Source organism: Terribacillus jepli (genome assembly GCF_047228925.1).
Lineage (GTDB): Bacteria > Bacillota > Bacilli > Bacillales > Amphibacillaceae > Terribacillus.
This window is the reverse complement of sequence record NZ_JBFEGH010000015.1, coordinates 1-57,671: the sequence shown is the minus strand read 5'-3', so window position 1 is coordinate 57,671 and position 57,671 is coordinate 1. Positions and strand designations below refer to the sequence as shown.

The following is a 57,671-nucleotide window of genomic DNA, read 5'->3' as shown; positions in this document are numbered from 1 at the left end:
TGCTGAAATTTTTCAGCACTTCTATCCGACAACTCCGATCTTTGGTTTTGATATTTGCTTTGATCCTGACAAATTTGCTTATATGCCTGGTATCTCGTCAGAAAAACCAATCATTGCTTGGGTGGGCAGATTGGAGGACAATAAAAACTGGCGTGAATTCCTTCAGATAGCTCACAAACTCATTTCAGAATATCGGACGGATTTACAATTTTATATGTTTCATGACCCATCTCTGGCTGCACCAAGTGAACTTATCGCATTTGAACAGATGTTGGACAGCCTGCAGCTGAGAGAGCATGTGTCCATATTCCCGGATGTTCCCCACACGGATATGCCTTATTACTTCTCCATGATCGGTGATTCTGGAGGATTTTTATTGGCAACATCCAAAGTTGAAAGTGCAGGGTATGCAGTAATTGAAGCTATAAGCTGCGGCTGCCCCGTGCTGACGACAGACTCAGATGGTGTACGCCGGGCTATCATTCATAATCAGACCGGTAAATATTATGAGTTAGGCAATCTGGATTCGGCACTGGTAGAGGTGAAGGAATTGATGGCAAATACAGATCAGCGAACCTATATCCGCGAGAATGCACTCCGGCATGTAAAGGAAAGGTTCAGTTATGAAAGATATGCAGTATCTTTTAAACAAATGCTGTTAAACTTAGGTGTTCAGGATAGTAATAAAGGATAAATTTGCTTCTGTTCCTCCAGCATTTCTCGAAAGTTCGGTACGGTATAAGCGGGTGACTGTCTTGTGTTCACAATCGACCGATCCAGCACTAGCGCGGCATCTGGATTAATCTGGATGTCGTCTTTTTGGTAAATCTCCTTGATCAGCTGCAGCAGGTCGTGTTTGCTGATTTTACCTTCTGGGCAAAGATGGTAGAGACCGCTAGTCTGCTCTTGAATGAAGAAGTCAGCTGCTTTTGCCAATTCGAGTGTTGTCACACCATTCCAGTAGACCTTTTCAAACCCTTTGATTTTACCGCTTTGACTCATAAACCAATGGAAAAGGCCTATACCATTTTTTTTGAGTTCAGGTCCAATGATGGAAGTGCGGATGGTAAGATGCGGTTTTGCCGTTATTTCTCCAAGTTGCTTGGATTGTGAATATACGGAAGTGCCATCTCGAAAGTCAGTCTCTTTATATTGGCCGTCTTTACCAGAAAAAACGCAATCGGTACTGAGTTGAATCAAGCGTCCGTTTTTTCTTTCCATAAATCCTGCCAGCTGGTGAGGAAGCAGGCTGTTGACGCGAAAAGCCAGAAGTGGATTCTGCTCTGCAGCATCATTAAGGATTCCGATGCAATTTATGACAACATCTGGTTCAAGCGAGTTTATCAATTTCTCCAATGCTAAGGTATCTACTGCATCAAGATAGATACTGCTCTTATCCTTGCGGTCGCGTGAAGTGTAATAAACATCGTAATCTGGCTGTTTGCGCAGGTACCTGTACATTACATGCCCTGCCATTCCCTTTCCGCCGAGGATGAGTATCTTCATTAAATAAAACCACCTTTTGCCAGCATGTTTTTGATTTCCTCGAGTGACAGAAGGTTCTGGCTGGAATTATAATCAGTGATTTCGACCTTTTTATAGTCCTTGTAGTATTCTGTTATTTCTTTTGTTTTGAAATCAGGCAGAATGACAAAGTAGCGATCGTCATAAACAATTGCTGAATGGCTCTCGTTGATGGTCAAGAGCAGTTCGTGAATCTTTTCTCCGGGACGAATCCCCAATGTTTCGAATTCTATATCAGAATCCCCCGAAGCCTCCGTCAGGACTTTTGCGAGATCGGTAATTTTGATTGCCGGCATTTTCATGATGAATATTTCCCCGCCAACAGCTTCAAAAGTCGCTTTAAAGACCAGCTTGATGGCATCCTCTACCGTAAGGAAGAAACGCGTCATTTCTGGGTCGGTGATGCCGATTTTGTTTTTTTGCCGGATGGCCTTCTTAAAGACGTGGATGACACTGCCATTTGTTCCAAGAACATTACCGCCACGGATACAAACGAAGGTGGTATTCGCGTGGAGCTTGTTGGCATGGGTGATCAATCGTTCTCCCATAGCTTTGGACAGACCATAGAAGTTGGCAGGATCGGATGCTTTATCCGTAGAAATATAGATGACTTTATCGATATTATGATGAATAGCAGCGTCAATGACATGCTGCGTTCCTATGACATTCGTTTTAAGAGCTTCCAATGGCTGGTCTTCACAAACAGGCACGTGCTTAAGCGCTGCAAGGTGGAATAAATAATCCACTCCTTCCGTTGCTTCAATCAAGGCCTCTCGATCACGTATATCTCCAATTTTGAAATGCAGTTTTGGGTTATTGTCAAATTCCTGCTTCATGGTAAATTGATGGGATTCATTACGGGAGAAGATGCGAATTTCCTTCGGTCGATGCAGAAGGAGTTGTTTGACAAGTTCATAACCCCATGAACCTGTACCCCCAGTAATGAAAATCGTTTTATCCTTAAACAATCTCCAAACCTCCTAAAATAATTTTAATCACTTTGTCTGAAACATATAAATCTGCATATCCTTCAGGAAACTCCCAATCTTTTGAAGCTGATGCCATGATGACAGCAGAACGTTCGATTGCTTTTGCGTCGATCCCCGATATGATATTGCTGCCGCATACAACTGTTTCAGGCCTTTCTGTCGTTCTGCGTACAGTCACTGTCGGAACGTGGAACAGACAACATTCTTCTTGAACAGTTCCGCTATCGGTAAGTGCAAGCAGGGCATGCTGCTCGAGTGTCGCAAAGTCGAAGAAACCAAAAGGCTCATGAAATTCCACAAGCGGACTTAATGTCACATCTTTTAGCTGATGGATTTTCGATTGAGTGCGAGGATGAATACTGCAAATCATCCGTTTGTTCAATTTTTCAGCAGTGTTACTAAGTCCATTCATGATAATTCGCAGCCTGTCTGGGTAGTCGACATTTTCTGCCCGGTGTATCGTTGTCAGCAAGTATTGCTGTTTCTTCAGCTTAAGGTCTTTTAAAATACGGCTTTTTTGGATGTTGGGGTCGTAATGATGCAATACCTCAAATATGGGATTTCCTGAGACGACAATACGATTAGCTGGCAGTCCTTCCCGCAGTAGGTTTTCTCTGCTTCCGGGTGTGTATGGCAGGTTTAGGCTGGAAATTGCATCAATTACGCGCCTGTTTTTCTCCTCGGGTACTTCCAAGTCAAAACAGCGGTTTCCTGCTTCCATATGCACGACAGGTATGTGCATCCTTTCTGCAAGCAAGGCACTCAGCGCACTGTTCGTATCCCCTAGAACCAAAACTTTTTCGGGTTTTTCCTGCTCCAGTATGGTTTCCAATTCCTTATACATCGTGGCTAATTGTTCCCCTAAACTCTGCTGGCTTTGGGACAGGATGTAATCAGGCCTTCTAATCTGCATTTCTTCAAAAAACACATCGCTCAAGTTGGAGGTGTAATTTTGCCCAGTGTGAACAAGTACATGATCTGCCAGCGAATCTAGCTTTTTAATTATTATGGATAGCCGGATTATTTCAGGTCGAGTTCCTAAAACAGTTAAAATCTTCACAAATAACCTCCTTTAAAACCGCCATATTTCTTCCAAGCGTATTTTCGTTGATTAGTATATGGAAACATAAGAAAAGGGATTGGATATAAGCACAGGATGACATTTTTTACTTCAAGGAATAACAAACAAGAAGGCTCCTCATATACTGGCTTTGGAAAGGATGATGAAATTGCCGAATAAAATACCGACACGATTATATGGCAGAGCAGCATTAAGCAATCGGGCAGGCGGTACAATCTGGGGAGGAGCATTCTCATCCAGAAGAGGCTTCCCTGTCTCATTTCCTTCATCAGTTCAGACAGAGACAGAGACAGAGTTGATAGAGGAAATGCCGATGCCTGTAGAAAACATAGTATCCCCAGCTGCAGAATCAGTTCCTGAAGCAGGCGTGCAAGCTATCGTTGATCCAGTATCCGCATTCAGCCCGATTGTAAGTGTTCCCGTAACTGAACCTGTAACTGAACCTGTAATTCAATCTGTAACCGATCCCGTAATCGATCCCGTAATCGATCCTGTAACTGATGCAACAATTGGATCAGCAGTCGGAAATACAGATGCCCCCTTGCTGGAAATTGCGGACAATACAGTCGTCGAAAGTACAGACATACAGGCAGCTGAATCAATTAAAGAAGTTCAGGAAACAGTTGCGCCACCGCCGCTTGTTCCTGCAACACCAGCCCCTTTTCAGCCTGATCACGTGCATGGCTATAAAACAGAAATGAATGAGGATGGTACAAGGCGCATCCAGATAAATGGCAGCAGGATTACCATACCGGACCTGGACATCTTGGCTGCTATACCGGATTGATGGAGGCTTCCTGTTAAGCAGGAAGCTTTTTTATGGCAAGCACATGATTCACCATCTGCCATATACTAATTAAAGCTCATGGTAGGACGTTTTTATAAGGTATTGGAGGTTATGGAATGAAAATATTGTTGGCTACCTACTGGTCCATTCCGCATCTTGGCGGAGTATGGAACTATGTTTCCCAGCTGAAGAACAGATTGGAAGAATTGGGGCATACTGTCGATGTTATGGGGTATGGCGGAGAGAATACTTACGTTCAGCTCTCAGGCAACAACAAGGTTATCCCCAAGGAGCGCTGGTCTTCCTATATACAAAGCATTTTGAAGAAAGATAGTTATCCGAAGATTTATCAGAATCACCTGGTAGAGTACACAGAAGTGCAGCGTTACACTTATGAGCTCGCTGCAGCAGAATTTGGACTCGATGAATATGACATTATCCACACACATGATGTCATTTCCACTGTGGCTTTGGATAGGGCCCGACCTGAAGGAGTCCCGCTTATCGCTACTTTGCATGGGTTGGTTTCCCATGAGGTACGTCACCAGCTTCAGACTATCCACAAGTCTCCGACATCTGCACTTGCACGAGCTTATTTTGATCAGATTGAAAGATTGGGTGCATCCAGTGCTGATATAACGATAACTGCAAATGATTGGCTGCAGCAGATTTTGCAGGAAGAATTCGGCGTACCTGAAGATAAATTTGAAAAGCTGCATTATGGATTCTCGATCGAATCTTTCCTGGAAAAGCAAGCTCGATCAACTACGATACAGACTCCTCCGAATAAGAAGGTAATTATGTATGCTGGCAGGCTCATTGAATTGAAAGGCGTGGATTACCTTATTGAGTCACTTGCTTCCATGAAAGATCGCGATGACTGGATATGCTGGATTGTGGGGGAAGGGAATCGGAAACAGCATCTTCAAGCCCGTGTAACTGCTGAAGGTTTGCATGATAAGGTACTTTTTCTTGGTAAGCGAGATGATGTCCCTGTCCTTTTGAAACTAGCAGATATTTGTGTACTCCCAAGCCTCATGGATAATCAGCCGCTCAGCGTAATCGAAGCGCAGATTAGCGGTAAAGCTATCATCGTGTCCGATGCAGGGGGATTGCCGGAGATGGTTGATCATGGCGTTACTGGTTTGATCGTACCAAAGGCCGATTCAGCAAGCTTACAGAGTGGAATTGAAACCTTGCTGGATGATGATGCATATCGAAAAATTCTGGGTGAGCAGGCAAGAGAATGGGGGATGCAGCACTGGTCGATGGAAGCAGGCGTAGACCGACTTTTGGAAATCTATAAGCGATTTGTACCGAACAGCTGACGGGGGGAGGTCAATGATGAAAGTGATGGTAACAGGAGGAGCAGGATTCATTGGCTCCCATCTTGTAAAAAAGCTACTGCAAGAAGGGCATGAAGCAGTGGTTTTGGATGATCTTTCTACTGGTGATGAACCTGCTTTACCGCAGGGAGTGAAGCTGTATCAATTTGATGTCAAAAGTGCGGATGCATATCGAGTAGTCATAGAAGAGAAGCCGGATGTTATGTTTCATCTTGCTGCTCAGGCAGATGTGACAAAAAGCATTCTTGCCCCGGTACAGGATGCAGATGTAAATATCGGCGGTACGATAAATATGCTGGAAGCAAGCCGGACATCTGGTGTCAAGAGATTCATCTTTGCGTCGACTTCCGCCGTCTACGGCAATATCCAGAAGTACATCGTTCAAGAAGAGGATGTACCTGCACCCATCTCTTACTATGGATTGTCCAAATTTTCAGCCGAGAAATACATCCAGCTATTCCACCAATTTTATAAGCTTCCTTATACCATCCTACGTTATGGGAATGTTTATGGTCCTGGTCAGAAGCCAAAGGGCGAAGGTGGTGTTGTGGCAGTTTTCTTGGAAAAGTTGATGCGCAAAGAACCAATCATGATTCACGGAGATGGCACCCAATCCAGAGACTTTATTTTTGTAGAAGACATCGTGTCTGCGAATATCGCTGCCATGGATCAAAAGGAGAGCGGCATCTATCATGCAAGTACGGGCACCAGCAATTCCATTTTGGATCTCGTAGAATGTTTCAGACAGTTAGAGCCCTCTTTGGTGTATCAATTCACAACAAGCAGGAGTGGAGATATCACTCATAGCTGTCTTAGCAATGAAAAAGCAATCAACCATTTAAATTGGAAGCCATTCATCGATCTTTCGGATGGTATCCGAAAAACATGGTATCGATCGTGATTTTCCTTCAATTAGACTGTTTGCTCTTTCCAAATGAATGGCAAATGAATCTATATAAGAATAGGGGAGATTGCGAAAGGGGTTATAGTTGTGGGAAATGATTTAATTAAAGGCGGTTATGATGCAGTATTCAGTCTAGGGGATTTGTGTCTTGGGGCAATCCAAATGAAAAAGAACAATCTCCGGCCATTTTCAGGCCCGATTGATTGGATGGGATCCCCTTTGCTTACAAGCGTTATACAACTGTTTGAAAAGCGCTTCGCCGATTTCATGCTGCTGGAGAATCTACGCATTGCTGGATACGCATCAGATGACATGCTGCTTGTCTCGGATGATAAGAACCTTATCATGTCAAATCATGATTTTGATACGGCTAATAATAGTTTGAGCCAGCTTACCACGTATCCCAGCGTGAAGGAGAGGCTGGATCGCCGAGTGGATCGGCTGTTGGAAAAACTGATTACAGCTCAACGCATTTTGTTCATCAGGACGAATGCGACTCTTGAGGATACAGCGGAGCTTCAGCGTGTTCTGCGATCGATCATTGAAAATGATTTTCGTATTTTAGTTGTCAATCATGGCCCTGTCTCCGGCATCGTGGAAAAGCATTGGCCAATTGATAATGTCTATAGTGTCGAGCTTCCGGACGGGGAGATATGGGAAGGGAATAATGCCTTATGGGCTCAGTTATTTCAGGACGTCTACCTTATTTGACAGGAGGTACGTATGAGTATGCGGATCTTGATTACGGGAGCTAGCGGATTCACTGGTCAGCATGCAGTACGGCACTTCCTGGATAAGGGCTATACCGTCCATGCTGTAATTCGACGTACAAAGCTGGACTTGAATCGGGAAGCATTGCATATTCACTCTCTTGATTTGAGTGACAAGGAAGCTGTGCATACACTGCTGGAGGATACAAAGCCAGACTATATCCTCCACCTTGCAGGAGAGAGCAGTGTGCCGGAATCTTGGAAAACACCTTTCAAAAGCTGGCAGGCAAATGTAGGATCAACGCTTCATCTTGTTGAAGCGATTCGGGCCCTGGAGCTTTCAGCACGCATAGTGATTGCTGGAAGCGTACTGCAGGATGAACTGGACAGGGCGGTATCGCCGACTCACCCGTACAGTCTTACCAAAACGATGCAAACGACGGTTGGGCTGGCATGGCATAATCTATTCCAAGTCGATGTGATGGTTGCCAAGCCTTCCAATATAATAGGTCCCGGAGTTTCGAATGGCGTCTGTACACTATTTGCGAAACAATTAAGACAGCATCAAGAATCCGGAAAAACTCAAATTCAGGTTGGTAATGCCGCTGTGACACGTGATTTCATCGATGTCAGGGATTTGGTGGAAGCATATGAGACATTATTTCTTAATGGAAAATCAGGAGAAACGTATGAAATCACTTCCGGACGTTGGGTATCTTTGGGAGAGGTACTGTCTGTTTTCCGTAAAGTGAGTAAATTCGACTTTACCGTTCTGTCAGAAACGGAAGAGGCAATGGAAGCAAAGCTGCCGATGATGGCGGAAAAAATAAGGGCCCTCCATTGGCAGCCAACCCGTTCCTTGGAAGCATCTTTGGCAGATGTTTGGCAATATACGACCCAGCTGTAGAGTGTTCACAGATTCTTTACACGAAAATCTATGGGTTTGAGTTGTATGTGGTGCCCACATGCCATATAGTGAACCCATAGGAGGTGTATATATGGGTATTTTTGATTCCTTTAAAGAGCTTATCGGCAACAAGATAAGTGATATAGCACCAGAAGAGCTTGTAAATAAAGCGGGTGAGCTGTTGAACGGAGAGCAAGTGACCGAGCAGGCGCAGCAAGCTGTCGATCAAGTAACGGAAGCGACAGGCGTTGATGGTCTGGCAGATCAAGCTGCGGAGCTTACTGAACAAGGAACAGCAATAGGACAGGAAGCAGCTGAACAAGGGACAGAAGCTGCACAAGGCCTGGCAGATCAGGCCAATGACGCTGTTGGGAACCTTACGGAGAAAGCACAGGATTTCCTGTCGAATTTTACAGATAAATTGAAATGAACGAAAGACCCTTCCGGTTTCAGGAGGGTCTTTCGTTCATTTCCTTAGCCATTACGGCTTCCAATGGAATATCGCCACCGAATAAATCCAATGCGCTGCCAATGGTGTAGCACATCCGATCATCTGTCAGCTTCCGGAACAGGTCGATATCATCAAGGGAACGCATACCCCCTGCATATGTTGCCGTGATGGGCATATGTGAGGCCAGATGGGATACGAGTTCTTCTTGGATTCCATTCCGCTTTCCTTCCACATCAACTGCATGGATGAGGAATTCATCGCAGAATGCTGCCAGTTTCTCTAAATTCTCCGCATTGACTTCAAAATTGCTGCGCTTTGTCCAACGATCGGTGGCTACATACCATTTGCCGTCATGGTACGTGCAGCTTAGGTCGATGACGAGTCGTTCCTTGCCGACAGCCGAAGTGATTTTAAGAAGCCGTTCTTCATCGAGCATGCCGTCATGGAATATATAAGATGTAACGATGACGTGGCTTGCGCCAGCATCAAGAAAGTCTGCCGCATTATCAGGACGGATGCCTCCGCCGACTTGCAAGCCTCCAGGATAAGCTTGCAGTGCTTCCTTGGCTGCCTGCTCATTACCGGGGCCGAGCATGATGACATGTCCTCCTGCAATTTGTTTTTGCTTGAAGAGGTCAGCGTAGTAAGCAGAATCATGCGTGGATACGAAATTCTCGATGATATGGTCATTCCCAGCTGTAATCGAGGAGCCGACAATCTGTTTTACCTGTCCATTATGTAAATCGATGCATGGGCGGAACAACAAATGAATCCCTTCTTTCTATCTATTGCTCCAAGTATAAAGGAAACAGACCGCCATAGGAAGGGCAGTCTGTCGAATTCATGCGCTGTGCCGGCCGCGCAAAGTCCAGATTTGATAGATCATAATAAGGGACATGAGGATGGTCAGCCCAGTCAGTACGATCCAGCCTGCCATCAGATAAGGGTTTGTTGCTTGCTGGACAGCCTCGCTTGTCAGGTAATCGCGGAAATAATAGCAAGCGAAAACGGCAATGCTAATGATCAATAGAAACGCAAGGATCCCTTGGACAAGCTTGCTTTTCGTTGTACCAGCTTCTGCTTGATATTGATTAGCCCAGCCATCTTTTTTATCATTGGACATTTTTTCAGCCCAGACTTGTGCAAAGGTAATGAGATTGACCCATAAGTATAACTCCGGACTGATCAGCAGGAAGGCGAGGATCACGTCAATGGGTCGATGCATCGGTGTCTTCAAGGCCAGGATTGTATTGAGAATGGAGGCGAGGACTATTGGAATCACCCAAACCCAAGACCATACAAATTGATCTGTTGCAATGGCAGCACCCAATAGAAGAATGAAAAAGACTCGTACAAGCAAATCCATCATGGATTTCAGCTGGGATCGCCACAGATGTCCAGTATGCCTCGTTTTCATCAACAAATCGCGGTCGGTAAGCAGATTCACTGTGCCGGAACTCCATTTCAAACGCTGCTTGCGAAATGTGTGATAAGAGCGCATTGCATCAACGAAGCAGCGAGCCTTCGGACTAATCAGCGTCTTCCAGCCATTTTTTTGAAGCTGCCAAGTCAACAGCATATCTTCTACATCCGTGTCGTTTTGCCAAGGTCCGTCCAGTTTATTGCTTTGCATCACCTCGTACAAGGCTTCCGGTCGGAAAAGCGTAGCTTGGCCGCCAAGTACATACGTGCTGCCGCCGCGATATTGCAAGCTAAGCAGCCAGCTGGCCATATCTTGCTTTTGCTGGTGTGTCCACCATCTCGACATTGCACCGCCATACTCACCGCTTTCCAGTTTTTCCTCATAATAAGGATCAGCCTTGGACAGCATGCTTTTCTTTTTCGGCATACGCATTGTGTATTTCGCCATTACGCCGCCGATATTACGGGCGCTCATCAGTCCATCCCATAAATGCTGTAATGCACGCGGAGCCAACCGACTGTCAGCATCCATTCCAAGAATGGCCTTGACAGATCGTTGATATGCAATCTCGTAGTCGGTACGTTCCATTTCGTAGATATCCATGTTGTCGCCATAGATGGCTTTCCAAACGGCGTTAAGGGCTCCAACTTTTCGCTGCTTATTATTTTCTGTTACGATAAGCTCAATAGATAATCCGAGTTCTTCAGCAGTTTCTTTTGCCACCTCTTCCGTTCGATCCGTACAATTGTCCGCTACAACAAAGATGTCAAGCTCCACTCCGCTTGGCAATACCTGCTCTTTCAAACCAGTCAGGCAATCATTGATCGCTTTCTCTTCATTGTGAGCGGGAATGAAGGCTACAATTCTTGGACGCATGTAGGTACGCTTTATGCGTGGCAAAGCACGTGTTTCCATGCTGCCTGGTACTGTCATCATCTTACTTCTTTCCTCCTTCTTTTTATAACGAGCAGGCTTACAGGAAGTTAACACGTGTTGTAGAAGTTGTCAGAAATTAAATCTGCTCTTGCTTTTGAAAAACTGGTTCATAAGTCACATAATAGCATAGCAAAACCTTGATGGAATGATGAATCGTTAGTCAAATAAGGGGAATATTCGCAATGGATGCGTCAACTGTTGCCGAATGATGAGGAATATATTAACAGTTCTTAATCTCTATTATAGGAAGGGTGAATAGGTAAATGGACATAAACATACAAGCAATTGAACAACATATGTTAGAAAATAAGCAGACGGATACGCTTGTATTCGGAATGGGATGTTTCTGGAGCCCGGAGGCAAATTTCGGTCAGCTTCCAGGTGTCATCCAGACAAAAGTCGGATTTGCAGGCGGATCGAAATCCAATCCGACATACCGACAGATGGGAGATCATACGGAAACGGTTGGAATCACTTTTGATCCGGACACAATCTCTCTTGAATTGCTGCTCCGCAAATTCTGGAGTGATCATAATCCAAACCGGCCTGCCTACAAGGAAAGGCAGTATATCAGTCTTCTCCTGTATCGGAATGCAGAACAGAAGATAATGATGGAAACCATAAAACGTCAGCTTGAAGGTGATCGAGATGAGCCGATCTATACAGAAATCTCTCCCTTGCATGACTTTACCGAGGCAGAGCCGCATCATCAGAAGTATTACTTAAAGCGTTTCAAAAGGGCGACAGAACTGTTATTGCGTCATTTTTCGGATGAAACGGCATTTCACTCCTCCACCATTGCAGCTCGTCTGAATGGGTTTGTCAGGGAATACGGCACATTGGCTTCCATTAAGCAGGAAATATCTCAATGGAATATTCCTTTAGAAGAGAAGAATCGACTGCAGCAGCTGCTGGATGATTTGAAATGGTAGAGACACGCATTGGTTTTCGTCGGACGCAGTTCCCGAACCAAGTCGATATCGAGCAAATCGGTCCAGCTTCCAAGGAAGAACTGTGTCATTTACTGGAAGATGCGAAGAATGTCATGGGGAAAAGTTCCTGTGTGCATACTAGAGTAACTGTATGTCTGGAAGATAAAGGTTATGACACCTTACATTCGCTTTTGATCGATCATGGGTATGATTTATTTGCCAGGAAGTATCTATTTCGCAAACAGCTGGCAGACGAATTGCAGCTTCCCAGTCATTATCGTTGGGAGAATATCGGAATGGGTGAAACAGATGAGAAAACATTTTCGTATATTTGGAAATCCTGCATGTCGCAGTCGGCGAATCGAACATCTACTCGTTCGATAGAGGAGCAGCTGAATGATGTCAGAGCACTTCTTGGTGAAAACTGGCGTTTAAGCTGTCGAATCGTTTATCAGGATGAAACGCCGGTTGCCATGACGATCCCTCATTTGGAACCAGGAAGAGAGAAGGAAGGTCGTATCTATTATATTGGTACCTTGCCATCAGCCAGGGGTAAGGGGCTCGGTCAAATCGTGCATGCTGCCAGCCTTAAGATGTTGAATGAAATGGGCGCTGCCGTATATGAGGGAAGCACCCATGCAGAGAATGTACCGATGCAGCGTGTGTTCGAGAAGAATGGCTGTACAGTAACGGGTAAAATCGCAACCTACTATAAAGGTTTATAGCACCGATTTGTGTCCGCTTTCGATATACTGGTAGAGAAGATACATAGCAACCGATAAATAGAGGGGGATATAGTATGTACAAGCTTGTGGCAATAGATATGGATGGGACATTATTGAATGATCAGCATGAAGTGACGATGGAAGTGCATGAAGCGCTCCAAGAAGCAAAAAAGCTGGGTGTGAAGATCGTTTTATGTACGGGTCGGCCGATTCATGGCGTTTATCGCTATTTGGAAGAACTCATCCTGAATGAAGACGGAGATTTTGTCATTGCCTTCAATGGTGCACTTGTCCAGAATGCTCATACAAATGAAGTCGTGTCACAGTTATCTCTATCTTATAGTGACTTCATCGATTTGCATCAGCTCAGTTTGAAGCTCGGCACACCAATGCATTACTTCGATTCGGAATACTTATATACATCAAACCGCGATATCAGCAATTACACAATATTGGAATCATTCATGACGAAGATGCCTCTTCACTACCGGGCTGTCGATGAGATTTCCAGGGATGTGCTCGTACCAAAAGTGATGTTCATCGATGAGCCAGAGCGCTTGAACGAGACGATTGTCAATATACCGGATGAGTGGAAAACACGCTTTACGATGGTGCAGAGTGCGCCATATTTCTATGAAATTTTACATCCCGAAGCCAGCAAAGGACGTGCAGTGAAGCAACTCGCTGAACAGCTCGGTATCAAACGGGAAGAGGTAATGGCAATCGGAGATAATGGCAATGATTTATCCATGATTCAATACGCCGGCTGCGGTGTGGCAATGGAAAATGCCATTTCTACTGTGAAGGAAGCAGCTGATTATATTACAACATCCAATAATGCACATGGTGTCGCAGAAGCAATTCGGAAGATGATTCTGAAGGTGGGACAAGCATGATCCGCATCGAGAATGAATCATTGAGCGTGGAGATTGCGGAATTGGGAGCAGAAGTGAGAAGTGTGCTGCATAAGGGTACCGAGCTCTCCTATATGTGGAGCGGAGACCCTGCTTATTGGGGCCGGGTTTCCCCAGTCCTTTTCCCGATTGTCGGACGTTTGAAGGACGGACGTTATACTGCTGAAGGTAAGACATACGAACTTTCCCAGCATGGTTTCCTGCGGGATGCTGTTTTCGAAGTGGCTGAGACACAAGCCGCTTCTGTTACATTTACATTTGAATCCAACGGAAAATACCTGGGGGTTTACCCGTATGAATTCCGCGTGGAAATAGGTTACCGTCTGGAAGAAGATCGGCTGTATGTGGAATGGAAAGTGAATAATCTCGAAAAGGATAAACAGATGTACTTTTCCATTGGTGCTCATCCAGCCTTTCGTGTCCCGCTTAAGACTTTTGAGGAAGCTGCTGATTATAAGCTGCACCTGAAGCCTGTAAAAGATGAGCAAGTCACAACTTATGAGCTTGTTGATGGATTGATCCGAATGAAAGATCAGCCGGCTGTATTGCCTGCTGTATCGATTCAGTCGGCGCTATTCGAGAATGATGCGCTTGTGTACGATGGAATCGAAGAGGTGCGTCTTGAATCCAGCGAGGGGAATGGGGTAGCGGTCTCACTGCAAGGTTTTCCGTATGTTGGAGTCTGGTCCAAGTATGATGCCAAAGCAGGTACGATCGCTCCTTTCGTATGTATCGAGCCATGGTTCGGAATCGCTGATACGATAGATTCCACAGGTGTTCTATCCGAAAAGGCAGGGATCCAGCAGCTGGCGCCTGAAGCTGCATTCACGACTTCTTATCAAATGACTTTTTTCTAAAAAAGGCAGACCGCTCCTTTTGAGGCAGCGGTCTTTTTAGGTTTGAAAAGAGCCAATCATGGTAAACTAGCTAATATTATTAGAAGGTAGGTATGACAAACAGCATGAGTTTTTTTACAGCTTTGTTCGTTTTATTATTAGCGGTCATCCTTTCAACCGCAGTAAGTAAGATATTGCCTTTGCCGCTTGCGTTGATTCAGATTGTTTTGGGATTGGGGGCATCTTTACTTCCGCTTCACTTGTCTCTGGAATTCGAGCCTGAGTTATTCATGATCTGTGTAATCGCTCCGCTTCTGTTCAGTGAGGGACAAAAAGCCTCCCGAAAAGAATTATGGCAGCTTAGGACCCCGATTATATTGCTTGCTTTCGGACTTGTATTCCTTACGGTCGGGCTTGGTGGATATTTGATTCACTGGCTGATTCCATCCATGCCGCTTGCAGTTGCTTTTGCCTTGGCTGCAACGATATCCCCGACGGATAATGTAGCAGTGAAATCAATAACACGTGGATTGAAGCTGCCATCGAATGTCATGCCGATATTGGAAGGGGAGTCACTGTTGAATGATGCGGCTGGTATCGTATCTTTCAAGGTGGCACTTGCCGCTGCGCTGACCGGTGTCTTTTCATTCGGGGGAGCTTCGGGTGAATTCCTGTTCGTCTCCATAGGCGGATTGATCATTGGTGCTGTGGCAGGATATTTGATTGTCACCATCAGGCTGCAATTGTTGAAATACGGCTTCCAGGACGATTCCATGCTTATCGTCCTACAGATAATGACACCATTCTTCCTTTATGTACTCGCAGAAGAAGTACATGTTTCAGGCATTCTGGCAGTCGTTGCCGCCAGTATCATTCACGGAATAGAACGTGATCGCCTGCAGCAGACGACTACCAAGCTGCAAATATTGTCCAATAATACGTGGACAATTGTTGAATATGTATTGAATGGTCTTGTTTTTGTCTTGTTAGGATTCTTATTGCCCGAAGTGTATCAGGGAATTCAGGATACGAATGAAATTGCCATGAGCCGTTTGTTCGGGGTTATCATCATCGTTTTCCTTGCTTTATTCTGCATCCGTTTCCTATGGGTGTACAGTTTGTATAAACCTTTTACAACACTTCCAAAGAGCCGGATGGAGCGTTTTATTTCCAGGAACTATCTAATGAAAGAAAAGGCAGAGGAAACCGAAAATGTGGGACGCACCTTTTATGCCCTCATCATGGCTACGAGCGGAATCCATGGGACAATTACGCTGGCGACGGCATTGTCCATCCCTTTTTATCTTGATGACGGGTCGCTATTCCCAATGCGGAATACAGTATTGTTCGTAGCAACAGGAGTGATCCTGCTCAGTCTGATATTCGCAGCAGTAGCGTTGCCGATCATAATTCCCAAACCAGTGAAGAAAGATGATGGAATGCTATCATTCAAGGAAGCATACCGTCTGATCCTGAAACAGACGATCAATCAGCTGCAGGCGGACGCTGTCAGGGAAACACAGCTATCGGTTAACTTGGTTGTGCGTGACTTGGAAGAACAGCTTGTTGATTTGGAGAAAGGGATATTGCAAGATCCGAATAAGCAAACGATTGAATCCTTGATCAAAGTAGGCAGGGAAGCAGAGCAGAGACGCATTGAAGACATGGCAGCAAAAAATGCGGTTTCTGAAGAAGCTTATCAATTGTATCAGGTGCTTATCACCCAGCCGGAGCAATACATTGTCAATACTACCTTCAGCAGGGTCAGACGAGCATTCCAAATAGCCAGGATCCGACGCAAGTTCCGTAAGCGATGGAAAGAGAATTGGGATCTGCATGCAGAACAGATTCTCAGCAAAAATCCGGATGTCGGGAATGAGTTGAAACATTTGCGAGCTGCCGGGGCACAAGCAGCTATCGATGCTATACGGGAGAAGACCAATTCCTCAAACCGACATGAATCCTTGATTGTGACACAGATATACAACAAAAAATTAGTTGGGCGCTATCGTTCTTTCGAAAGCGACGAAGCATATCAAGAGCAGCATCATAAGTTCCGGATGCGCGCGATCCGGATGGAGCGGGATGCGATTCATGAATATGTACAAGAAGAACGTATATCTGTGGCGACAGCTGCTAAACTAAGAGAAGCTGTAACTTATGATGAAATGGTCGTTTTAAGTGTGGATTCCTCTCACTGAGCACAGCCTTGTCCTTCCTTGGGCAAGGCTGTAAACTCAAGATTAGTAGTTTGACTATTCTCAATATATTTATTTTTGATATGGTTCTACGTATTGTTGAATTAATATGGCATAATAGGACTCGTTGTGAAAAATATGTTTTACTTTGATGACTAACATCGTCGCAGTTTTGGCTATATATGCGAAAGGGGAACAACATGAGTTATATTATCGGCATCATCGGTTTATTCGTGTTTCTGGGATTAGCTTGGATTGCTAGTTCGAATAAAAAAATGATCAAGATTCGCCCGATCATCATCATGATCGTCCTGCAGCTTGTACTTGGATTCATACTATTGAATACAGAAGTAGGAAACTTCTTGGTGAAAGGAATTTCGGACGGTTTTAACCTCTTGCTTGGCTATGCAGCTGAAGGAATCACCTTCGTCTTCGGTGGATTGGTGAATGTGGAAGGATCCGTATTCTTTATGAATGTCCTGCTGCCGATCGTATTTATTTCTGCTTTGATCGGTATCCTTCAATACTGGAAGATCCTGCCGTTCATCATTAAATATATCGGTCTGGCTCTAAGCAAAGTGAACGGTCTGGGGAAATTGGAATCCTTTAATGCAGTTGCATCGGCTATTCTGGGTCAGTCAGAAGTATTCATTTCCTTGAAAAGACAGCTTGCCTTGCTGCCGCGCCATCGTTTGTATACGCTTTGTGCATCTGCAATGTCGACTGTTTCCATGTCTATCGTTGGATCGTACATGACAATGCTTGATCCGCGTTATGTCGTTACGGCACTTGTGTTGAATCTGTTTGGCGGTTTTATCATCGCCTCCATCATCAATCCATATGATGTGGATCCTGAGGAAGATATGATCGAGGAAGAAAAAGGCGAGAAGCAATCCTTCTTCGAAATGCTCGGGGAATATATCCTGGATGGTTTCAAAGTTGCGATTGTTGTTGCTGCGATGCTGATCGGTTTTGTTGCATTGATCGCCATGATCAATAATATCTTCCTGGGTATTTTCGGCATCAGCTTCCAAGACTTGCTTGGTTATGTATTTTCACCATTCGCATTCCTTATGGGTGTGCCTTGGACAGAAGCAGTTGATGCAGGAAGCATCATGGCTACGAAGATGGTATCAAATGAATTCGTTGCGATGCAAACTCTATCTGGCGGAGACTTTGTTTTCAGTGATCGCGTTGTTGCCATCGTGTCTGTATTCCTTGTTTCTTTTGCGAACTTCTCTTCTATCGGTATCATTGCCGGTGCGGTGAAAGGTTTGAACGAAAAACAAGGAAATGTTGTAGCGAAATTCGGTTTGAAGCTGCTTTACGGTGCTACACTTGTCAGCTTCCTATCTGCAACGATTGTTGGTCTATTGATGCCATAAACAAGAAGAACATCACGCAAAGCGTGGTGTTCTTTTTTTGTTACTTGACGTAAATAGATATCTTAAATATACTTACTTACATAAAGTAAGTTATGAGGGGGATCCTGAATGCACTATCAACAACCACCGCAGACTTATATTGGTCAAGTGAAGCTACGTGTAGCAGATCTGGCACAATCTGTTGCTTATTATACAAAAGTTATCGGGCTGCGAATCATAGAAGAAAGCCAAGGTAAGGTATCACTGGGAACCGGAGGCGAAATCCTGCTTTATCTCGAGGAAGGACAGGGGCTTCAAAGAAAACCGGATCGGCATGCTGGTCTGTATCATTTTGCCTTGCTGCTGCCATCACGAGCAGATTTGGCGGATGTAGTGAAATTTTATGTGTTGAATCGAGTTCCATTCGGAGCATCTGATCATGGTGTCAGTGAAGCGATTTATTTGAATGATCCGGATGGGAATGGTATTGAGATATATGCAGACAAGCCGGATGCAGACTGGGTTTGGATCGATGGAGAAATCCAGATGACTACGGATCCGCTCGATGGGGATAGTTTATTGAAAGAAGCATCCGAGAAAGAGTGGCATGGTCTTCCGGATGGTACGATCATGGGACATATCCATTTATACATGCGTCATTTAGGTGATGCAGCTGCTTTTTACAATAATGTGCTAGGCTTTGAGACCGTCGTCTCCGGATATCCTGGTGCGTTATTTGTCTCCACAGGACGTTACCATCATCATATTGGGCTGAACACATGGCATGGAGCCAATGCTCCTTCTGTAAATCCAGATGAAGCTGGTATGGAGTGGTTCAGTATCGTCTTTCCGGATGAAAAGACACTCCTGGCAGCAGCGGCGAGGGCAAAGGCAACAGGATTATCAGTCAATCAGGAAAATAATGTGTATATCCTCAAAGATCCGGTAGGTTCGAATGTAAGATTGGTCCTGCATGAATATTGATGAAGCGACACAATAGCAGCTGCTGTTGTGTCGCTTTTTATTTATATGCCATAATGATAGAACTCAAGTGAAAAGGGGTTTATGAATGAAAGATTTGATACAGAAACTCAAGCAATTCATTCCTGTTGAGGTGCAGTTTTCGGCAGAAGGCAGTTTGCTGCATTTATTGACAGCTGAAGAGGAGCCATGTGGCTTGGTGGATATAGATGACAATGGGGACCTCATTGGATTTGACTTACAAATGACGATGCCGGCAAAGACAGGAACTGATGCACGGCTGATCGCCGAGCGATTTGCTGCTGTTTTCTATCCGGAGGAAGTTGAAGTAATGCAAGCAGAACCAGCCGAGCATAGCATGGTGATTCTGTTAGCCGAAACGGATCCGGTTCACCATTTGCCGCTACCTGGAGCAGGATTGACTGTGGAGGTCCATGATTCGGGCTTTGTAACGGCAGCACAGCTTTATCGAATTCCGTATAAGTTGATCGACAGTGATGCATTGATGGATATGGAAGAAGCAAAAGGGAAATTGCTTGCTGAAGCACCTATCATTCTTGCAGCTGAAGGCGACAAGGCGGTTTATAAGCTGTCGGATCAGGTTATTGGCGTGCACACAGACGGTACAGTTTTATACACCGAATTACCGCCGGTACTATCGGATATCGAGGATGAACTCGAGCCAGGGGATTGGGCAAGCATGATGGGTATGACCGATGATTTCATCAATTATTATAATGAAAATGATGTGCAGCTTTGGGCAGAAAAAGTTATTGTGGATCAGCATCCGATCGAGGATATACCAGATCAAATTGCCATCAGGAAGAATCAAGATGTGCTGTTTTATTCTGGGGCTACGCCATGGAACAAAAACAGGAGATGGATGGAGGAAGAGCTGAAGCAGCAAGCTGTTCACTTTCTTTCCGAAGTCGTTGACCAGCCTTTGGAGGAGTGGAAGCATGCAGGATCGCAGCTGGCCGCGGATGCTGCGATCGAGGATGAACTCGAGCCGGCCTGCATTTTCCTTTTCGCTTATACAAAGTCTGGTATTCCTGTAGAAGGAGTCGAAGCGAGCATCCATGTCGGTATCCATTCCGGATTGATCAGGGAATGCATCGTCGACAGATTGCCGGATAGTATCCAAAATGAAAAACAGGTTTCTGTCGAGCAAGCGAAACAGCAGATTGCCGAATTATTGCAGCTGCAATTAGCCTGGGTTGCTTTGCGGGAAGAAAATCAATATGAACTAGTGTATGTACGAACGTAAAAAAAGATAGAAACAGGTTTCCTTCAGCATGATAACGGTTACGTAATAGATGCCTGATAAATTCCAGGCTATCTTACATAAAGGGTGATCGCATGTTCAGTATTGGTGAAATCATTTTTATCTTGCTGTCCTGTGCCTTCTTCATGGCACTGGTCGCAGTCGTATCTTACTATATGACGAAAGGACATGTCAGCACGGCAGATGAGTATTTCCTTGCCGGTCGCGGATTGACGGGAGTATTCATAGCAGGTTCTTTACTGTTGACGAATTTATCTGCAGAGCAGCTGATCGGCCTGAATGGACAAAGCTTTACCAACAATATGTCGGGCATGGCGTGGGAAGTGACAGCTGGTCTTGCAGCAATCATCATGGCGATCTTCCTGCTGCCAAAGTTCCTTGGCATCGGAATTTCCACCATACCGGAATTCCTGAGCAAACGGTATGATGAGACTGTGCGGCGATTGACCGTCATGTTGTTCCTGCTCGGGTATATGTGTGTGACAATTCCTTCCATGCTCTACTCAGGCGGTGTATCCGTCCTCCAATTATTCGACCTTCCGGAGCTTCTGAACATTTCATATACACAGTCGTTGTGGCTGACGGTTTGGTTCGTCGGTATAATTGGTGCCATTTATGCGATATTTGGCGGACTGAGAGCAGTGGCAGTATCTGATACACTGAACGGGATAGGGTTGGTCATCATTGGTTTTCTTGTCCCGATACTTGGCTTTATCCTGCTCGGAAACGGAAACATGGTGGAGGGGATGAAGCATATTGTGCAGAATAGCCCGGAGAAGCTGAATGCCATTGGGAGCAGTACAGACAATGTTCCGTTCTTTTCCATTTTTACGGGTATCCTATTTGCCAATTTGTTTTATTGGGCGCTGAACCAATATGTCATTCAGCGAGCTTTAGGGGCGAAGAATCTGGTGGAAGGACAAAAAGGTGTCCTTTACACAGGGTACTTGAAGCTATTGGTTCCAATATTCATGTTGATACCTGGAGTCATCGCATTTCATTTGTATGGCGATTCGATCGGGAATGGGGATTTGAGCTATCCGACACTTGTCAGTGATGTATTGCCGGTATGGATGCTGGGCTTTTTCCTTGCTGTATTATTCGGCGCCGTGCTGAGCAGTTTTAACTCCATCTTGAATAGCGTCGCTACTTTACTGGTACTGGATATCTACCAACCTGTTTTCGAACCGGATGCTTCGGACGATAAATTGATCAAAGTCAGCAAGATTCTTGGAATCATCATTGCACTGGTTTCCTTCTTTGTGGCACCATTTCTTATGTATGCACCCGATGGGTTATGGAATCTCATCAGGCAGTTTACAGGCTTTTTCAATATACCGATTCTTGTCATCGTACTGATGGGGATGATCTTCAAGCGTGTACCAGCTTCAGCTGCTAAAGTAGTGATCATATTCCACGTCATCGCTTACTATATGATGGTGTGGGGATTCCGGCAGATATTCGATTGGGATCCTGGTATCAACTATATTCACGTGTACGGGATTTTGTTGGCAATCGAGGTCGCATTCATGCTTATAATGGCCAAAGTAAAACCGTTAAGATCAATCAAACCTATCTTTTATGCGGAGAATGGGGAGGATCATCTTGTCCCGTGGAAGCACGCCATACCCGTATCTATCACATTGATCTTTTCAATTATCGTTTTTTATGTCATCTTTTCACCGATAGGGTTAGCTTACGAAGACGCAGCAGTATCGACCTGGTTCTGGCCGGTGATTGCAATACTTGTTGTATCAAACATCTTACTTTATCTCGTCTCCATAAAAGTATGGCATAACAAGTATCGCAAGTATGTTGCAAGACAAACAAAGAGCGCTCGTAACACACGCCTAAGCGAGGATTGATGAAAGCAAAAAAGCCACTCGGAAGAGTGGCTTTTTCATTGCTACTGAGCACACAGCAGCAAACAAAACAGAAATATTTTGGGGGTATCCTGTTTGTAAGACATTCTAACAGAAATAATGCTGAAGTGCAAAATATTTGTTAAGTTTTCGTAAAGTGATTGCCGTCTCGTGCATGTATTTGCCCTAGGATGCTATCAACTGTATATAAAGGACGCTTTTTTACTTCAGCAAAAATTGTACCAATATATTCACCGATGATACCGATTGCCATGAGCTGCAATCCACCGAGCAGCCAGATGGAGATGATCAGGGAAGTCCAGCCTGCATCCGGGTCGCCGAAAAATTTCTGTAAGGCTGCATAACCAGCTGCCACCATGCTGATAAGAAACAGAACAAAGCCGACAACAGTAATGAGACGGATAGGAGCTACGCTGAAGGAAGTGATGCCTTCAAAGGCAAAATTGAGCATTTTCTTCAATGGATATTTTGTTTTTCCGGCAAGCCGGGGTTTCCGCTCATAAGTTACGATGTCGGATCGAAACCCGATTTGCGGAATGATTCCTCTGAGGAAGAGCTTCGATTCGCTGTAACGGTTTAATTCTGTAAGGGCCCGACGGTTCAGCAGCCGATAATCGGCATGATTGGAAATCAGCCGGATTCCGAGCATCTCCATCAGCCGATAGAAGAGTGCTGCGGTATTTCGCTTAAAACCGGTATCGGATGTACGATCATTCCGTACACCATAAACAATTTCATAGCCTTCAAGAAACCGGAGCACAAAAGTCCGGATGACAGAGATATCGTCCTGTAAATCAGCATCCAAGGTAATGACACAATCGGAGTAATCCTTGGCATGCATCATACCAGCAAGCAGTGCGCGCTGATGACCTGCATTGGCTGCCAGTTTGATGCCAGTAACAAATTGATTGGCCAGGTGTTCTATCTTGATCAGCTGCCAAGTATCATCCTTGCTGCCATCATCCACAAACAAAATTGTGCTTGCAGGCGAAATAAGCTGCTCCTGAATCAGTGCTGCCAGTGTCGACGTAAGTTTGGAACATGTATCTGTCAAAATTTCTTCTTCGTTATAACAAGGAATCACTAATGTCAGTACAGGCAATGAAACAGTCATTTTTTCCTCTCCTTCAGGAACGAACTCGATATAGATGGACTTTCCAAGCGGAGTCGGGATGTTCGAAGCTCCGTTCAAATTGCAGATCATTGGCGGCGGCATTTTCGATCAAGACCGACGACAACACATAAGTTCCGCCTAATTTGCGTAAAACTTCTGTATCCAATTCGAGATCCTTGATTGTACGCTCGGTATTTTTGCGGAAGTCATAATGTTTTCCAAGCTCGGCAGAGAAAATGTACAATCGGCTGCCCCACTCATCGAAGTAGCGTTTCAAGTCTTTGCTCTTTGCCAGTTCATCTGCAATGACCTCACGAAAATGGTGCTTGTAGTCCAATGGGATGATGTTGTTATATGTATCGACCGTGTAAAAACCGTTGTATTGAGCGATAGCAGGATGCAAGCCGATGCTGGCCACTTTATAAGTATCTTGAGGAAAACCAATATACTCGCGTATTTCCTTGAATTGTTCCACCGCATAAAAAGCCTCGACGCTAGGTGTGTTCTTATAAAGGCCATACACGATTTCTTCATTGGATAATGCCAATACGACAAGCTGCAAGCATAGACAAATATAGACAAAAACCCTTATGCCCCGCCTACCTAACTGCCAGAGCAAATAACAAGCCAATCCGAAGCTTGCGTAGATGACGAGTGGACGGAGGAAATGGAAGCGGGCAAAATTGAAAGCAGAAAGCAGATCGATATGCTCCTTCGGCATTTTCCAAATCTTATTGAACCAGAGGGCGTACCAAAAGGATAGCAGCAGATTCAGAGCTGTCAGACCGAGATATACGTTCATTGGCCTCGTTTTTCTACGGCAAAAGAGAACCAAAAGCAAAGTGATTGCCAATACTGGAAGGATGATGAAAGTGTGTAAAGTCATCACATGATTATGTCCCAGTAGGAAGTTTTTCCAAAACAAGCGGAGTGTTTGACTAAAATCCTGTCTGGAAGATACAAATTCAACACGATGCATTGTCTCTGAACCGGCTATCATTGTGTAGACAAGCCGATAATCTGTTGCTAGGAACAAAGCCGTCATCCAGATGATACTTCCCAAGAAACGCAGGTTCAGCCTGCGATAGCGAATCAAATCAACTAGCCAGACCACTCCCATGAGCACGAGAAAGAAGAAGAATCCCAAAACGAAACTCGCGTACAGCGGTAATAATGAAATGGCAAGCCAATGCTTCCAGTTTGCTTTATTTGCCCGAATGGATAAGAAAGCCCACAGTGCCAATGGATGCCCCATTGTGCTTAGCATCCCGGATGGCCAAAAAGGTGTCAGTGCGAATGCAAGAGAAACAAGAGCCACAATCCAATGTGCTTTGACGTTGCGGATGATGTGTGTACGAAGCAGCAAATACATACCAAGAAATGCAATCAGTCGGGTAAGCAGCTGGCTGATTGCGTAAGCCGTCATTGTCGAAAACCAAGCATGGAGCCAAACGATGAGCGTCCATTCCGTACCTAGTGCATCCCGAGGCAGTCCGTTGATGATCTGGGGAATGACTGCATGGACGCCGCCAAACATTTGACCACTTTCAGCGAGTACTTTATACCACGCAAGGTTGGAGTCAAGATTATCATGTACCCGGATATGAGCCTCGTTACCAAGCAGGAATAGGGGGGAGACGAAAATAAGTATCGCTGCCACACAAAGTATGACAGCTTTTTTGTTTGCATATGACCGCACTATTCCCACATCCTCCCAAAGTAGTGCTGTTAGTATGCAGCATCAGACAAAGCTCTATGCAAAAAAAATACCCGGGATGCTAAGCATCCGCAGGTATGCGTAATATATAGGTTGATTCGAAATCGGCTTGGGGCAGGGGTTTGGAGAACAGATAACCTTGCACTTCCTTGCAGCCGAGTCTACGAAGTTCTTGCAGCTGAGCCTCGGTTTCCACTCCTTCAGCAATTGTATGCAGCTGCAGGTTTTCAGCGAGCGACTGAATCGTGGCAACGATGGTTTGGTTATATTCGATATTTTGAATGAACGTTTGATCAATTTTAAGAATGTCGACTTGCAACTTATCCAGATAGTTTAAGGAACTATAACCAGTACCGAAATCATCAATACTGATTCTGACACCTGTTTCGCGCAATTTCTGCAGGATTGTATTTATCTTTGTTTCATTCTGCATCACAACGCGTTCGGTTATCTCCAGCTCCAGCATGCTTCCATTCAAGCTGAACTGCTCCAGTCGTTCTCGAAAGAAGCTGGGGAAATCATCTTGCAGGAACGTAATGACGGGATGGATATGCAAGGGATGTGGCAGCTATCGACTTGTTCCCGCCATCTGGAAAGGCATGCCATCACTCGCTCAATAACGCTGCGTTCAATCGCGACAATCAAGCCGCTCTCTTCGGCAATAGGTATGAATACATTCGGCGGGATGAAGCCGCGTTCGGGATGAAGCCAGCGCAGCAATACTTCGGCTCCGGTGATTTTGCGGGAGAAGCTATCGAATTTTGGCTGGAAATACAGGCTGAAGGCTCTAACATCAATGGCCCTTTGCAATTCATGTTCGATTTCGAAACGAAGCACCTGTTTCTCCGCCATATTGGGATGAAAAACAGTATATCCATTTCCGCCATTTTCCTTTGTTTGATACATGGCAATGTCCGCATATTTATAGAGACTATCCATATCATTAGCATGATCTGGATAGGATGCGATACCGATGCTAGCCTGTAAGACGAGTTCGTAATCCTGAAGCCGCATTGGCTGTCGGGATTGTAAAACAATGGATTCGGCAAGCTGGATGGAAGACGTTTCTGGAACAATAAGCAGAAACTCATCTCCCCCGATCCGATTGACCGTTCCTTTTCCGTCAAGGATTCCTTCAAGTCGGGCAGCTGTTTCCACCAAAACCTTATCTCCAAAGGAGTGCCCGAAGATATCATTGATTCGCTTGAACAAATCGTAATCGATCAGCAGGATGCTGAACGATATCCCGTTGTCCGCATAATTCTTCATCTGCTTTTGCATCAAGCGGCGGTTTGGCAGTTTGGTCAGATCGTCATGATAAGCAAGGAATTCCACTTGTTTGGCTGTTTCGATCGTATTGGTGATGTCCTTTATCACCAAAAAATAACCGACAATGTGGTGCTTCAAAACCGTTGGTATGCCGGTGACATGAACATCCACCCGTTCACCGGATTTTCGCAAGAGTTTCGTGTCCCAGTGATGGGAACTTCCGCTCTGGATAATGTCCAGGCTGTCGTGAAATTGCTCCTCATCTGGAAACAGACTTGCTGCTTCTAAATGCTTGATCCTCTCTCCGTCACAGCCGATCAATAACTGGCTTTCCTGGTTGGCGTGCTGGATTGTCCCATTTTCTCCGACTGCCAGGACAGCGTAAGGGTTGTCGTGGAATAAGGAGTCATAAAGCTGGCTTGTTGTCAGCAGAGCCCTGTTTCTATAGAGCAGAGGAATGACGGTCAAGGCTGTGTTTGTAATCAGAACGACAGCTGTCGGCAACAGGAATTGCAAATAATGAGATACTGCTGAATTATAGGAAGTGAAAGCTGCAAAGATGCTATAACCTAATCCGACAATAGCGATTCCTGACATTAGACTCCCAAATAGCAGCAGTAATTTGTTCCACTTCCATTCTTCTCCATTGGTATACAGATTGAGAAAACGGAATAAAGAGAATACAGTCGATTGTGTCAAAACAGCCGAAGTCAGTACTTCGATAGGATGGATTTCAAGTAATGACGGATACAGGGAAAACGGTGTGAACATATGTATCATATATATCAAAAAGGCCAGCAGGAAGCTGATCAGTAAGTCATACTTTGTGTTTCCGATTGGGTTGCGGATTACCCGCAGGATTAAACCGCCACTGATGGAAGTTACGAGGAAGTTGATGGCAAAGAAAAGCCAAGTTGCTTGCTGGGCAGGACCGGCATCAATGGACAAAGTGAATGAATATGTGGCTGATACGGCACTCAATCCGGTTCCCAAGGATACTGCTGTCACTTTCCAGGCGCTGACCGCAGTACGCATCATATGCTGGCTGGCGTATAATACGAGCCTGGTGAGTATACTTAAGAGCAGTATGCTGGTGATTGTAAATGATAGATGTATACCTTCTATAAACGACAGCAACGTCTTTCCTCCTGCGACTAAAGTAAGGATTACCTGAATTGGACAGGCATGGTAACATAAGTTTATCAGATAAACACGAATCATGGCGCAAAACATTTACTGACTGCACCCTAGGAGGCGATTGTATGTTTCAAACGAAAAAACTGCTGCTGCTCGGATCTGGAGAACTTGGTAAAGAGGTTGTGATCGAAGCCCAGCGGCTCGGTGTGGAGACGATCGCAGTAGATCGGTATGACGGCGCTCCGGCTATGGCTGTTGCCGATCGCAGCTATGTTATCGATATGCTTGATCATGAAAAGCTCAGACAGATTGTGGAATGGGAGAAGCCTGATTTTCTTGTCCCGGAGATTGAAGCAATAGCTACAGATGCATTAGTTGAACTGGAGAAGGAAGGCTTTCTTGTCGTACCGACTGCAAAAGCGGCACAGCTGACGATGGATCGTGAAGGAATCCGCCGATTTGCCGCAGAAACATTGGATATCCCGACCGCAGGTTATCATTTTGCGGATACATATGAAGCGTTTCAGGAGGCAGTGGAGAAAATTGGGTTTCCGTGTGTCATCAAACCATTGATGAGTTCATCAGGAAAAGGACAAAGTGTCTGCCGGAGTCAGGAAGATATGGAACGGAGCTGGCAAATTGCCATGGAAGGCGGAAGGGTTCAAAAACCGCGTGTGATCGTCGAGGAATTCATTCGCTTCGATGCGGAAATTACATTGCTGACAGTCCGAGCGGTAAACGGTACTTTCTTCTGCGAACCGATTGGGCATGAACAGGAAAATGGCGATTATATCGCTTCATGGCAGCCGCACCAGCTGACAGCGGCGCAGCTGGAGAAAGCGCAGGAAATAGCAGAACGTATTACAACAGGGTTGGGAGGCTACGGTTTGTTCGGAGTGGAACTCTTCCTTGCTGGGGATCAAGTATATTTCAGTGAAGTATCACCACGTCCGCATGACACCGGCATGGTGACGATGGTAACGCAGCAGTTGTCACAATTCGCCTTGCACGTACGAGCGATCCTGGGATTGCCGATTACGGAAATAAAGCTTGTCCAGCCTGGTGCAACGAGTCCACTAAAGGCTGACGTAGCTTACGATTCCTACCGTATTTCCGGTATCCGGGAAGCGTTACAGGTGCCCCAAACGCAAATCCGTGTCTTCCGTAAACCTGTGACAACAGCAGGACGCAGAGTGGCTGTAGCCTTATCTAATGCTGATACGGTAAATGAAGCGAGGGAACGTGCGGAACAGGCAAGGAATAAGCTCACAGTGGAGGGACAGGAATGAATTACGATAACCTGACTTTTCGCGCTGTCACGAATACAGACAATGGAGAAACCTCTAGTGAAACCATCTTCCATTACCGGCAGGATGGACACATTCTCACTGCAGAATATGCTGGCGGTACCATTCTGGAAGGAAGGCTGATCGGTTTGGTGGAAGCAGACGGCAAGCTCCGTTTCCGCTATCATCATATCAATGACCAGTATGAGCTGCGGAGCGGGCAGTGTATTTCTATGCCGGAAATATTGGCTGACGGGCGAATACGGCTGCATGAGCAGTGGCAATGGATGTTCGATGATGATTCCGCTGGACAGTCCATTGTGGAACAAGTGATAGAATCTCCTTGAAAGCGGAAAATTAGCTGATGATGATTCAAACGAATAGCAATAAAGGGAGGGAGTTGAGGTTCGGTTGAAAAACACTTCAATTTTCCTGCTTCTGTTTTCGCTTATCCTATTGGCAGCATGCGGTTCGAATAGTGTTGTAGATAAAGAGTCTGATGCGAAAGAGGCGACTGAAGAAGCAGATGGAACAGCGGATAGAAGTGCGATACAGAATGTCAGTACGGAAGGCTCGCTGTCAACGCTTAAAGAACAGCAGGGTGGAAAAGAGGCTGCTGATATTCCGAAAGAAGCTGAAACAGAAGGAACAGTGGGTAATGTATCGGACGAAATTGTAGATAAGGCACTTCCATCCTTGAGAGAAGCAGTCGAGGCCGACGATAATCCCGAAACGCTCCATAAGGCTTTGATAGCTATTTTGGGGAGTCCGCATTATGGAGAAACAATTCAGGAAGCGGAAGACTTGGAACCTTCTTTCGAGGATCCGTATCTGCCGCAGCCGAAAGCTGATCAAGATGCTGATGCTGCATCTGAAGCTGAAAACGCCATTATTTTGCTGGATGCCAGCTCCAGTATGCTTCTTGATATAGATGGCCGGCAGAAGATGAAAGTGGCCAAAGATGCAGTAAAGAGTTTTGCAAAAACGCTAGGCAGTTCAAGTGATATTTCTCTGATTGTCTATGGTCATGAAGGATCAGAAGCAGATGCGGATATGAATGAATCTTGTTCAGGTATTGAAGAGGTATATGCCTCGGGTGCTTATGACAATCAGAAATTCAGCGAAGCAACAGACCTTGTCGAAGCGAAAGGCTGGACGCCGCTGGCAGGGGCAATTGAAGCTGCAGCTGAGAAAAGCAGTTCGATGGAAGGCGGAACCGCAATTTATATTGTCAGCGATGGCAAAGAGACATGCGGCGGTGATCCAGTTAAAGCAGCCGAGCAAGCGGCATCGGATGAATCTGGTATTGTTAACGTTATTGGATTTGATGTTGATGAGGAATCAGAAAGTCAACTTGCTGATGTAGCTGATGCAGGCAGAGGAGAATATTTCGCAGCTGATAGCGCTGAAGATCTGCAAACCACAATCGAATATGAATGGCTGCCATCAGACCTGGACCTGGCATGGGCGCCGGTAAATATACCTCCGAATCCATGGGAAGTAGTCGATGAATATGAACGGCAGCGGGAAGTGCTCGATAAGGTAGAGAATATCATGAACAGTGAAGAAGAACGGTATGAAGCCGCGCTTTCCAGGCTGGCAGAGGAGCAAATCATCACAGAAGAAAAGAACGAGACTGTATCACAGCTTATCCAGGAACGTTTTGCTACAGCTAAAGAAGAGCTAAGTAACTTGGAAAAAGAAAAAATAGATGAAGTAAATGAACGTGATGAAGAAATCAGAGCCGAAGTAAAGTCGTGGGTGGAAGAAATGAAGAAGCTGAAAGAGAAAGCTTCCTGATACAAGACACGGAAACAACGAAACTGTTGTTACCGTGTCTTTTTTTATCACATTGATCTTTCGTAAGGCTTGTTGCTTTTAAACTGAGGTAAGGGTAATTTACTTTTTATGGTATTATATTTGCAAAGCTTATTCATCTAAAAGGCAAGATTGTTGAAGATGAACATTTTAAAGAAATTACCTCTTTCCAATATGATAGTTTAGTAAAGTTTTTATTTATGATAAGGGAGGACGTTTTGAATAACTATATCTGAGAGACTTGCGGGGTTCAATATGCAAGATCAGAACCAAGTAAATGCATAATCTGTGAGGAAGAAAGACAATATGTTAGTTCTAAAGGGCAATCTTGGACCACATTAGAAACAATGATTGAAGGTGGTATATAAAAAACTTTGGTGAATTTTGAAGAAGAAAGCCTTTATAGCACTAATACGAATCCAAGTTTCGGGATTGGACAAACATCCTATTTAATACAAAATAATGAATTTAATTTGCTGTGGGATTGTAATGCATATTTTGATCAAAATACCATCAAAACGATTAGGTGGAATTGATGCGATTGCCTTATCACTTCCTCATTATTACTCTAAAGAATATGATTGGGGAGTTAGCCCAATTGTCCATCTCATCCCCTCCTTTTTAGAATATAATGTAAAGCGCTTGGTTCGTGTGTAAAATAATTCCCGACAAAAAATGTATAACTGTAATTTTTTTGTAAACGCACGTCCATGAACATGAGCATAAGGTATAGTGGAAGAAAAAGGAGGTTTCCCATGGAAAGCAAACGTTTGAAGCAGGCATCTGATCAAAGCAGAGGATTGGGCTTTCTTTTTTCCCTGCCGATTTTGTCATGGGCTTTATATGACTTTGCCAATACAATCTTTTCTTCCAATATTACAACTGTCTTTTTCCCATTTTATGTGACCGATACCATCGGTACCACCGCGGAGTTGGAACAGCTTGGGAATGCACTGATTTCTTATGCAAATGCACTGGCTAGTTTCTTTCTTGTTATCTTCTCGCCGCTATTCGGGGTCTGGATCGATCAAACGGGTTATAAACAGCGCTACGTCATCCGTTTCGCTGCTATTTCTATTTTGTGTACAGTTTTGATGGGGCTGTTTGCTGGGTGGGATACAAATGGAATACTCTGGGGACTTCCAGTGCCTTTTGTAGCGACTGTTCTGATGTTTGTACTGGCGAAATTTTTCTATAATAGCAGTCTCATATTCTATGACGCGAAAATCAGCGACTTGGTGCCGCGGGATCGTCTGTCGACATTATCGGGTTTCGGAGTGGCTGTAGGCTATATGGGGACGCTGATAGGATTGGTAGTCTACTTCTTGCTGGATGACGGCTATGAATATGTCTTCCTCGCAACAGCGGCTCTCTATCTTGTGTTTACACTTCCGCTGCTGTTTTTCTTGAGAGAAAAGAAAACAGTGCAGAAGCGCTCGGGCATTGGTCTCTTATCAGGATACAAAGAAATCATCGTCACCTTCAAGGAAATTCGGAAACATCAATCCATTTTCCGGTTTATGGTCGCTTATTTCTTTGTCAATGATGCAATCGCAACAACGATTGCCGTCATGAGTGTCTATGCGGTTACAGTAGTGGGATTCAGTTCCGGGCAGTTCATCATTCTCTACCTTGTTTCCACGGTCACGGCAATCATAGGCTCATTCTGCTTCGGACAGTTGGCCAACAAAATAGGGGCACATCGATCATTCTCTTATGTGGCCATAATCATGGTGATTGCTTTGACGATTGGGGCGCTCGCTGCTGCCCAATGGATGTTCTGGATAGCTGGCAGTCTTTTTGGAATAGCGCTGGGGTCAATATGGGTCACATCGAGGATTTTGATCGTGGATTTATCTCCAGCTGACAAGCGCGGGCAGTTCTTCGGTCTGTTTGCGTTCTCTGGAAAGGTGTCATCTATCATTGGTCCGATGATTTATGGAAGTATAACGCTAATGTTGAAAGATTTTGGGGATTTAGCGAGCAGAGTCGCCTTGACCTCGCTGATTGTACTCACAATCATTGGTCTGCTCGTACATGTGGCTAAAAAGAAGACGCCGGACAGGATGGCAGTGCGTTAACGCGCCTGCCATTCTTCCAGTGAATCTACGAAGGTGCCGGAGAAATGCACACTTCTTGCGATATTGAATAGCTGTATTTTCGCTAAAATGGATATTGGATTGACGATGACGATGTTACGGAATTTGAGCTCGTCATATAACTTTAAAGCATCAGCGATTCGATAAACCAAATCTTGCTTTATCACACTCAAGTGGATGAGATCAACAATGAGATCATATTCCGTGGCCTGGATAGAGCCGAATGTTTCATAAAGTGCCTCCATGAATGCTGTGGATTCCTTATTTTTGAAGAACCCTTGCGCCGTGATGCGAAGCACTTTCTCTTTGTCATCAACTTCAAATTTGTACATACTGAATTACTCCCCAAACTTCATTCCTTATCGGGACTTAAGCGTACTAGCTTTGCCGATTTATGTCAATTAACCATTTTGCCTCTTTGCGCTTGGTCAGTTCTATTCAATTGATAGTAATGTGTGAGTATTATACTAGACCTTTTTTTCTTATAAAATAAAGCCTGCTGTCATGCTATTCTTCAAATCACAAAATGAAGTTCATTTGCTTATTTACCCAAATTATGGATCGTTCATACAAGGGTATAAAGTTCTTCTATAACCTGCTGTGGCGGGCTTTTCCATTTATACTCAGATGCTGAGTCTCCTATGTACCAGCTTGAATTGTTCATTCATATTCTCGATGTTTGCCGAGTTAACTTTGAAGAGGTGACCTTCGCAGCCTGACTCCTGAACCAAACTATCGTATTGGCGATGAAGCACTCCCGCCAACACTTCCTTTAAGGGCTGATTTTGCTGGTGAAATTCTAATCAGCATATAAAACGTTGATTTTGCAAGAAAGGACTTTTATCTAATTGGAGATAGTCATCCTTTATCCAACAGAAAGGGACTTATCGATATAAATTGATTCCCTCACCTTGAACTGCTCCGATATGCCCTGGTCTCTGCTATACTAGCTATCAATAGAAAGTGATGTTTGAAGGTGGGAGCAGCATGGCGGACGTACACGTATCAATAGAAGCAGAAGATAAAAGCGATATGACTTTTAGGCAGGGGATAAAAGATTGTATTCCTACATTGCTTGGTTATATCAGCATCGGGATTGCTGCCGGAGTGGTCGGAGTTGCAGCGGGAATCAGCGCATTGGAGGTAGTACTGCTGGCGGTACTGGTATATGCTGGATCAGCCCAGTTTATTTTTGCTGCGTTGGTCTTGGATGGGAGTCCAGCTGCGGCAATCATTTTGACGACCTTCATTGTGAATCTACGTCATTTTTTGATGAGTGCGACCCTGGCACCGCATTTTACACAATATTCCGTCTGGCGGAACATCGGGATTGGCATTCTGCTGACAGATGAAACTTTTGGTGTTGCCTCTGGCAAGCTTCAGCAAAAGCAGCAGATGAGTGCAAACTGGGTGAATGGACTGAACATCACTGCTTACTTATGCTGGATTGCCTCCTGTGCTGCAGGTGCAATATTTGGGAACTGGTTGTCAGATCCAGAGGTTTTCGGGCTGGATTTTGCACTGACTGCCATGTTCATCGCTTTGCTCGTGTTGCAGCTCGATGCGATTGAATCGACGAAACTAAAACATTATATGAGAGTGATTGCATCGGTTGTCTTATTGATGATCGGCTTTTCTTTCATTGTCAGTTCTCATATGGCAGTGCTGCTGGCGACAGTCATAGGAGCGACAATCGGGGTGGTGACAGAGAAATGAGCGTTTCTTTATCCATGCTGCTGCTTATTGCTGCTTGTTCAGCAGTGACAATCCTGCCGCGGGTCTTGCCATTTTTAATAATAAGGAATTTAAAATTACCGGTAGTCGTTATGAAATGGCTATCTTATATACCCATATGTATCCTGACTGCGCTGGTCGTCTCCAGCGTGCTGGGAGAGAATGGGCCATTATCTTTTGATTGGCAAGCCATCGTGATTCTTATTCCTACTATCTTATTTGCGTTTTGGTCAAAGAGTCTGCTGTTTACAGTCATGGTTGGTGTTGTGCTGATGGCTGCATTGCGATTTTTTACGGGCTGACTAAAAAATCCCGATGCTGTATGCATCGGGATGTCGTGCTTTTAGGTAACAGGAGCCGGGTTAAAGAGGGCAATATCGTTATGGGTACCCCAGTGGTCGGCCCAGGTCTTCTTCCTGCCGCTTGCTACATCCAATATGAAATGGAATATTTCCCAGCCGACCTCTTCCAATGTCGCTTCTCCAGTAGCGATTGTTCCAGCATTGATATCGATCAAATCTTTCCATTGCTGCTGCAGGGCGGTGCGGGTTGATACTTTGATAACCGGTGCCATTGCCAGACTGTATGGGGTGCCGCGTCCGGTTGTGAACAACTGCAGATGAATACCGGAAGCAAGCTGCAGTGTACCGCAGACAAAGTCACTGGCAGGAGTTGCGGCAAATAGAAGTCCTTTTGTTTCGGCGCGTTCTCCCGGAGAAAGCACATCCATGATTGTGCTTTGTCCCGACTTGGCGACAGAGCCCAATGCCTTTTCTACTACATTGGATAAGCCGCCCTTCTTATTCCCCGGCGATGGATTGGCACTCCGATCTGCTTGACCGGAAGCTAAGTAACGATCATACCAATCCATTTCCCGTACTAACTTTTCAGCGACTTCCTTGCTGGCTGCGCGTGGCGTAAGCAGATGGATGCTATCCCGGACTTCGGTCACTTCGGAAAACATAACAGTAGCACCAGCACGGACAAGCAAATCCGATGCGTAACCGACGGCAGGATTCGCGGTGACACCTGAAAACGCATCACTTCCGCCACATTGCGTGCCAATGACAAGTTCCGAGACGGGGCAGGGTTCTCGTTTCCGTTTATTCAGTTTGGCAAGCTTTGCTTCGGCTTTTTCAATGATTTTGTTTACCATTGCATGAAAGCCTTGCTGATCCTGCAGCATGATGATATCGCTGTCGTCCCCGCTGGGATTTACCCGTGAAGGAACGAGTTTTTCACAGCCAAGACCGATGATTAGCGTCTCTCCGCCGAAGTTGGGATGGCGAGCCAAATTTTGAACAGTGCGAATGGGTATGACAGCTTCCGGTGCTTGGATGGCTACACCGCAGCCGTAAGTATGGTGAAGTCCGATGATGTCATCTACATTTGGATAGTTTGGCAGGATTTCTTGCTTTAAACGGTTGACTGCATGGTCCATTACGCCGACAACACATTGAACACTGGTGATGATCCCGAGTATGTTTTTAGTACCGACTGAACCATCTGGATTGCGGAAGCCTTCGAATGTATAACCTTCCAGCGGCGTCATCGAAACTGGAGGATCTGGTGAAAGGGAGAGCTCATCAAGCGGCGGCGGTGTCGGCATGAGCAAATAACGTTCCTGGACCCAGCTTCCGGCAGGGATGTCGGTTGTAGCATGACCGATCACCTCCCCGTAACGGATAATTGGTTCACCTGTCAGAATAGGATGAAGGGAAAGTTTATGACCTTGAGGGATAGGTTCTTGGACAACAATGCCATCAGTTAGGACAGTCCCGGCAGCCAGACCACCATCAGCCACAGCGATTGCTACGTTGTCCTGCTCATGTACCTTGACAAAATTAGGGTTCGTCGTAGATTCCATTTATATTCCTCCTTTTGTAAGCGATTTCAATCAGAAGCAATAAAAAAGAATGAGCCAATTGTTATTTTGTTTAATTGTATGACCAATAGGGGGTGTTGTCAATAAAAAGCAGCGGAAAGTCATACCGCTGCTTTTTCCAAACGTTTTGAATAAATCGCTGTCAGCAAGAAAGCCAAGCCCGTGATGGAAAGCACAATCATCAATGTCCGGAAACCATGAAGTGAAAGGTCAGACCCGAAAACAATCGCCAGGACAACAGACGATAAGATGGACCCAAGATATCTGCAAGTCTGAAAAAGACCCGAACTTGTTCCGACTATATTTTCAGGCGATACATTCAGCATCGATGCTTGCAAGGTAACATTGCCGATGCCATAACTGATTCCCAGAAAAATGAGGATGACACCGATATTAGTGAGCGTCAGATGATCCGATAAGACTGCCAGAGCCCAAGTACCGCCTATCATAAGCACAGCTCCGACTATCGTAGGGATACTTGTACCGGAACGGTCGATCCAGCGTCCCATTAAAAACGATATCAGTGTACTTGCTCCGGAAAGGAAAATCATCATCAGACCGCTTGTTTTTAAACTGTAATGCAAAGCGTCCTGAAAGAAGCTCGGCAGTCCGAAAAAGAGGCTGTAGTTAAAAATATTCAATAAGATGAACTGGATATAGACAAGTGTCAGTCTTTTGTTGCTCTGCAATAGGCGTACATCGATGAAAGGGTGACCTGCATGCAGTTCACGGTAGACGAAAGCCGCCAAAAAAATGATGCCCATTCCTAACGGGATATAGTGGATGCCGTGCTCGAATGATAAAAGGAAATACAATAGAAAACTCATGCCGACAGCAAATAAAATGATGCCAATGCTGTCGAGCTGCTTCCAGAACTCCCGGAAAGTATAATGGTTGATTTTTGGATCTTTAGGGACTGCGAACCATGTCAGCAAAAAACTTAGCAGAATGAATGGTGCATTCACTGTAAAGATTGCCGGCCATCCTGCAAAGTCGATCAAAAAACCTCCTGCGGTCGGGCCGAATGCAGACATGGAGGAAGTGAAAATCGAGAGGATGGCAAGTGCTGATGCTTGTTTTTCATGGATATGTGTCCGCACAAGTGCCATACCGGCAGGATAAATCGAACTGCTGCCAACAGCTTGAAAGAGTCTCATGCCCAATAGAACCAGAAATGTGCCTGCAAACGGAGCGCCGATAGCGGATACTGCTACAAGCAGCAGACCGACTAACAGCATCTTACGCCGCCCGATCAAATCCCCGACTTTACCAGCAATCGGAACGACGATGGCACTGGCTAAATAGTAGGTGGAGATAAGCCAGGAAACCGTGGCAAAACTAAGCGAAAATTCATGCTGGATGGCATGAAGAGCCAAAGAAATCATGGAGGAATTCAGTGGATTCAGCATTGTCCCTGTTGCAATGGCTGTCAGGAAAAGACCACGTTGTTTTTTGTTCATTTCGCCACACCGAGGATCGGGCAGATCCGAGGGTAGATGTAGGTGGCTTCATGGGCTTCTTCCAAAATGCTTGTCACGTCGGCGGTGACCCGAGTGTAAGTCCCTTGATTCGGCACGACTCGCGCTCCGGGTATACGCCGTTTAAGATTGTGACCTGTTCTCAAAAAAACGCCTTGATACCGTGTTGTCACTGCATGATCTGATAGCTCGTTATCCAGGCGCTCAACGATTGGCACCATTGCTGTCTTATTAAAATCGATTGCTCTATTGCTCACCTCTGTTACCTCCCAAATGCTCTCTGCTGTTAATGTGACCACTCCGCGCAGTCTTTACACGTAACGGAGCTGCATATAACAAAAAAGACTTTGGCGATTACCATTTCCCCCTTGAAAAGGGTTCATTGATCCCTACGGTGGGTAAGGTGATAGTACTTGGAGGAATAGGTGTGTTGCTGAGGTGCTGAATGACTCCATGCAATTTCGTTTATAATAAGCGATGCCAAGTGATTTAATCCTGATTAGATCACTCAGACTTATTTCTTTACATTTACTGATGTTGGCCTTAAACTGTTGGAGTTAAAAAATATAGAAAAGTGGGTTTGGTACATGAAAAAAGCACTATTAGGTCTACTATTTATGTCAATATTTGCGGTTCTCGCTGCCTGCGGCAACGGAGATGATTCTGCTTCCGATTCCGGCGATAATGGCGGTAATTCCGATCTTTGGCAAGAAGTTCAAGATAAAGGTGAAATTACAGTAGGAACGGAAGGTACTTATGCTCCATTCACTTTCCACGATGATAGCGGGGAACTTACAGGTTACGACGTGGAAGTGATGAAGGAAGTCGGCAAGCATTTGGGACTAGATGTTAAATTTGAAGAAACACAATGGGATTCGATGTTTTCTGGTTTGAACAGTGCGCGTTTTGATGTCATTGCGAACCAAGTAGGTAAAGGGGAGAATGACGAACGGGAAGGCCAATATGACTTCTCCGACCCTTATACCAAATCCCAGTCTGTTGTCGTAACAGCTGCAGATAATAACGAAATCAAATCAATCGATGATGTTGAAGGCAAGACATCGGCACAGTCTTTGACTAGTAATTACAATGCACTTGCAGAAGATGCAGGCGCAAAAATCGAAGGTGTGGAAGGCTTGGCGCAATCCATTCAGCTGATTGAACAAGGCCGTGTCGATCTTACATTCAATGATAAACTTGCTGTCCTTGACTACTTGAACAATACAGATCAAAATGCTCCGGTGAAAATCGCTTTTGAGACTGGTGAACCATCCGAGACATACTTCACATTCCGTAAGGGTAGCGGTGAAATCGTGGATGAGTTCAACAAAGCACTAGATGAGATGCGCGAAGATGGAACACTCGCTGAAATCTCTACGAAATGGTTTGGCGAAGATGTTAACAAGTAATATGGTACTCGGCGGGATTGTCATCCCTTGGGAGCTGTTGCAGCAGTCATTCTGGCCGATACTGATCGAGGGGATCAAAGTCACGATCCCCTTGACTCTTATTTCATTCTTTTTTGGTATCATCATCGCACTCATCACGGCATTGGTCAGGATTTCCAATATCAAGCCTTTGCGATGGATTTTTTCTATTTATGTTTCTGCCATCCGTGGAACACCGCTGCTTGTTCAGCTGTTCATCATTTTCTACTTGCTGCCGGAATTAAATATCATGATCGATCCGTATCCGACGGCCATCATTGCCTTTTCCTTGAATGTTGGAGCCTATGCGTCGGAAATCATCCGAGCATCCATCCTATCTGTTCCAAAAGGGCAATGGGAAGCAGGTTTTACCATCGGGATGACATATCGGAAAACGTTATTCCGCGTCATTTTGCCGCAGGCGTTGCGAGTCTCCGTTCCGCCTTTGTCCAACAGCTTTATCAGCTTAGTGAAAGAAACATCATTGGCATCGCAGATTCTCGTAACCGAGCTCTTCCGAAAATCACAGCAAATCGGTGCGACGAACTTAGATCAAATCGTCTACATTTACATTTTGGCTGCCTTCATTTATTGGATTATCTGTTTCGTCCTGTCGCTGGCTCAGCACCAGCTCGAACGCAGATTGGACCGCTACACAGCAAGATGAGGAGGGGTAGCTATGCTAGCAGTGAAAGGTTTAAAGAAAACATTCGGTACCAATACAGTATTGAAATCCATCGATATGCAGGTGGACAAAGGTAAGGTGATTGCGATCCTTGGACCATCAGGTTCCGGGAAGACCACCTTGCTGCGCTGTTTGAATGCATTGGAGATTCCGGATGAGGGTATTGTTGGTTTTGAAGATCATCAAGTGGATTTCAGCCAAAAGGTCAAACAGCAGGAATTGATTAAACTGCGTCGCAAATCAGGCATGGTGTTTCAATCTTATAATCTATTCCCGCATCGTACTGTGCTGGAAAATGTCATGGAAGGACCGGTACAGGTTCAGAAACGAGACAAACAGACTGTACGAGGTGAAGCAATCGAATTGCTTGATAAAGTAGGGTTGAAGGACAAAAAAGACCTCTATCCGTACCAGCTGTCGGGTGGACAGCAGCAGCGGGTAGGCATTGCCCGGGCACTTGCAATCAAGCCGGAACTAATGCTGTTTGATGAACCTACTTCCGCACTCGATCCGGAACTGATCGGGGAAGTGCTCCGTGTCATGCGTGATTTGGCAAATGAGGGTTGGACAATGGTTGTCGTCACGCATGAGATCAAATTCGCTCAGGAAATCGCGGATAAAATCATCTTCATCGATGGCGGTGTCATTGTCGAGCAAGGATCGCCGGCAGAAGTGCTTTCGAATCCAAAAGAAGAGCGTACACAGCGCTTCTTGCATCGAATATTGAATCCAACAGAGTGAAGAGCATGGGACAAAAGTGAATTAATTGATTGAAAACCGAACTTCACGGCAAATCAAATTAGATTTTGCCCTGGAGTTCGGTTTATTTATTGCCGGAGCGTCCCCTGCACCTCTCGGACTTCTAGTATGGTTCGTATTTAGAAAATCAGATGTCCCAGTTTTCTTTTTGTCTGTTTTTTAAGCTTTCTAATTGAAAATAGTAAGATGGTTACCGATAATAAGTATGATAGTACATATTCTGAGAGGGGACTTAAGAGATGGAATTCAAAGATAAAGTGGTACTTATTACTGGAGCGGCGGGCGGAATCGGGATTGCGGCTGCTAAGAAATTCGCAGCTGAAGGAGCAAAGCTTGCTTTGGTAGATCTTTCTCAAGAAGCATTGGAAACTGCTGCAGCATCCATCGATGCAGAGAAAATACTGCTATCGGCCAACGTTGCGAAAGAAGAAGATGTAGTAAATTATGTACAAAAGACAACAGAACATTTCGGCCGTATCGATGTGTTCGTCAATAACGCTGGTATCAATGGAGAATTTGCGAATATTGTGGATTCTTCTGTGGAAAACCTGGAGAAGGTACTCGCTGTCAATGTAGTAGGTGCTTTCCTCGGTTTGAAACATGTATTAAAAGTGATGACAGAACAGAAAAGCGGTGCTGTAGTAAACACAGCTTCCAACGGCGGATTGCTTGGTGCACCGGGTATGAGCGCTTATATCGCCTCGAAGCATGCGCTTATCGGAATCAACAAGACAGCTGCATTGGAAGTGGCTGACTATGGTGTCCGTGTGAATGCTGTTGCACCATCTGGTGTAGATACGGCAATGATGCGTTCAATCGAAACGAATGCAGCAAAAGGACATGAAGAAGAAGCTAGAAAAGGCTTTGAAGCGAGCGTGCCGATGAACCGCTACGCGACAGCAGAAGAGATTGCAGATTTGGTGCTGTTCCTTTCTTCGGAAAAAGCTTCATTCATTACTGGTTCTTATTACCGGATCGATGGCGGACAAGGTACGACTTCCGCTTAATTAAAACACGCCTGTCACATGACAGGCGTGTTTTTAATATGCGTGTATAAAGAGGAATCCGATTGGGCGTGTGATTCTTCTTTGGCGAGAATCGTCTCTTCCAACGCACGTAAAAAGGTTTTGGCAACGCGGGAGAGTGTATTGTTTCCGTGATAAACATAGCCGAAGGCGTAAGTTTGATAAAAGGGCGGTGCAAAATGGAGCAGCGTGATGTCTTTGCTCCTCGATAGTTCCGCATCTGTGCGGAAGGCGTAATCAAATCCAATATTGATAGCTGTCTCATTTTCCACCATGTTCCGGATCGTTTGTACATTATTGGTAGTGAACAAGATATCATATCGAAGCGACTTGAACTGGCGCATGAATGCTTGGATATATGCGTCATTGTAAAGGACGATTGGCTGTTTGATGAGCATATCTTCCGTGATGAATTTTTCCTTGGCCAGCGGGTGCCGTTTATTGACGGCTGTAACCATATGCCCATCCAGCAGTTTCTTGAAGACGAGGTTACGATATTTTTGTACTTCTTTTTCCGTATAGATGACTAGCCCAATGTCGACTGCTTCCGCTGCCACTTTCCTCATGATGTGCTGGGAGGTGTGCTCGAACAGTGAAGCTTTGATATTCGGATGAAGCGTGCGGAAGTTGGAGAATAATTCAACGAGAATCTGCATCGGTCCAGGAAAGCTGGCAATTTTAAGCTCTCCATTCAAGGATTCGGTATATGATTCTGCTTCGTCGGTGAATTCCTGCAGTTTCTCCAACACAGCCTCCGCGTGCCGGATAAGCTTCCTGCCTTCTTCTGTTGGCGTCGTACCAGTACGGGAACGGTTGAACAGGCTGATATTCAGTTCTCTTTCCAGGTTAGTCAATGCCTGGCTCAAAGCTGGCAATGTTACATGCTGCTCGGCTGCGGCTGCTTTCAGTGAACCTGACCTTGCAATGGCGACGATATATTTCAATTGCTCAATTGTCATGTCCATCCCTCATTTAGTTAAGCAAACGTTTATTTAAGTTAATTAATCCGAAATTTATTATATCATTTACCGGCATTATACTAGAAATGAAGAAAGAAATGCTGTTAAAAGGGGATGTTAGAAATGAAAGCATTGCGTTGGCATAACCAGAAGGATGTCAGATTGGAAGAGATCGATGAGCCTGTCATCAAATCGAATCAGGTGAAGATGAAAGTGAAATGGTGCGGCATTTGCGGAAGTGACTTGCACGAGTATCTTGGGGGTCCGATTTTCATACCCGTCGGTGAACCGCATCCGCTGACTGGAGAAGTAGCGCCAGTGACAATGGGGCATGAATTCTCCGGTGAAGTAGTCGAAGTAGGACCAGAGGTGAAAGATTACCAGATTGGCGACCGTGTAGTTGTGGAACCTATCTTTGCAACTCATGGACACCAAGGTGCATATAATTTGGACAAGCAAATGGGCTTCCTCGGCCTTGCCGGAGGTGGCGGCGGCTTGAGTGAATATGTAGCGGTCGATGAAGAACTGCTGTTCAAGCTTCCGGATTCTTTAAGCTATGAGCAAGGCGCGCTGGTGGAACCGTCCGCCGTTGCATTATACGCAGTACGTTCCAGTAAAGTGAAAGCCGGGGATAAAGTGGCTGTCTTCGGTTGTGGACCGATCGGCCTGCTAGTCATTGAGGCATTGAAAGCTGCAGGAGCTACCGAAATTTACGCAGTTGAGCTGTCACCGGAACGTCAGGCAAAAGCGGAAGAGCTGGGTGCCATAGTAGTGGATCCAAGCAAAGTGGATGATACAGTGGATGAAATCAGAAAGTTGACTGATGGCGGTGTGGAAGTTGCCTTTGAGGTGACAGGCGTACCAGTTGTCTTGCGTCAGGCAATCCAGTCTACTGATATCGGCGGTGAAACGATGATCGTCAGCATCTGGGAGAAACCAGCTGAAATAATGCCGAACGATATCGTTATCCAAGAACGTTCTGTAAAAGGTATCATCGGCTATCGTGATGTTTTCCCTCAGGTGCTTTCCTTGATGGAAAAAGGCTATTTCTCTGCTGATAAATTAGTCACAAAGAAAATCAAGCTTGATGAAGTGGTGGAAGAAGGCTTTGAAAGCCTGATCAAAGAAAAGAGCCAAGTGAAAATCCTTGTTCAATCTGAGCAAAAATAAAGAAAAAGCGGATGCCATCGCATCCGCTTTTTCTATCGGAAAATCTTATCGATAGCTTCGATATCCTCAGTTGTCAATTTGACATCCAGTGTTTTCAAGTTGTTCAGTACTTGTTCCGGACGTTTCGCTCCTGGGATGATGGCATCGATGCTGTCGCGAGTCAGGTACCAAGCGAGCACGACGTGAGCAACCTCCGCTTCTTTTTTGGCAGCGATATCCCGCAGCTGATCTACTTTTTGCAGATTCTGTTTGAAAGCTTCCCCCTGGAACAGTGGATCATTCGCCCGCAGATCATCGAACTTCGTATTCTCATCGTATTTACCGCCAAGTAAGCCGGAGGCAAGTGGGAAGTAAGGTACGAAGGAGATATTGTTTTCGGCTGTATAAGGAAGCAAATCGTTCTCCGCACCGCGTTTGAATAGATTATATTCCGATTGCAGCACATCTACGTAGCCATCGACATTCGCCTCTTTTAGCTGTTCAATAGAAAAATTGGAAACACCGATGCTTTTGATTTTACCTTGGTCTTTCAGTTCCTTGAGGGCACCTACAGCCTCCGCTTTTGGTGTGTCTTCATCAGGGAAATGAATGTAGAACAAGTCGATATAATCCGTTTGCAGGCGCTTCAAAGCACTTTCAACGGAATCTTTCAGGAACTTCGGTGAATTATCCATTTTCGTTTCGCCATCGATGATCTTATGTGCAGCTTTCGTTGCTATCACGATGTCGTCTCGTTTTCCGCTTTCCTTGATTACTTGACCGACAAGCTCCTCAGATCGTTCAGGTCCGTAAATAAAAGCTGTATCAAAGAAATTCATCCCATTTTCGATCGCTTGGCGGACAACCTCTTTGCCTTGTTCCTCATCTAGGTTCGGATAGAGGTTATGGCCTCCGACCGCATTCGTACCGACTCCGATTGGATTAACAAATAATCCTGACTTGCCTAATTGCACGCGTTCTGTCATTTCTTGCTCAGCTCCTTTTTATTAGTCTGTCTTCACTTTAGCAAATGCATGTGCATATATGGAAAAGATTTGCTTGCAGGGATAGAATAATTTGGTTTCACATGTTTGCAGAAAAAGGGACTGTATTGAAACTTATCATCTATGAAAGCGTATGTATAGCAGTATACTGTTCCGGGAATGAAAACAACTAATATTAGAAGGGGGAATATTAGTATGATTGGTGTTATTTTTTCATTCCTGATTATTATACCTTTCTTGGTTTTAGCTATTTTCCTGTCAAAAGGTAAAGGCGCATTTTTGCTCGCAGGGTATAATCTGATGTCTGACAGCGAGAAGAGCCAATACGATGAACTGGCTTTATGCAAATTCATGGCGAAAATCATGTTTGGAATCTGCTTCAGCTTACTGTTATGGGCATTGAGTGCTACATTTGAAAGCCAAGTTTTATTGATAATTGGCTATATTATATTTTTTTCTCTTATTCTGTTTGCAATAGTGTATGCAAATACAAAAAATAGATTCATAAAGAAAGAATAGGAATGTAATAAGCCATGAGAGTTTGGATGTTAATCTCTCATGGCTTATTTAGTTTAAACTAGAAAGGTCCTATCTCTAATCATGCTTGTGCTTTCTGTTCATTCTGTTCTGTTTGCTGAATGCGTTTCTTCCAAGGCCAGAATGCCCATTTGCCAAGAATCGCGGTTATGGCTGGTACCAGGAATGGCCGGACTAAGAAAGTATCGAGCAGTACACCTATAGCAGTGATGGTTCCGAAATGAACGAGTATTTGAATCGGCAAGGTCGTCAATACAGCAAATGTAGCTGCTAGTATCAGACCGGCAGAAGTGATGACACCGCCAGTATGGGCAACACCGTCTGCAATTGCTTGTTTAAGGGGCATCGTTTTGCTGCGTTTCCAAATGCTTGAAATCATGAAGATATTATAATCTTCCCCGAGCGCAACGATGAACACGAATGCGTACAGCGGGATGAATCCTTGAATTGCGTCGACACCGAATCCGTAGTGCAGAATCAGCCATCCGAGTCCCAGGGCGCTGAAGAAGGAGAGCAGCACGGTAGCAACCAAGTAAATCGTTGCTGTGACAGAACGTAAATATGTCAGCAGCAGCAAAGTGATGAAGCCGACAACGATTGGGATGATCCATTTTTCATCATGCTTTGTCACTTGCTGCGTATCATATTGTTCGGCAGTCTGACCGCCGATCCAAACATCAGCATCACCAGTTGTATCTGCCACAGTTTCCTTGATGTCAGGAATGTGAGCCATTGCTTCATTTGAATATGGATTTTCATTCAATTCAAGCTGAATACGGATCAACTGATCATTTGATTCAGCCTGCTCGGGTTCCATTACAGCAGCTGTATAAGGTAAATCGTCCAGCGCAGAATGGACTGCTTCCGCATCATCGGTTTCTGTAATGATGGATACCGGGGCAAGTTCGCCGGCATTCACATGATCTGCGAGGATGTCAAAGCCTTCTTTGGAAGGCATGTCATCCGGGAAAGACGACAGCGTATCATACGTATACGTAATGCGGGAAGAAATTCCTGCCAGCACACCGAGTACGATAATTGTGATGATCGCGATCTTCCACGGGTGTTTTGTGACAAGACTGCCAACAGCATTACCAATTTTGTTATGGGGCTTTTTCGTGCGCAAAGGTTTTCCTTTTTCTTTCGCACGCTGCTTCTGCATATCCTCTGTTCTTGGAATGAAAGGAAAGAAGGAAACACGCCCGATGATCGCAAGCAAGGCTGGTACGAGTGTCAGGCTTGCAAGCAGCATGATGAAAATGGCAATTGCGAATGGTATCGCGAAACGGTTGATAGATCCATAGTCTGCAACGAGCAGGACAAGCATGGCAACGATGACTGTCAGACCGCTCATCGCGATTGCGCCGCTTGCAGACGTGAGGGATCGGACAAGAGCTGTCTTCTTGCTCTTCATCTCCCAAAGATTTTCCCGGAAGCGGGTAATCAGGAACAAGCAATAATCGGTACCTGCTCCAAAAAGCAATACAGTCATGATCGCGAGTCCTTGTGAATCAAATGAAATCAATTCGGCTTTTCCTAATGCACCCAGAATCGGACTGATGACCAAATAAGCAAAGCCAACACCGATAAGAGGCACCAATGCCAATATCGGAGACCGATAGATGACCAACAGGAAGATAAGCACGATCAATACCGTTGCGAACAGAAGTGTGGTATCTCCCTGCGAAAAGAGTCCGACAGCATCGACAGAAATACCGGCAGGGCCCGTCGCCCGAACGAGTAAGTCACCACTGTCCAAACCTTGTTCAAATGGGTTCTGTTCAAAGGAAGCAATTGCTGCAGATTGGACTTTTTCAAGGCCTGCTTCCACGGTATCCGTAGCTGTTCCGTTATCAAAAAGAATCGGCATGACCAGCGTTGTCCCGTCATCCGAGAGCTGCTCCTTCAACACTGGAAGGGGGATATCCTGGAATGGCGTCACTGTGGCAGCTTCTATATCAGCATCCTGCAAATCTGCACTGAACTGCTGGATTGATTGCAAATCTTCATCTGAAAGTCCATCCTCTTGGTACCAAGTCAGCAAAGCTGGAAGACCACTGTTATCGGAGAACTCTTCCTCAATGATGCGTGCTGCTTCTTCGCTGTTTGTGTCATTCAGGAATGTTTCGGCTTGTTCATCTTCCTGTGAGTTTGCCTGCGGCAAGGTAAGGTTTAACACGAGTGCAATGACAATCCAGGCAGCCAAAATGACCCACCGCCCGGCTTTGCCGCTTATGAAAGTACCTAATTTGTGCATGAATGATTCCTCCTAAGTTAATTTATCGACTGATAAGTTATACCCAAAAAATAAAAGATTATGTGTATAATCTTTTATTTTTTCCGGATTCCATCAAAAAGGATGTCTACAAGCATCTTTGATTTCTTGTCTGCGAAACTGCGGCGTGCTTCATATTCCTGCTTGGAAGGAGGCAGGAACGATTTCATCATTTCAAGGACAAAAAGAGTCAGTTCCATCGGCGGTGCGGAGGGGATTGACATAATGTCGCCTTTCGCTATGCCTTCGGTCAGCGTCTGCATTACAGGATTAAAATAACTGCGCATCCACCATTCTTGAATTGTATTCCGGTGTTCTTCATCAATTTCATATTGCAGATCATGAAACATCTGCGTCATATCTCCTTGATGATTCATGATCATAAAATAGGCGATTTGCCGGATACGGTCTTTACTGTCAGCGTGATCCTGCAGCACATGTGCCATCGCTTCTTCCGTCTGTATCATGATGGAGCGGACAACTTCCAAATAGATGGCCTGCTTGTTCGGAAAATGATGATATAAAGCAGGCTGTGTAATGCTGCACTCCTCAGCGATGCGCCGGGTGGAAATCGCCCGGTAGCCGTGTGTCATGAAAAGGCGCTCAGCTGTCTCGATAATATTGCGTTGTGTCTGTTCAGCGGAAACTTCTTTTTTCCTTGCCATAATCTCTGCCCTCTTTTATAACTTATCACTTGATAAATTAACTCATTTTATTTTGAAAAGCAACTATTGATACACTTATTGTAAAATATAATACAAATAAGGGGGTAGTGATATGGGGAAGAAAGGTATTTTACTTGCAGCTGCGGGATTATTCGGGGGGTATGCGCTGTTAGTGACGCAACTCGTCAATAAAGAGCTGCGTCAGATGAAAGCCTTCACGGAGGAAGAGACGATCAAACGCGAAGTGGAGGCTGGGCGCTATGACAAAGCAGCTTATGATGCACTGCGCAAGGAAGAGTTCGATGTTCCTTCCGATGAGGGAAAAATATATGGCACTCATTATGTAGGAAATCCAGATTCCAGACATGTAATGGTCATCTCGCATGGAGTCGCTGTCAATAAATATAATTCCATCAAATATATGAACGTATTCCTCGATCTCGGCTTTAACGTCGTCTTATACGATCAGCGGAGACACGGACTTTCCGACGGCAGCAGTATCACATATGGCTACCATGAAAGACATGATCTGGCCCGGGTGATCCAATGGACGAAGGAGCGATATGATTACGACTTGAAATTGGGCGTGCATGGTGAATCAATGGGAGCGGCAACTGCTTTGCTTTATGCAGGTACAGTGGAGGATGGTGCGGATTTCTATATTGCTGACTGCCCTTATAGCGATTTTGCAGAACAGGTTGCCTATCGATTGAAAATTCAATTCCACTTGCCGCGTCAAGTGTTCTTGCCGGCAGCTGAATGGATTGTCCGCAAATTGGACGGCTACCGTTTCCAGGATGTATCCCCGATAAACTTTGTAGCCAACATCGAAAAACCTGTATTCTTTATCAGCAGTCTGCCAGATTCGTATATTCCAGTGCAAATGACGAAAGATTTATACGCACAAAAACGAAATGGGTACAAGCACTTGCATCTATTCCAAAAAGGTGATCATGCAATGTCCTTAGCTGAAAACAAGCAGGAGTATGAGCAAGTGGTAAAACAATTCCTGCAAGAGATCGGAATGGAGGCCCAGCCTGTTGGCTGAGTCTTTTCTCTATGTCGAAAATTAGCGTACTATTATTCTATGCTACTAATTGCTTTCTAAGATGCTAAGGTGCTACCATAGCAGTTGTAAGCGGTTCCTGGACTGTCATCTTGCATCACGACGCTTAGACAAAACTAGAATACAATCTGAGGAGGATTTCTATGAGTCAATTAGCAGCAGGTGTGCATGAGAAAGTGGAGCGTTTTTTGAATGGAACGAAGAAACTTTATATCAATGGAGAGTTCGTGGCAAGTGCAACGGAGAAGACCTTCGAGTCGTATAACCCGGCTACAGGAGAAGTGCTGGCAACGGTCTATGAAGCAGGAGCAGAAGATATCGATCGTGCTGTGAAGGCAGCCCGCCAAGCTTTTGATGAAGGCCCATGGTCGACCATGACTGCAGCAGAACGAAGCCGGATCATGTACAAGCTGGCCGACTTGATGGAAGAACATGCAGATGCACTGGCACAGCTCGAAACACTGGATAATGGGAAACCGATCAGGGAAACGACAACTGCGGATATTCCGCTGGCGATTGAACATATGCGCTATTATGCAGGCTGGTCGACAAAGATTGTCGGACAGACAATACCTGTCAACGGCCCATATTTCAACTATACAAGACATGAAGCACTCGGTGTGGTAGGACAGATCATTCCATGGAACTTCCCGCTCTTGATGGCGATGTGGAAGCTCGGTGCGGCACTGGCCACTGGCTGTACGGTGGTACTGAAGCCAGCGGAGCAGACGCCGTTGTCCGCATTATACTTAGCTGAATTGGCAGAGGAAGCAGGATTCCCGGATGGCGTTCTCAATATCGTACCGGGATTCGGGGAAACAGCAGGCCAGCCGCTTGTCGATCATCCGCTCGTGGATAAGATTGCTTTCACCGGCTCCACCAGTGTCGGGAAGCAGATCATGGCTAATGCATCCAAAACACTGAAGCGCGTGACATTGGAGCTTGGTGGCAAATCCCCGAATATCGTTTTGCCGGATGCTGATTTGACCAAGGCAATCCCTGGTACGCTGAACGGTGTCATGTTCAACCAAGGACAAGTTTGCTGTGCTGGATCACGTGTCTTCATCCAGAAAAAGCAATTTGATAACGTGATTGCCGACATGGCATCCCACGCGGAGAAAATCAAACAAGGCGCTGGTATTCATGCGGATACAGAGATTGGTCCGCTCGTATCATTGGAGCAGCAGGAGCGAGTGCTGGGCTACATCGATAAAGGAAGAAGTGAAGGGGCAGAGCTCGTCACCGGGGGAAGCAAGCCGCAGGAGCAAGGCTATTTCGTCTCGCCGACAATCTTTGCCGATGTGCGTGACGAAATGACGATTGCCAAAGAGGAAATCTTCGGCCCGGTCATCTCGGCGATGCCTTATGATGATCTAGATGAACTGATTCGCCGGGCGAATGACAGCGAGTACGGCCTGGCTGCTGGTGTCTGGACCCAGGATGTCACGAAAGCACATTATATTGCCAACCGCCTCCGGGCCGGAACAGTTTGGGTCAACTGCTACAATGCCTTCGATGCTGCATCTCCTTTCGGCGGATACAAGCAATCCGGTATCGGCAGGGAGATGGGATCTTATGCTTTGGATAATTATACGGAAGTGAAGAGTGTTTGGATCGGGATGGAGTAAAACGGAAAAGAGCCTGTGCTATCAGCACAGGCTCTTATTTGAGAAAGCATACGTATTAGACCTATGCTCAAAAATGTTTACGATACCACTCTGCTGCTGCTTGGACTTCCGTATGGGTGAGGCTGTGTCCATTGCTTTCCCAATGAATGGATGCGTCAGCACCAGCTTCTTGTAGCGTTTGTTCAAGCTCTATTGCCTCGGATTTCGGGCAGATCGGATCATTGTCACCTGCAGTGATGAAGATGGGCGTTCCTTGCTGCCCGGCTAATGTGATATTGCGTCTTGGCACCATCGGATGATGCAGAATGGCTCCTTTTAGCGAATCACTGAAATGGTAGAGGAGGCTTGCTGCAATATTGGCGCCGTTGGAATAGCCGATTGCGATAATATTATCTCGGTCGAATTCATATTTTTCAGCTGCTTCATCAAGGAAATCACGCAGTTCTTCGGTGCGGAAAATCAAATCCTCTTCATCGAAGATACCTTCTGCCAGACGCTTGAAGAAGCGCGGCATGCCATGTTCAGAGACATTTCCACGCACGCTCAATACAGCTGCATCTGGATCAATCATATCCGCAAGCGGCAAGAGGTCCTTTTCTGTTCCGCCTGTGCCGTGCAGCAGCAGAAATGTCGGTTTGTCCGCTTGTTTGGCTGCTTTAAATACATGAATCATAGTTTTTCCTCCTTTTAATTATTCGTCGAAGTACCCTCAGCATATAAACCCAATGTTTTGATATGCTCGATGACTTGTGCTTTTTCATCATCATCGAGACCTGCAAGAATGCTATGAATCGCTTGCTCATGTTTCGGGAAGTAGTCTTCCATGAATGCACGGCCTTTGTCCGTCAAAGTGGCAAAGGTAATGCGTCGATCCTCTGGGCAGGGACGTCTTCTGATCATCTCTTTTTGGACTAGGCGATCCACTACATACGAGATACTGCTGCTGGATAATAAAACTTTACTGCCGATTTTTTGGATCGGCTGATCTCCTTTATGGAATAACAGTTCCAGCACAGCGAATTCCGTTAAATTGATCCCTTGCTTCTTGATGTCTTCCTCTATCCGTTTTTTGATGGACTGGAGAGCCCTTGTCAATACAATGAATAGCTTTAACGATAAGCCTACGTTGTCTGTTGCCATAGCTTTCACGCTTCCTTTTGTCTCGAATTCGAGATAATTATATGCAATTATCGTCAGAATGTCAATAATGGAGGAGCCGGAAACCCCGGCTCCATATTTACTTGGCTTGTTCCTCGAACAGTTTTGTAATTTCGATGATAACTTTTGTCGCTTTTTCCATATTGTCGACGGAGATGTATTCAAATTTGCCGTGATAGTTCTCGCCGCCTGTAAAGATATTCGGTGTCGGCAATCCCATGTAAGAAATCTGGGATCCGTCTGTTGCACCGCGGATAGGCTTGATCACTGGTTCGATAGCAAGGCGCTTCATTGCTTCCGATGCAATGTCGACGATTTCCATGACTGGTTCTATTTTTTCGCGCATGTTGTAATATTGGTCACGCATATCCAGTTCGATGCTCTTGTCGCCGTATTCTGCTTTTATTTCTGCAGCGATTTCTTCGAATAAAGCTTTTTTCGCTTCGAATTTGTCTCGATCATGATCACGCAAAATATATTGCAGTTTTGTCTGCTCGACATCACCTTGGAAAGAAAGCAGGTGGAAGAAACCTTCGCGACCTTCCGTATACTCTGGTGCTTCATCTTCAGGGAGCTTGGCATGAAATTCCATGGCGATTTTCATACTGTTGACCATTTTGTTCTTGGCTGTGCCTGGATGTACATTGTTACCGTTGAACGTGATTTTCGCTTGGGCACCATTGAAGTTTTCATACTCCAATTCGCCTAGCGGACCGCCATCCATAGTGTAAGCGTATGCTGCACCGAAAGCTTCGACATCGAATTTATGAGGACCGCGGCCAATTTCTTCATCGGGTGTGAAGGCGACGCGGATTTTGCCGTGCTTGATCTCCGGATGCTGAATCAAATATTCCATTGCAGTCATGATTTCTGCGATGCCGGCTTTGTTATCGGCACCAAGAAGTGTTGTGCCATCAGTCGTCATCAAAGTATGCCCTTTGTAGCCAGGCAATTCAGGAAACTCAGCTGCCGAAAGGACGACATCAAGCTCTTCATTAAGGGTGATATCATTTCCATCAAAGTTTTCGATAACTTGCGGGTTGACATTCTTTCCGGTGAAATCCGTCGCTGTATCGACGTGGGCCATGAACCCGATGACCGGAACGTCTTTGTCGGTTGTTGCCGGCAGTGTCGCCATTACATAGCCATTGCCATCGATTGTCACTTCTTCCATGCCGATTTGTTTCAGCTCATCGACTAGCATATTGGCGAGCTCAAGCTGACCGGGAGTGGAAGGAGTCGTTTCGATGTCTTCATTGGATTGTGTATCCACTTTTGCATATGTAGTAAGACGGTCGATCAATGTTTGCTTCATTATCTTCATCTCCTTGAAGTTTATGTTTCTAGTGTAGCACGAAAGGTCTATCCTGAAACAGTTGCAGCATGTGTGTATAATAGGGAGAAAACGAAACTGGGGGAAGTGTTATGCATATTGCAGTAGTCGGCGGAGGTATAGCTGGAGCAAGCACAGCTTATCACTTGGCGAAGGCCGGGGAGAAAGTAACGATCATCGATTCGAAAGCAAAAGGACAGGCTACAGCGGCCGGAGCTGGGATCATTTCGCCATGGCTGTCCAAACGTGTGCGGATCAAGCATTATTTTATACTGGCCAAAGCGGGGGCGCTTTATTATCCGAAGCTGCTGGAGCTGCTGAAAGAGGACGGTCAGACAGACGTCAGCTACAAGCAAGTGGGAGCATTGTATGTAAGTGCGAGTAAGAAACGGTTGGATGAGTTGGAAAAGCTCGCTTACAAACAGCGGATTGATACACCGGAAATCGGGGAAATCAAGAGATTGAGTGCAGAACAAGCGCGCGAGAAATTCCCGCCGCTGCGGGAAGATATGACAGCTCTGTATCTGGAAGGTGCAGCACGCGTGGACGGGCGCCAGCTGCTGCAGGCTATGCTTGATGCAGGGGAAAAACATGGCGTTCGGTATATTCAAGGAGAAGCGGAATTGCTTCATGAAGGAAACAATAAAGTATCCGGTGTGCGTGTCGGTGATGAGACAATCAAGGCAGATGCGGTCGTTGCAGCAGCGGGTACTTGGATTAATAACCTGTTGGAACCAATCGGCCTTAAGCTGCCGGTCGAACCGCAGAAAGGTCAAATCATGCATATGCATGTAGATGCCGATACAAGCAATTGGCCGGTCATTCTGCCAAAAAGCAGCCATTATTTGCTCGGCTTCGATGGCGGAAAAGTCGTGGCAGGCGCGACGAGGGAGGTAGGCTCAGGTTATGATACGAAACTGACAGCTGCAGGCATGCAGGAAGTGGTACGGGAGGCATTGAAAGTCGCACCAGGCCTTGCGAATGAAGAAGTGGCGGAATTCCGCATCGGCCTGCGCCCTGCGGGTCCGAACCCTTATCCAATCCTTGGTCCGGTGAAAGATGTGCAAGGACTTCATTTAGCCGCGGGATTTGGCCCTGCAGGTCTGAATCTCGCTCCATATTCCGGTAAGCTGGTAGCGGAGGCAATACTTGGACAGACAGAAGGCGTGGATATTGCAGCCTATTTGTTATAAGCTAAAATGGAACAGTGTATGAGCGGACAGAGGGGAGGAAAGAGATAGCATGTTGCGGAGAAAAAGAGTATGGATACCTGGAGCCATCATGTTGGCAATTGGTATCCTGCTCCTTATCGGCAGTCTCTTTTCCTCTGAGATTAGAGCTTTTATGGCAATCGATCAAAGCGATAAACAACCGGATATTCCTTACCCGGATAATGTCGTTGCGGTGAAAGATATTGTCTATCCAACCGAAAATTATGATGGCAGATTGGATTTTTATTATCCCGAGGATGCCCAAGGCACACTTCCGATCGTCATCTATATCCATGGCGGCGGATGGATCGGCGGTGACAAGGAAGCTCAGAATCCCTTTACCATGTGGATTGCCTCAAAAGGTTACTTGGTTGTGAACGTGAATTATGGACTGGCACCGGAATACACTTTTCCGGCTCAGCTCTATCAATTGAATGATGCGATCGGCTTTGCGTTGCAAGAAGCACCGCGTTACCGCGGTGATACAGAGCAAATCTTTGTCGGCGGAGGCTCAGCGGGGGCAAATCTTGCCGGCATGGTTGCGGCCATGGCGACCAATCCAACTACTGAATCCGTCATTGGCGATAACTCGGCACTCCAGTCGGATCAGCTTAAGGGTGTTTTGCTTTATAATGGCGTCTTGAATCTGGAACAGGCACAGCAGACAGGTTTCAATAATATGACGACATTTCTTTGGTCTTATACCGGCAATAAGAATTTTAACAGTGATCCGCGTCTGCGGGATATGTCACCGGTGTTCCAGATTACGCCGAATTACCCTCCTGCCTTCATTTCATCCGGTGAGTCCGATAAACTGCATCCGCAAAGTGTGGAGATGGCAGATGAATTGGATTCGGTCGGAGTGGAGGTGGAAAGGATGTTCTTTGACACTTCCCATCCAGCTGCTGGACATGAATATCAGCGGAAATTATATTTGGATGAAGCGCAATACAGCTTCGATCATATGATTGATTTCCTTCGAACACATTCGAAATGACCTCTGGCTTTTAGCCTGGAGGTCATTTTTTATTTAGATACCCCATGGAATTTCTTGTAAGATATCTATATAATTGGAAAATATTGAAAAGGGGGAATTCGATGCGATTTCGGGATTTTCATCCAAATATAAAGATAAGGCTTGTGGAATCCTTCGTTTCCAGCTTGATCGGCAGTATGGTGACACCATTCATGACTATCTATCTGGCAATGCATTTCGGGGCAAAAGTAGCGGGGCTGCTATTGCTCGTCAATGTATTCGTCGGAATCGGGATGTCCTTGATCGGTGGTTATTTCAGTGATCTGTTCGGACGGCGTAAGATTATGCTGCTAGCTGAAACGCTCAGGCTGGTAGCATTTTTCATGATGATGGTAAGTAATTCGCCATGGTTCGAGTCACCTGAGATTACATACAGCATGATCATGCTGAATAGCATTTGCTGGGGACTAGCAGGGCCTGCCAATGATGCCATGCTGATTGACGTCAGTACACCAGATCAGCGACGGCTGATTTATTCCATCGGCTATTGGGCGAGTAACTTATCCATCGCTTTAGGCGGAATCGCCGGTGCCTTCATGTTTGAGAACTATCTATTCGAATTATTCATGGCACTGACGATCGCAGCTGCAGCAACGTTGTTCGTTGTCTACTTTTATATTACGGAGACACATTTTCCTGAGAAAGTGGAAATCAAGCCATTCCAGCACATCAGCCAGATTTTTGGCACTTATCAGTCCGTTATGCGGGATAGATTGTTTGTCTGGTTCATTGCGGGGGGAATCCTGGTCCTAAGTATGGAATTCCAGCTGACAAGTTATATCGGTATCCGGCTGGCTGAAGAGATGCCGACTCAAAAATTCCTGTTCTGGGAAGTGGATGGCGTGAAAATGATGGGGCTTTTGCGAAGTGAAAATACGATTCTGGTAGCCTTGCTTGCTTTGTTTGCTGCCAAACTCATTGTTTGCATGAAGGATAGAGTGGTGCTTGTTTCCAGCTGTCTTATTTTTACGATGGGTTATGCGGCACTGACATTTTCAAACGATATCTGGGTGCTATTCATTATGATGGCAGTGCTTACAATCGGGGAAGTGTTCCGCGTGCCTGTAGAACAATCCTACATGGCAGCAATTCCGCCCGATGATAAACGCAGTGCGTATATGGCATTCGGGGGGCTTCAGTATAATCTATCCATGTTGATTGTTTCTTTGACCGTTACGCTTAGTGGATTCCTGTCATCGGTCACGATGGGTATCTTGCTCACCATGATTGGTCTTGCCGGCACGTTCATTATGTTTTTGATTACACCACAGCTGGATATCAGGAAACTTGAAGCGGAGCAAAAGGCGGTTTAAATCCGACAAGTGCGGACACAATCGGACAGGAAAGTACATGCATAGTATGAAACAGGAAGGGGCAGGATGCGAGAGAGGAGTAGGGATGTTTGGAACCCGCTAATAATAATGAGCACATCTTGCGTACGGAGCTCCTGGAAATGCAGCTTAAGCTACGGGAAGATTTCCAACGGGATATCGATGGTATCAGGGAAGACTTGGTCAGTATCAATGAGAGACTGCTGCCTTTGGGAAAGTGGCTTGAAAACATTGACAGCCATACAGGAAGAATGGCTGTTACATTGGAAAAGCAAATGGATGCGCAGGATCAGATCATGGAGAGACTGTACGAACAGGAAAGAAAGATACAGGAACTCGAATCGAATTCTACATTCAAAAAGGAAAAGCTGCGTGTCAAAGGTGCTATCTTCATCAGTATCATTTCCCTGCTTGGTGCTGGTTCCGGAGTAGTCATGATATTTGGGAAACGCTTGGCGGAACTTTTATTCGGCAACTAGATGATTAACCACAGTTAGACATTGGTTCTGCCCCTTCCACATAAAAAAAGACGAGGGTATCATCCTCGTCAGGCTGTCGAGAAAGTCTCGACAGCCTTTTTATTTTGGGTTCATTTCTTTTTCTAACTTTTTTATAATAGAATAAACGACTAATAGGCGGTGCTGAGATGTTAAATTCTAGAGAGAACGACCAGACAGCTCTTGAAATCGTAACTATAGAAGAACTTGTGC

The 57,671-nt window shown here is 45.4% G+C and carries 55 protein-coding genes (1 of these 55 running past the window's edge); 34 read left to right on the top strand and 21 right to left on the bottom strand.

Annotation, left to right across the window (positions count from 1 at the left end):
- Window positions 1-694 carry the 3' portion of a glycosyltransferase family 4 protein gene (locus AB1K91_RS15715; protein WP_413091164.1) on the top strand. The gene continues 395 nt to the left of window position 1, outside the view, so the window shows 694 of its 1,089 coding nt (coding positions 396-1,089); the start codon falls outside the window, past its left edge; its stop codon occupies window positions 692-694.
- On the opposite strand, the gene AB1K91_RS15710 is transcribed toward AB1K91_RS15715, so the two are convergent.
- The 3 genes from AB1K91_RS15710 to wecB are packed head-to-tail and all read right to left on the bottom strand — an operon-like array spanning window position 673 to window position 3,573.
- Window positions 673-1,506: a dTDP-4-dehydrorhamnose reductase family protein gene (locus tag AB1K91_RS15710; RefSeq protein WP_413091162.1), complete on the bottom strand. Its 834-nt coding sequence runs from the start codon at window positions 1,504-1,506 to the stop codon at window positions 673-675. The two genes, AB1K91_RS15715 and AB1K91_RS15710, sit on opposite strands and share 22 nt — an antisense overlap.
- Window positions 1,506-2,492 carry a polysaccharide biosynthesis protein gene (locus AB1K91_RS15705; protein WP_093725931.1) on the bottom strand — a complete coding sequence of 329 codons (987 nt, stop codon included), beginning with the start codon at window positions 2,490-2,492 and terminating at the stop codon, window positions 1,506-1,508. The genes AB1K91_RS15710 and AB1K91_RS15705 overlap by 1 nt, the downstream gene beginning before the upstream one ends.
- Entirely contained in the window at window positions 2,485-3,573 is a 1,089-nt protein-coding gene (wecB, locus tag AB1K91_RS15700; protein WP_413091160.1) for a non-hydrolyzing UDP-N-acetylglucosamine 2-epimerase, read from the bottom strand. Before wecB ends, AB1K91_RS15705 begins: the two co-directional genes overlap by 8 nt.
- A 169-nt stretch (window positions 3,574-3,742) precedes the next feature.
- Here wecB and AB1K91_RS15695 point away from each other — a divergent pair, with 169 nt between their 5' ends.
- The 6 genes from AB1K91_RS15695 (at window position 3,743) to AB1K91_RS15670 (ending at window position 8,678) form a co-directional block, all read left to right on the top strand.
- Window positions 3,743-4,381 carry a hypothetical protein gene (locus AB1K91_RS15695; RefSeq protein ID WP_413091159.1) on the top strand — a complete coding sequence of 213 codons (639 nt, stop codon included), beginning with the start codon at window positions 3,743-3,745 and terminating at the stop codon, window positions 4,379-4,381.
- A gap of 116 nt (window positions 4,382-4,497) precedes the next feature.
- Complete coding sequence (locus tag AB1K91_RS15690) at window positions 4,498-5,709, top strand: glycosyltransferase family 4 protein (protein WP_413091157.1); 1,212 nt, start codon at window positions 4,498-4,500, stop codon at window positions 5,707-5,709.
- A 13-nt stretch (window positions 5,710-5,722) separates the two neighbouring features.
- Complete coding sequence (locus AB1K91_RS15685; RefSeq protein WP_413091155.1) at window positions 5,723-6,628, top strand: NAD-dependent epimerase/dehydratase family protein; 906 nt, start codon at window positions 5,723-5,725, stop codon at window positions 6,626-6,628.
- A 90-nt stretch (window positions 6,629-6,718) separates the two neighbouring features.
- Window positions 6,719-7,342: a DUF1796 family putative cysteine peptidase gene (locus AB1K91_RS15680; RefSeq protein ID WP_413091154.1), complete on the top strand. Its 624-nt coding sequence runs from the start codon at window positions 6,719-6,721 to the stop codon at window positions 7,340-7,342.
- A 12-nt stretch (window positions 7,343-7,354) separates the two neighbouring features.
- Window positions 7,355-8,248, top strand: a complete 894-nt coding sequence (locus AB1K91_RS15675; RefSeq protein WP_413091153.1) for an NAD-dependent epimerase/dehydratase family protein — start codon at window positions 7,355-7,357, stop codon at window positions 8,246-8,248.
- A gap of 91 nt (window positions 8,249-8,339) precedes the next feature.
- The gene (locus AB1K91_RS15670) at window positions 8,340-8,678 is read left to right on the top strand and encodes a hypothetical protein (protein ID WP_413091151.1); all 339 of its coding nucleotides are present in this window, start codon (window positions 8,340-8,342) and stop codon (window positions 8,676-8,678) included.
- 19 nt (window positions 8,679-8,697) lie between these two features.
- Here AB1K91_RS15670 and hisA read toward each other — a convergent pair whose 3' ends face one another.
- Together hisA and AB1K91_RS15660 are read right to left on the bottom strand one after the other, a co-directional pair.
- Window positions 8,698-9,465 carry a phosphoribosylformimino-5-aminoimidazole carboxamide ribotide isomerase gene (gene hisA, locus AB1K91_RS15665; RefSeq protein WP_413091149.1) on the bottom strand — a complete coding sequence of 256 codons (768 nt, stop codon included), beginning with the start codon at window positions 9,463-9,465 and terminating at the stop codon, window positions 8,698-8,700.
- Between the two features lie 75 nt (window positions 9,466-9,540).
- Window positions 9,541-11,058: a glycosyltransferase family 2 protein gene (locus AB1K91_RS15660; protein ID WP_413091147.1), complete on the bottom strand. Its 1,518-nt coding sequence runs from the start codon at window positions 11,056-11,058 to the stop codon at window positions 9,541-9,543.
- 263 nt (window positions 11,059-11,321) lie between these two features.
- On the opposite strand from AB1K91_RS15660, the gene AB1K91_RS15655 reads away from it, so the two are divergent.
- The 9 genes from AB1K91_RS15655 to AB1K91_RS15615 all read left to right on the top strand — a co-directional run bounded on the left by AB1K91_RS15655 (window position 11,322) and on the right by AB1K91_RS15615 (window position 22,158).
- Window positions 11,322-11,990 carry a peptide-methionine (S)-S-oxide reductase MsrA gene (locus tag AB1K91_RS15655; protein WP_413091145.1) on the top strand — a complete coding sequence of 223 codons (669 nt, stop codon included), beginning with the start codon at window positions 11,322-11,324 and terminating at the stop codon, window positions 11,988-11,990.
- Window positions 11,984-12,715, top strand: coding sequence for a GNAT family N-acetyltransferase (locus AB1K91_RS15650; protein WP_413091144.1), 732 nt, complete (start codon window positions 11,984-11,986; stop codon window positions 12,713-12,715). The genes AB1K91_RS15655 and AB1K91_RS15650 overlap by 7 nt, the downstream gene beginning before the upstream one ends.
- 74 nt (window positions 12,716-12,789) lie before the next feature.
- On the top strand, window positions 12,790-13,611 hold the full coding sequence (gene yidA / locus AB1K91_RS15645) for a sugar-phosphatase (protein ID WP_413091142.1): 822 nt from the start codon (window positions 12,790-12,792) through the stop codon (window positions 13,609-13,611).
- Complete coding sequence (locus tag AB1K91_RS15640) at window positions 13,608-14,486, top strand: aldose 1-epimerase family protein (RefSeq protein WP_413091141.1); 879 nt, start codon at window positions 13,608-13,610, stop codon at window positions 14,484-14,486. The genes yidA and AB1K91_RS15640 overlap by 4 nt, the downstream gene beginning before the upstream one ends.
- A 92-nt stretch (window positions 14,487-14,578) precedes the next feature.
- Entirely contained in the window at window positions 14,579-16,666 is a 2,088-nt protein-coding gene (locus AB1K91_RS15635; protein WP_413091139.1) for a Na+/H+ antiporter, read from the top strand.
- Between the two features lie 197 nt (window positions 16,667-16,863).
- Complete coding sequence (locus AB1K91_RS15630) at window positions 16,864-18,048, top strand: NupC/NupG family nucleoside CNT transporter (RefSeq protein WP_413091137.1); 1,185 nt, start codon at window positions 16,864-16,866, stop codon at window positions 18,046-18,048.
- A 108-nt stretch (window positions 18,049-18,156) separates the two neighbouring features.
- Window positions 18,157-19,011, top strand: a complete 855-nt coding sequence (locus AB1K91_RS15625) for a VOC family protein (protein ID WP_413091135.1) — start codon at window positions 18,157-18,159, stop codon at window positions 19,009-19,011.
- 85 nt (window positions 19,012-19,096) lie between these two features.
- Window positions 19,097-20,275 (top strand): hypothetical protein, encoded by a 1,179-nt coding sequence (locus tag AB1K91_RS15620; protein WP_413091134.1) that lies wholly within the window; start codon window positions 19,097-19,099, stop codon window positions 20,273-20,275.
- 92 nt (window positions 20,276-20,367) lie between these two features.
- Complete coding sequence (locus tag AB1K91_RS15615) at window positions 20,368-22,158, top strand: solute:sodium symporter family transporter (protein WP_413091132.1); 1,791 nt, start codon at window positions 20,368-20,370, stop codon at window positions 22,156-22,158.
- A gap of 139 nt (window positions 22,159-22,297) precedes the next feature.
- Here AB1K91_RS15615 and AB1K91_RS15610 read toward each other — a convergent pair whose 3' ends face one another.
- The 4 genes from AB1K91_RS15610 to AB1K91_RS15595 all read right to left on the bottom strand — a co-directional run bounded on the left by AB1K91_RS15610 (window position 22,298) and on the right by AB1K91_RS15595 (window position 27,413).
- Window positions 22,298-23,290 (bottom strand): glycosyltransferase family 2 protein, encoded by a 993-nt coding sequence (locus AB1K91_RS15610; RefSeq protein ID WP_413091130.1) that lies wholly within the window; start codon window positions 23,288-23,290, stop codon window positions 22,298-22,300.
- Window positions 23,291-23,303: 13 nt separating this feature from the next.
- Window positions 23,304-24,998 carry a DUF6044 family protein gene (locus AB1K91_RS15605; protein ID WP_413091128.1) on the bottom strand — a complete coding sequence of 565 codons (1,695 nt, stop codon included), beginning with the start codon at window positions 24,996-24,998 and terminating at the stop codon, window positions 23,304-23,306.
- 70 nt (window positions 24,999-25,068) lie between these two features.
- Window positions 25,069-25,563 (bottom strand): EAL domain-containing protein, encoded by a 495-nt coding sequence (locus AB1K91_RS15600; RefSeq protein WP_413091127.1) that lies wholly within the window; start codon window positions 25,561-25,563, stop codon window positions 25,069-25,071.
- Complete coding sequence (locus tag AB1K91_RS15595; protein ID WP_413091125.1) at window positions 25,482-27,413, bottom strand: putative bifunctional diguanylate cyclase/phosphodiesterase; 1,932 nt, start codon at window positions 27,411-27,413, stop codon at window positions 25,482-25,484. The genes AB1K91_RS15600 and AB1K91_RS15595 overlap by 82 nt, the downstream gene beginning before the upstream one ends.
- 125 nt (window positions 27,414-27,538) lie before the next feature.
- Between AB1K91_RS15595 and purT the strand changes: the two genes are divergently transcribed.
- From purT to AB1K91_RS15575, 4 genes are all read left to right on the top strand, one after another.
- Entirely contained in the window at window positions 27,539-28,702 is a 1,164-nt protein-coding gene (purT, locus tag AB1K91_RS15590) for a phosphoribosylglycinamide formyltransferase 2 (RefSeq protein WP_413091123.1), read from the top strand.
- Complete coding sequence (locus AB1K91_RS15585; protein ID WP_413091122.1) at window positions 28,699-29,046, top strand: avidin-fold protein; 348 nt, start codon at window positions 28,699-28,701, stop codon at window positions 29,044-29,046. The genes purT and AB1K91_RS15585 overlap by 4 nt, the downstream gene beginning before the upstream one ends.
- A gap of 64 nt (window positions 29,047-29,110) precedes the next feature.
- On the top strand, window positions 29,111-30,499 hold the full coding sequence (locus AB1K91_RS15580; protein WP_413091121.1) for a vWA domain-containing protein: 1,389 nt from the start codon (window positions 29,111-29,113) through the stop codon (window positions 30,497-30,499).
- A 773-nt stretch (window positions 30,500-31,272) separates the two neighbouring features.
- The gene (locus AB1K91_RS15575; protein ID WP_413091119.1) at window positions 31,273-32,598 is read left to right on the top strand and encodes an MFS transporter; all 1,326 of its coding nucleotides are present in this window, start codon (window positions 31,273-31,275) and stop codon (window positions 32,596-32,598) included.
- Here the strand turns inward: AB1K91_RS15575 and AB1K91_RS15570 are convergent.
- On the bottom strand, window positions 32,595-32,948 hold the full coding sequence (locus tag AB1K91_RS15570; RefSeq protein ID WP_413091117.1) for a hypothetical protein: 354 nt from the start codon (window positions 32,946-32,948) through the stop codon (window positions 32,595-32,597). The two genes, AB1K91_RS15575 and AB1K91_RS15570, sit on opposite strands and share 4 nt — an antisense overlap.
- Before the next feature lie 655 nt (window positions 32,949-33,603).
- Here AB1K91_RS15570 and AB1K91_RS15565 point away from each other — a divergent pair.
- Both AB1K91_RS15565 and AB1K91_RS15560 read left to right on the top strand, forming a co-directional pair.
- Window positions 33,604-34,332, top strand: coding sequence for an AzlC family ABC transporter permease (locus tag AB1K91_RS15565; protein WP_413091115.1), 729 nt, complete (start codon window positions 33,604-33,606; stop codon window positions 34,330-34,332).
- Window positions 34,329-34,652 (top strand): AzlD domain-containing protein, encoded by a 324-nt coding sequence (locus AB1K91_RS15560; protein WP_413091113.1) that lies wholly within the window; start codon window positions 34,329-34,331, stop codon window positions 34,650-34,652. Before AB1K91_RS15565 ends, AB1K91_RS15560 begins: the two co-directional genes overlap by 4 nt.
- A 41-nt stretch (window positions 34,653-34,693) precedes the next feature.
- Here AB1K91_RS15560 and garD read toward each other — a convergent pair whose 3' ends face one another.
- From garD to AB1K91_RS15545, 3 genes are all read right to left on the bottom strand, one after another.
- Window positions 34,694-36,217 carry a galactarate dehydratase gene (garD, locus tag AB1K91_RS15555; protein WP_413091111.1) on the bottom strand — a complete coding sequence of 508 codons (1,524 nt, stop codon included), beginning with the start codon at window positions 36,215-36,217 and terminating at the stop codon, window positions 34,694-34,696.
- A 119-nt stretch (window positions 36,218-36,336) separates the two neighbouring features.
- Window positions 36,337-37,695 (bottom strand): MFS transporter, encoded by a 1,359-nt coding sequence (locus tag AB1K91_RS15550; protein WP_413091110.1) that lies wholly within the window; start codon window positions 37,693-37,695, stop codon window positions 36,337-36,339.
- Window positions 37,692-37,970 carry a hypothetical protein gene (locus AB1K91_RS15545; RefSeq protein WP_413091109.1) on the bottom strand — a complete coding sequence of 93 codons (279 nt, stop codon included), beginning with the start codon at window positions 37,968-37,970 and terminating at the stop codon, window positions 37,692-37,694. The genes AB1K91_RS15550 and AB1K91_RS15545 overlap by 4 nt, the downstream gene beginning before the upstream one ends.
- A 330-nt stretch (window positions 37,971-38,300) precedes the next feature.
- Here AB1K91_RS15545 and AB1K91_RS15540 point away from each other — a divergent pair, with 330 nt between their 5' ends.
- From AB1K91_RS15540 to AB1K91_RS15525, 4 genes are all read left to right on the top strand, one after another.
- Entirely contained in the window at window positions 38,301-39,122 is an 822-nt protein-coding gene (locus tag AB1K91_RS15540; RefSeq protein ID WP_413091107.1) for an amino acid ABC transporter substrate-binding protein, read from the top strand.
- Entirely contained in the window at window positions 39,109-39,807 is a 699-nt protein-coding gene (locus tag AB1K91_RS15535; RefSeq protein ID WP_413091105.1) for an amino acid ABC transporter permease, read from the top strand. The genes AB1K91_RS15540 and AB1K91_RS15535 overlap by 14 nt, the downstream gene beginning before the upstream one ends.
- Window positions 39,808-39,819: 12 nt before the next feature.
- The gene (locus tag AB1K91_RS15530; RefSeq protein ID WP_413091103.1) at window positions 39,820-40,566 is read left to right on the top strand and encodes an amino acid ABC transporter ATP-binding protein; all 747 of its coding nucleotides are present in this window, start codon (window positions 39,820-39,822) and stop codon (window positions 40,564-40,566) included.
- 257 nt (window positions 40,567-40,823) lie between these two features.
- Window positions 40,824-41,591, top strand: a complete 768-nt coding sequence (locus tag AB1K91_RS15525) for an SDR family NAD(P)-dependent oxidoreductase (RefSeq protein WP_413091101.1) — start codon at window positions 40,824-40,826, stop codon at window positions 41,589-41,591.
- A 14-nt stretch (window positions 41,592-41,605) separates the two neighbouring features.
- On the opposite strand, the gene AB1K91_RS15520 is transcribed toward AB1K91_RS15525, so the two are convergent.
- Window positions 41,606-42,568: a LysR family transcriptional regulator gene (locus tag AB1K91_RS15520; protein ID WP_413091099.1), complete on the bottom strand. Its 963-nt coding sequence runs from the start codon at window positions 42,566-42,568 to the stop codon at window positions 41,606-41,608.
- 123 nt (window positions 42,569-42,691) lie between these two features.
- Here AB1K91_RS15520 and AB1K91_RS15515 point away from each other — a divergent pair, with 123 nt between their 5' ends.
- Window positions 42,692-43,738, top strand: coding sequence for a 2,3-butanediol dehydrogenase (locus AB1K91_RS15515; protein ID WP_413091098.1), 1,047 nt, complete (start codon window positions 42,692-42,694; stop codon window positions 43,736-43,738).
- 32 nt (window positions 43,739-43,770) lie between these two features.
- Here the strand turns inward: AB1K91_RS15515 and AB1K91_RS15510 are convergent, their stop codons facing one another.
- Entirely contained in the window at window positions 43,771-44,703 is a 933-nt protein-coding gene (locus AB1K91_RS15510; protein ID WP_413091096.1) for an aldo/keto reductase, read from the bottom strand.
- A gap of 213 nt (window positions 44,704-44,916) precedes the next feature.
- Between AB1K91_RS15510 and AB1K91_RS15505 the strand changes: the two genes are divergently transcribed.
- Window positions 44,917-45,240, top strand: a complete 324-nt coding sequence (locus tag AB1K91_RS15505; RefSeq protein WP_413091094.1) for a DUF3784 domain-containing protein — start codon at window positions 44,917-44,919, stop codon at window positions 45,238-45,240.
- 79 nt (window positions 45,241-45,319) lie between these two features.
- Here the strand turns inward: AB1K91_RS15505 and AB1K91_RS15500 are convergent, their stop codons facing one another.
- Together AB1K91_RS15500 and AB1K91_RS15495 are read right to left on the bottom strand one after the other, a co-directional pair.
- Window positions 45,320-47,515: an MMPL family transporter gene (locus AB1K91_RS15500; protein ID WP_413091092.1), complete on the bottom strand. Its 2,196-nt coding sequence runs from the start codon at window positions 47,513-47,515 to the stop codon at window positions 45,320-45,322.
- 74 nt (window positions 47,516-47,589) lie between these two features.
- Complete coding sequence (locus AB1K91_RS15495) at window positions 47,590-48,198, bottom strand: TetR/AcrR family transcriptional regulator (RefSeq protein WP_413091091.1); 609 nt, start codon at window positions 48,196-48,198, stop codon at window positions 47,590-47,592.
- Between the two features lie 112 nt (window positions 48,199-48,310).
- Here AB1K91_RS15495 and AB1K91_RS15490 point away from each other — a divergent pair, with 112 nt between their 5' ends.
- Window positions 48,311-49,246, top strand: coding sequence for an alpha/beta hydrolase (locus AB1K91_RS15490; RefSeq protein ID WP_413091090.1), 936 nt, complete (start codon window positions 48,311-48,313; stop codon window positions 49,244-49,246).
- Between the two features lie 161 nt (window positions 49,247-49,407).
- Complete coding sequence (locus AB1K91_RS15485; RefSeq protein ID WP_413091089.1) at window positions 49,408-50,892, top strand: aldehyde dehydrogenase family protein; 1,485 nt, start codon at window positions 49,408-49,410, stop codon at window positions 50,890-50,892.
- A gap of 67 nt (window positions 50,893-50,959) precedes the next feature.
- Here the strand turns inward: AB1K91_RS15485 and AB1K91_RS15480 are convergent, their stop codons facing one another.
- The 3 genes from AB1K91_RS15480 to pepT form a co-directional block, all read right to left on the bottom strand.
- On the bottom strand, window positions 50,960-51,565 hold the full coding sequence (locus AB1K91_RS15480) for an alpha/beta hydrolase (protein ID WP_413091087.1): 606 nt from the start codon (window positions 51,563-51,565) through the stop codon (window positions 50,960-50,962).
- 14 nt (window positions 51,566-51,579) lie between these two features.
- A complete protein-coding gene (locus tag AB1K91_RS15475; RefSeq protein ID WP_413091086.1) occupies window positions 51,580-52,032 on the bottom strand; it encodes a MarR family winged helix-turn-helix transcriptional regulator in 453 nt (150 codons plus the stop codon).
- A gap of 97 nt (window positions 52,033-52,129) precedes the next feature.
- Window positions 52,130-53,365 carry a peptidase T gene (pepT, locus tag AB1K91_RS15470; protein WP_413091084.1) on the bottom strand — a complete coding sequence of 412 codons (1,236 nt, stop codon included), beginning with the start codon at window positions 53,363-53,365 and terminating at the stop codon, window positions 52,130-52,132.
- 110 nt (window positions 53,366-53,475) lie between these two features.
- Here pepT and AB1K91_RS15465 point away from each other — a divergent pair, with 110 nt between their 5' ends.
- The 4 genes from AB1K91_RS15465 to AB1K91_RS15450 all read left to right on the top strand — a co-directional run bounded on the left by AB1K91_RS15465 (window position 53,476) and on the right by AB1K91_RS15450 (window position 57,440).
- Window positions 53,476-54,576, top strand: a complete 1,101-nt coding sequence (locus AB1K91_RS15465; RefSeq protein ID WP_413091082.1) for an NAD(P)/FAD-dependent oxidoreductase — start codon at window positions 53,476-53,478, stop codon at window positions 54,574-54,576.
- Window positions 54,577-54,625: 49 nt separating this feature from the next.
- Complete coding sequence (locus tag AB1K91_RS15460) at window positions 54,626-55,591, top strand: alpha/beta hydrolase (protein ID WP_413091080.1); 966 nt, start codon at window positions 54,626-54,628, stop codon at window positions 55,589-55,591.
- Between the two features lie 101 nt (window positions 55,592-55,692).
- Complete coding sequence (locus AB1K91_RS15455; protein ID WP_413091079.1) at window positions 55,693-56,943, top strand: MFS transporter; 1,251 nt, start codon at window positions 55,693-55,695, stop codon at window positions 56,941-56,943.
- Between the two features lie 89 nt (window positions 56,944-57,032).
- Entirely contained in the window at window positions 57,033-57,440 is a 408-nt protein-coding gene (locus tag AB1K91_RS15450) for a hypothetical protein (RefSeq protein ID WP_413091077.1), read from the top strand.
- A 4-nt stretch (window positions 57,441-57,444) separates the two neighbouring features.
- On the opposite strand, the gene AB1K91_RS15445 is transcribed toward AB1K91_RS15450, so the two are convergent.
- Window positions 57,445-57,671, bottom strand: a 227-nt coding sequence (locus AB1K91_RS15445) for a hypothetical protein (protein WP_413091075.1), incomplete at its 5' end; no start/stop codon positions are given.

Coding starts and splice junctions, on each gene's coding strand:
- AB1K91_RS15610 (WP_413091130.1), bottom strand. CDS start 23,290: ATGACTGTTTCATTGCCTGTACTGACATTAGTGATTCCTTGTTATAAC.
- AB1K91_RS15530 (WP_413091103.1), top strand. CDS start 39,820: ATGCTAGCAGTGAAAGGTTTAAAGAAAACATTCGGTACCAATACAGTA.
- AB1K91_RS15510 (WP_413091096.1), bottom strand. CDS start 44,703: ATGACAGAACGCGTGCAATTAGGCAAGTCAGGATTATTTGTTAATCCA.
- AB1K91_RS15685 (WP_413091155.1), top strand. CDS start 5,723: ATGATGAAAGTGATGGTAACAGGAGGAGCAGGATTCATTGGCTCCCAT.
- AB1K91_RS15615 (WP_413091132.1), top strand. CDS start 20,368: ATGTTCAGTATTGGTGAAATCATTTTTATCTTGCTGTCCTGTGCCTTC.
- AB1K91_RS15650 (WP_413091144.1), top strand. CDS start 11,984: ATGGTAGAGACACGCATTGGTTTTCGTCGGACGCAGTTCCCGAACCAA.
- AB1K91_RS15630 (WP_413091137.1), top strand. CDS start 16,864: ATGAGTTATATTATCGGCATCATCGGTTTATTCGTGTTTCTGGGATTA.
- AB1K91_RS15460 (WP_413091080.1), top strand. CDS start 54,626: ATGTTGCGGAGAAAAAGAGTATGGATACCTGGAGCCATCATGTTGGCA.
- AB1K91_RS15505 (WP_413091094.1), top strand. CDS start 44,917: ATGATTGGTGTTATTTTTTCATTCCTGATTATTATACCTTTCTTGGTT.
- AB1K91_RS15490 (WP_413091090.1), top strand. CDS start 48,311: ATGGGGAAGAAAGGTATTTTACTTGCAGCTGCGGGATTATTCGGGGGG.
- AB1K91_RS15475 (WP_413091086.1), bottom strand. CDS start 52,032: ATGGCAACAGACAACGTAGGCTTATCGTTAAAGCTATTCATTGTATTG.
- AB1K91_RS15660 (WP_413091147.1), bottom strand. CDS start 11,058: ATGATGACAGTACCAGGCAGCATGGAAACACGTGCTTTGCCACGCATA.
- AB1K91_RS15625 (WP_413091135.1), top strand. CDS start 18,157: ATGCACTATCAACAACCACCGCAGACTTATATTGGTCAAGTGAAGCTA.
- AB1K91_RS15620 (WP_413091134.1), top strand. CDS start 19,097: ATGAAAGATTTGATACAGAAACTCAAGCAATTCATTCCTGTTGAGGTG.
- AB1K91_RS15525 (WP_413091101.1), top strand. CDS start 40,824: ATGGAATTCAAAGATAAAGTGGTACTTATTACTGGAGCGGCGGGCGGA.
- purT (WP_413091123.1), top strand. CDS start 27,539: ATGTTTCAAACGAAAAAACTGCTGCTGCTCGGATCTGGAGAACTTGGT.
- AB1K91_RS15500 (WP_413091092.1), bottom strand. CDS start 47,515: ATGCACAAATTAGGTACTTTCATAAGCGGCAAAGCCGGGCGGTGGGTC.
- AB1K91_RS15655 (WP_413091145.1), top strand. CDS start 11,322: ATGGACATAAACATACAAGCAATTGAACAACATATGTTAGAAAATAAG.
- AB1K91_RS15515 (WP_413091098.1), top strand. CDS start 42,692: ATGAAAGCATTGCGTTGGCATAACCAGAAGGATGTCAGATTGGAAGAG.
- yidA (WP_413091142.1), top strand. CDS start 12,790: ATGTACAAGCTTGTGGCAATAGATATGGATGGGACATTATTGAATGAT.
- AB1K91_RS15565 (WP_413091115.1), top strand. CDS start 33,604: ATGGCGGACGTACACGTATCAATAGAAGCAGAAGATAAAAGCGATATG.
- AB1K91_RS15575 (WP_413091119.1), top strand. CDS start 31,273: ATGGAAAGCAAACGTTTGAAGCAGGCATCTGATCAAAGCAGAGGATTG.
- AB1K91_RS15690 (WP_413091157.1), top strand. CDS start 4,498: ATGAAAATATTGTTGGCTACCTACTGGTCCATTCCGCATCTTGGCGGA.
- AB1K91_RS15535 (WP_413091105.1), top strand. CDS start 39,109: ATGTTAACAAGTAATATGGTACTCGGCGGGATTGTCATCCCTTGGGAG.
- AB1K91_RS15520 (WP_413091099.1), bottom strand. CDS start 42,568: ATGACAATTGAGCAATTGAAATATATCGTCGCCATTGCAAGGTCAGGT.
- AB1K91_RS15675 (WP_413091153.1), top strand. CDS start 7,355: ATGAGTATGCGGATCTTGATTACGGGAGCTAGCGGATTCACTGGTCAG.
- AB1K91_RS15550 (WP_413091110.1), bottom strand. CDS start 37,695: ATGAACAAAAAACAACGTGGTCTTTTCCTGACAGCCATTGCAACAGGG.
- AB1K91_RS15710 (WP_413091162.1), bottom strand. CDS start 1,506: ATGAAGATACTCATCCTCGGCGGAAAGGGAATGGCAGGGCATGTAATG.
- AB1K91_RS15635 (WP_413091139.1), top strand. CDS start 14,579: ATGACAAACAGCATGAGTTTTTTTACAGCTTTGTTCGTTTTATTATTA.
- garD (WP_413091111.1), bottom strand. CDS start 36,217: ATGGAATCTACGACGAACCCTAATTTTGTCAAGGTACATGAGCAGGAC.
- AB1K91_RS15465 (WP_413091082.1), top strand. CDS start 53,476: ATGCATATTGCAGTAGTCGGCGGAGGTATAGCTGGAGCAAGCACAGCT.
- AB1K91_RS15485 (WP_413091089.1), top strand. CDS start 49,408: ATGAGTCAATTAGCAGCAGGTGTGCATGAGAAAGTGGAGCGTTTTTTG.
- AB1K91_RS15640 (WP_413091141.1), top strand. CDS start 13,608: ATGATCCGCATCGAGAATGAATCATTGAGCGTGGAGATTGCGGAATTG.
- AB1K91_RS15495 (WP_413091091.1), bottom strand. CDS start 48,198: ATGGCAAGGAAAAAAGAAGTTTCCGCTGAACAGACACAACGCAATATT.
- AB1K91_RS15670 (WP_413091151.1), top strand. CDS start 8,340: ATGGGTATTTTTGATTCCTTTAAAGAGCTTATCGGCAACAAGATAAGT.
- AB1K91_RS15540 (WP_413091107.1), top strand. CDS start 38,301: ATGAAAAAAGCACTATTAGGTCTACTATTTATGTCAATATTTGCGGTT.
- AB1K91_RS15455 (WP_413091079.1), top strand. CDS start 55,693: ATGCGATTTCGGGATTTTCATCCAAATATAAAGATAAGGCTTGTGGAA.
- pepT (WP_413091084.1), bottom strand. CDS start 53,365: ATGAAGCAAACATTGATCGACCGTCTTACTACATATGCAAAAGTGGAT.
- AB1K91_RS15480 (WP_413091087.1), bottom strand. CDS start 51,565: ATGATTCATGTATTTAAAGCAGCCAAACAAGCGGACAAACCGACATTT.
- AB1K91_RS15585 (WP_413091122.1), top strand. CDS start 28,699: ATGAATTACGATAACCTGACTTTTCGCGCTGTCACGAATACAGACAAT.
- AB1K91_RS15560 (WP_413091113.1), top strand. CDS start 34,329: ATGAGCGTTTCTTTATCCATGCTGCTGCTTATTGCTGCTTGTTCAGCA.
- AB1K91_RS15570 (WP_413091117.1), bottom strand. CDS start 32,948: ATGTACAAATTTGAAGTTGATGACAAAGAGAAAGTGCTTCGCATCACG.